The sequence below is a fragment of the Acinetobacter sp. ANC_7553 genome (genome assembly GCF_056779895.1).
The window spans coordinates 57,672-115,342 of record NZ_JBWYIV010000008.1 but is presented as its reverse complement, the minus strand read 5'-3'; the positions used below and the strand labels follow the sequence as shown (position 1 = coordinate 115,342).

The following is a 57,671-nucleotide window of genomic DNA, read 5'->3' as shown; positions in this document are numbered from 1 at the left end:
TTATGACTTGGATTTGATTATACCTAAACCGTAAAGTGGCCATTTATGATTAGGTTTAATATTATTCACAATCATCGCAATCAATACTAAAGCCACAGATCCTAAAAGCACAGGAAATATGAGGAAATTCCATCCATAGCTGATTGAATCTGCTGTTAATAAAATGACCAATGGATTTGCTCCTGCTGGAGGATGCACACATCTAAAAATTTGCATTAAGGCAATCGCACAACCGACTGATAAAGCTACAGTCAAAATCGAATCAGGAAAAAACTTAAGAAAAAATAGACCGATAAAAGCAGAAATAAAATGACCGAAAATCACATTTCTAGGTTGAGCTAATGGCGACTGTGATACTGCATAAAGAATTACACAAGTTGCGCCAAAAGGCGCCATGATATAAATATTTCCCGTTAATTTACTCAACAAAAGTAGCAAAAAAATACTAATTGTTCCTCCAATAAAGCTCCGAATCATTTCGTGCGGTTTAGGAAAAGCAGTAAGTTTTTCTTTTCCTTCAAAAATTGAAATCATACTGATATCGCCTTTTTAATATTGTTTTAAAAGCATAATACAGATAAAATAAAAATAGTACAGATCTGTACTATTTTTATTTTCAGGATTGCAAGGATGTCAAAATCAGCATTAAAAATTCTTGATACAGCAGAAAAACTATTTAACCAAAATAGCTTTGTTGGCGTAGGTGTAGACTTAATTCGAAATCAATCAGGGTGTTCGAAAACCACGATGTACACGTACTACAAAAATAAGATGCAGTTGGTTGAATCCGTTCTCAAAGCTCGTGATGAAAAATTTAAAGAGAGTTTGTTTCAATATATCGGCAAATCAGAAGGTCTTGCGGCAATAAACAAAATTTTTGATTGGCATATGCAGTGGTTTCAACAAGACTCCTTTAAAGGATGCTTATTTGTTAGAGCTGTCGCTGAATCGAACCAAGACGATAAATCTATAATCTCAGTTGCTCAAAATCATAAGCAATGGATAAAAGAATTAATATCAACACATTGCTTGAATATGGGCCGGCAAGACTTATCCGAATTAATTTACACATTAATAGAAGGATTAATTAGCCGATTCTTGGTAGATGGATTTGATCCTCAACTTGGTGCTCTGATTAAGAAAAATATAAATCATCTATTCGAGCAATGACTTTGATTTAAAGCTGCGCATATTTTGCCTAAATCAGTATTGCTTCAGATATCAGAGTAAAAAAATTTGATTAATCACGATTTTTCATAAAGGTGAAAGTCTCACATAGCGCTGAGTTTCTACAGTTTCAATAAAAGCTCCTGATTGGCATAAATGCTCACAATTTATAATTTTCTTTAGAAATCAGATAGAAGAAATATCTTCTAAATTATGATTAAGTTATATACAGTTGTATTTTTTAAACTGACCCAATCAATATTTTTTTATATTAAAAATAAAATACTTAATCAAAACATCATTGCCAATCCGACAAACAGCAAGACCCCAACTTGTTAGTTAAACTAAACAGTGATACAACATCAAAGCCTAATCTGAATTATCTTTTTTGATCAGATTATGAGACATAAAAATAAAATGAATGGAACGATTTGGCTTTATGCATATTTCATTCTTCACTCAAGCACGACTACAAAAATGAAAAACAAAAAGGAATTATGTAATGAAATTGCTAAATTCTTTCTATGCTGCTGTTGGCATCGGCGTCACGATACTTGCGACCACCATTGGCATAGCGAATAAAACAATTAATCCAACTCCAAATGTGACACCAGACTTAAGCTATTTAAGTCCTCAACCCGACCCAGTGACCTCCCCAGATGTCACGCTCCCAGGTACTCCCGTTGCATTAAAAAACACCCGACTCGGAACTAGACAATCTCCGAGTCAAACTCAAGTCCCATTACTTTCCAATGCCAATGCTCAATGGCAATTGTATGATCGACCTGCTGAATATCCTAAGTCGGTGACCTTGCCAGCACAGTGGATTACCATGCGTGATGGAACGCGAATCGCCACTTATGTCACGCTCCCTGCGGATGAGTCAGGTCGTCCTATCAATGCAAAATTCCCTGTGATTGTTATTCAAACGGCCTATAGCGCAGGGGTTGCAGGTAAGGTTTCAGCAATAGCAGGTGGTGCAGACCCTGAAATGGTGAAACGTGGCTATGCAACAGTCGTTGCAGATGTTCGTGGAACAGGTAACTCTACAGGTAAGTGGGAAGCTTTTGGCAAAGTCGAACAACAAGATGCTTATGAAATTATTGACTGGTCAAGTAAACAAAGCTTCTCTGATGGAAATGTCGGCTTATATGGTGTTTCTTATTTAGGTATCACGGCGATGCTGGGTGCAGCGACACAACATCCAGCAATCAAGGCAGCGTTCCCAATCGTACCTATGGGTGATGCGTACCGCGATATTCTTTTCAATGGCGGGCAGCTAAATACTAACTTCATTCCACTTTGGATGAGTTTAATTACACTGTTGGGTACTTTACCAATTGATACCTTGGGGCAAGACCCGATTACTGGAAAACTGACCGCACTCGATAAAATTATTAACAGTACAGAATTCCAAATACCGCTTTTTGCCAATGCTCTAAAAGGCAAAGCTGATGCTTTTGATAATGACTTTTGGCAAGAAAGATCGCTGTTAGAACAAGCCAATAATATTAAAGTTCCGACTTTTATTGTCGGGGGAACACGTGATTTGTTCCAACGCAGTGAACCGCTTTGGCATGAAGCATTAAAAGGTCATACCACAGTAAAAACCTTTATTGGACCTTGGGCACACATTCAAGCCGCACAACTTTTCCCAAGTTTGCCTAAAGGTAATATACCGCGTTTAGACAAAATGCAACTTCAATGGTTTGATCAATATTTAAAAGGCATCAACACTGGCGCTGAAACTCTACCTAACGTCACACAATGGGTACATGGTTATGAAGATTATGTCGTCAGTACGGATTGGCCGCATGTAGCATTAGAACCAGATCGTTTATTCTTAAATACACGTGGAAATCTTGCAAAAGATCGACCAACGTCAAGCTCTGGTGAAAACTACTTATTACAAGCGCCAACTTTCGGTTTATGCTCAAGTACTGTTGAACAAGTTCTCATTGGTGCAACGTCTATCCTACCGTTCCCATGTCTGGAAAATAGCAACTTGGCGAATATTCCTGCATCGGTCTTTAACTCAGTCCCTTTAACTGAAGACTATTATTTAAATGGGCCGATACAAGCTGACTTGTGGATTTCATCCAGCTCAAAAGACAGTGGTTTAGTCGTACGTGTATCCGATGTGGACCCAAGAACGGGCAATGCTAAAACATTAAGCACGGGTATTATCACAGCATCCATGCGTAAAGTTGATGAATCACGTTCTCGTTATATCAAAGGACAAATGATTCAACCTTGGCATACATTTAAAGCATCGGATATTCAACCTTTAGACAAAAACAAGCCAGTCTTGGTCAATGTTGAGATTCCAGCAACTGCTGCGCTTATTCCTAAAGGACATCGTATTCAAATTTCGGTGGTTTCGAGTGATGTATGGAAAGGCGTTGCCCCATTACCAAGTTTAACTTCATCGCTTTTGGGATCGATTTCGATCTATTCGAATTCACAATACCCATCAAGCGTGGTTTTACCAAAAGTCCCGACTCAATATCTGAAGCATTGATTTTTAGATTTCTTATAAACAGCGTCTGAGCATGAATCCATGCTCAGACTTTTTTTATGTTGAATATATTGGTTTGATCAACACCTGTCTTAGAATCGGAGGATAAACTTTACTTTTAATTTTGTTGTCCACGATCCAATTCACACGATGTAGCGTTGTATCCTAAGAGCCTTTAAGCGATACAAGATGAATAAAAATTGTAGCTTTAGTCATTAAAACTGCCGAAGCACAACGTTACGGATACATTTCAACATTGAAACAGCCCCATCGCTCATGTAGTTTGCTTGGAAACTGATAAAAAATTCAAAAGTTTTGTACAGATGAGGCGATTGAGTCACAGCGCCACCCATACAGAACCGAGAAGAGGATCCTTCATGAACATAATGAAAACGATGCTGGTAAGTTGTATTACGCTAAGCTCAGCAACTACATTTGCTCAAGACTCTACTTTAACAGGCAACAATCCTGCTTACGGTGACAATCCAAATTTAGCCAAAGTACTTGCAGTCAAAGCACAAGAGACTTTGCAAAATACAGCCAACACCGTTGATGATGCGACCAAGCGAGGTATTGCTAAAATCAAACCATCCGTCGATTCAGCTTGGCAAAACACCAAAGAATTCACCAATGAAAAAGCGATTGCATTACGTGACGGTGCTCGTCAAGGCGTGGATACAACTGTTAAATCTGTGCAGCATGCTAAACAGAACCTCGTCGGTGCAGGTGGTGTTCCCATCGAAAGAGGCAGTTTGAGTCAACCCAACCCAACGACAGCACCTGCTGTCACAGCCTCCCCTGCTCTAACTACTGCATCGGTCGCTTTACCCGTTCAAGAAAATTCAGTCAACCTTGAAACTGCGCAATCAGCCAACACCACGCTAGCAAGTCAAAATCAAGCACCTGAAGCAGAACCGACCATTCAGCGTCAAAGTGTTGCTTTACCTAATAGTGGAGCTACCACCTCTAGTCCAGCTGTAGATGACAGTGATGCAGGTGTCCCACGTTAAACCAGGTCGTTTTATTCAAACCTAAGTGGAGTTTATTTATTAGGTTGAGTTTATTTATATCTCTTCAAGAAAAAAGGTGCTTCTCACAGCACCTTTTTTATTACTTAACTTCAGTTAACTTGACGGATCGGTTGACCCGCTTTAAATGCAGCTGCGTTTTCCTGTACTTGTTGCACAATGCGTTGACGTGCTTCAACGCTTCCCCATGCGCTGTGTGGTGTAATAATGAGATTAGGGATATCCGAATTCAATAACACATTGCCTTGCTGAGGCGGTTCTATACTCAATACATCAGTCGCTGCCCCTGCGATTCTCCGATTGATTAGTGCTTCCGCCAATGCTTGTTCATTCACAATGCCACCACGGGCACAATTAATTAAATATGCACTTTCTTTCATTAGACTGAATGCTTCTGCATCAATTAAGTCGCGTGTTGTTTCAGTTAATGGACAATGTAAGCTAATAAAGTCTGATTGACGCAGCAAGCTTTCTAAACTGACACGATCATCGGCTGCAGGTCGTCCTGGTAAATGAGCCACAATCACCTTCATACCAAAGGCTTCAGCCAACTTCGCTACGGCTTGACCAAGTTCACCATAGCCCAAAATCCCCAAGGTCTTACCATTCAATTCGGCAATGGGGAAATCTAATAAACAGAATTGTGACGCTTTATTCCATTCACCCGCACGAACTGCACGATCATATTGAATAAAAGACGTTGCCAAGTTCAGCATCAACATCATGGTATGTTGAGCTACAGCGGCAGTACCATATGCCTGACAGTTACATACCACAATGTTTTGAGCTTTTGCTTGGATTAAATCGACATTATTGGTGCCTGTGGCTGAAATTAAAATTAATTTAAGCTGCGGTCGTTGTTGCATCATGTCTGCCGTAATCACCACTTTATTGGTCACCACCACATCTACATCCGCAATGCGTTCAAGCACTTGATCTGGATCAGTGCGCTCAAAGAATGTTACCTCATCAAAGACTTGGTACCACCCCGAAAAATCTAAATCATTCTGATCGAGAGAGAATTGATCCAAAAAAACAGCTTTCACGTTGAACCTCAGCAATATTGATCTGCATTTCGACTGCAAGATTTTCATGATAATTCAACTGATTGTAAGCTTAATTGTAGGTCAACAATAGCTGATTTGACTGTTTTTTTGTCTCAGATTGCGTCGTTGCTGCACGCTGTGCTTTTAGGGAAAATTGATCTTCTTTCAGCGCATTTAAATATGCCGTTGCCAAACGATACGCTTCTTCACAAATACGTTCAGAAATCCGATCTTCTGTGTAATAACCATGTTTCATACAAGTAAAGATCATTTCAATAATGATCAACATACTGTCAGGTTGTTGCGGTAAATAATCATCTACCCGAATTGCTTTAAGTGCATCTCTTAAATCTTGACTGAACTGTTTGAGTTCCATTTGATGACGTAAATATACTTGTCGGTTCAGTGGTCCTGATAAAATCAATAATCGGGCCACAGCAGATTCATTATAAAACTTGGCAGTGGTCTCAATCACAGCTGCAGCCACCATTCGACCATAAGCCGACATACTTTCGTGCGGATGTTCTCGTATGACGTTTAAACCAGCTTCCTTAAGCAAGCTTACCAGTTTCTGCAAATGCAACTGTGCCATATGATGCAACAGATCATATTTTGTCGGAAAGAACTGATAAATACTGGCTCTTGGAATTTTTGAAGCATTGGCAATTTCGGGAATTGAAATTGACTCTAAGCCCATTTTAACTAAAAGTTTTTCAGCAGTTTGAATCACCTGCATAACACGGCGATGTGTACGCGATTGTTTTGGAGGATTCATTCCTGTTTCAGTTTTTACAATTTTCTTTTTATTCATCTGTCCCACCTAAATTCCATTTATATGGGTTTTTGTGCTCAAGTAGACACGTCAAAGATGCATGAATATTCCGATATTCATAAATACATCATCATTTGAATCATTCAAATTGGTTATATATTGCCTGATCTTAACAATGAAACAGAGTCATTCCATCGCTTTCGTTACAAAATAAACACGGGTAAATTTTAAACAATATCGCTTTTTACGACAGATTGAGATCTATCACACACTCTATATTTTTTTACTTAAAGATAAAAAAGCGCCGAAGCGCTTTGATCAATTGCTATGAAAAATTCAGCCTTACTCCACTGAAAATTTTTCTGCCTCACCAACAGTGTCTGATTCAAAAATACAGTTTCCTAACTCATCGCAGTGCATATAGAGATGCTTATAACTGATACTAAAGAAACCTTCGCCCTTTTTCACAATCAAAGGGCTCATATCCGCACTCAGCGCATCATCCATTTTGATCAATTTGGTAACACGGCGATCATTCATACAAATGAGATAGTGCTGTTTTTTAATTTCAATCTGGGCCAATCCAGTACTTTCCACATGTAATGGAATAATGTACTTACCATTAATATCAATCACATGTTGTTCATAGCTTTCTAATTTTTGGGTGATCACGTTAAAGACCAAGACTTTGCCAAAGCTGTCATGAAGTTGTGTTTTATTTTCAAATGGCAAATGAATCGAAATACCAAGCTTTTGTAAATCTTGTTCATCAACTCTTTTATTGGTCAGTAAGATACGTGTAATCGTCTGTTTAAGACTGGCATCAAAAAAGCTACTGTCTAGTTGTAGATCGATGGTTTTTAAAATATTACCTAATGCTTCATTGTGGGTGCCAAGCAGATGTGCGATCACGCTTCGATAGTAAAATTTACTGTTCTTTTTAACTGCTCGAATCTGGCGATAAAAGTAGGTTGCATCAAATTCATGTTCAATAAAATCATGCAATAACGCAGAATTTGCTAATACAGCAACCGCATCATGGCCTGTATAAGGTAAATGTAGTGTATTGAGTTGAGGAATAAGTGGCTTAATCTTTTCATAGTGCTCGCGATCCAGATCAAAGTAAGGATCATAAACCACGATATATTCTGCATCGGACGCAATATCTGTCGCGTCAATTTGCATGTCAGCATTGACGTTAGGATCGTAAAAATCAGTATAACGGCGGTCTTCGATTTCAGCAGGATTAATTGAATATTGTGGCACCATAGAGATCACACGTGCTGCGCCCAATAGCTTACTGTACTTAATCGCTGCGTAGCCGCCCATAGAACCACCATAAGCCACGACACGCTGAAATTGATTCAACAAAGGTGATATTTGCTCGATTAAAGCGTGCATGCTCTGTGATGGGAACCATGACTTTTGTTTTGGCATGATACCTATGACATTGTAGTCATATTTGGCTAAGGATTTTTCAGCATTAATGGCATTGCCTTTGGCACGACTGATCAAGTCACCAAAAGAGAGAACCAATGTTTCTGTTGTTCCTTTTAAATAAATTGCTCTGATGTGTTCGTCTTCAAATACTATTTGCTTATCCATTGCAATTCCAAAAAAGGGTTCTCATCATCTGGTTTGCAAAATGAATCAATCGTTCACTTGCTTACATCACATTGTCGGTGTCATATTTTATAGATACTGTTCAGATTAAAAAGCGCAAAATATGACACATTCACTTCATCCTGCTGCTGAAAATGGGTTTAGTTCTGCGGCTGAACTTTATCAACAAGTCCGACCAAATTATCCACAGGCTATCGTCACGTGGTTGAAAGATGAATTGAATCTTCATCCTGATGCAGTTGCGATTGACTTAGGATCAGGGACAGGAAAATTCCTGCACTATCTAAAACAAGTCACCTCGAACATAATCGCCGTTGAACCGATTCCAGCAATGCTCGAACAATTGAAAATAGTACATCCTGAGGTGAAGACACTACAAGCATCAAGCCATCAAATTGCGCAATCAACGCATAGTGTTGATGCTATTTTATGCGCACAGTCATTTCATTGGTTTGCTGAACGACAAACATTGCAAGAAATGCATCGCCTTCTTAAACCCCAAGGGCATTTAGGTCTAGTCTGGAACCAACGAGATATCTCAGTGGATTGGGTCAAAGCATTGGCAGATTACATCGCACCTTTTGAGTCCGATACGCCACGCTTTCATAGCAACCAATGGCAAAATGTATTTCAGCAGCAAGAATTATTTGAATTCCAAAGTTTAAGCACCTTCACTCAGCATCAAGTCGGCAGTGTTGAACAGGTCATCAGCAAACGACTCTTATCTACCAGTTTTATTGCGGCAATGTCAGCGGCAGACCAAGCAAAAATGAAGACAGCATTTGAATCGATCGTATTTGAACATACGGGACTCATGCTCCATGATGAAGTTTCCTTTCCTTATATCACTTATGCCTATCACTATCGTGCGCGATAAACTAAACTTAATCTCGATCATTCATTAAAAAAACCAACAGAGGATTGACTCTCATGACGGCAAATCTTCACCCTATTCGACTTTCGATATTTGCACTCTGCTTGAGTATGCCTTTCATGCTCATTGGATGCCAAAAAACAGAACAAAACCCTCAGACCGAACAAAAAGAATCCGTTGATCCATCTGTTGAATTGAAAACACAAATTGAAGCACAGCCGATCAAATCGTTTGAATCCACTCCAAATGACGCACATGACGTTGCTTTGCTGAATCAATATGATCAAAGTTTTGAGCAATTAAGTGATGAGCTAGACGCAGAACTTCAGCAATTAAAAGCAGATGGCAATTTAAATGCGGATATGGAGTTTCAGCGTAAACGAGATCTCATTCAGTCCTCCCTCAATATGTTGAAAGAATTAGATCTTAAGACGGAACAAGGTAGATATATTCAAGGCTTATTTTATCAATACTGGGAAAATCAGATTGAGGTCTATCAAGAGCTCGAACAGTCTCCCGAAGATGAGCTTCGAAATCCTAAAGATGCAATTCGAAATATGAGTGATTATTATACTGCGAAAGCCCAACTCCAACATTGGAGTCAAAATACTAGTGTCACGAAAGAACAATAGCGTACATAGTAAAAGTACAGCACAATTTTAGAAACAGTCTTCTGCCTGCTTAAGAAATACGTACTCGACATTGCCACGATGTTGGGGCATCTGTTTGAGTACGGTCTTGAGCAACTTCCCAAGGTCGCACATACGCCAATTCAATGAGTTCCTGACCAGGCTTTAGCGCAGTCAGCTTCACTGTCTTTTCACCTCCAAGGCCTACCATCGCTTTTGATTTTTCAGTCGCCAAATATTGTTCTTCAACTTTAAAGAGATGAAGCGGTTGCATAATTTGCCATTGATAACCCGTACTTGGATTTTCTGCTGCATTAAATTCTAAGGTTTCACCCACTTTCATCACCAATAGTGCAGGACAATTTTGCTGATCAGTATAGTGATGGGACTCCGCTTGCACTTCAGAGACTGGATTTTGACATGCGGCAAGACTACTCCCGAGTACGCCAATACATAAACTTATCCATAAGGATGTCTTGCCAACGCTCATGATCCCACACTCTCATTTATCTAATGATCAAAACTTTGAGCTGAAAATCATTTCAAACTCATCAATCTCAAATCATATTTAAATATTTCGCTTTTCTAACCATTCAATTGATTCGACGCGAATTAATTTGCATGCACCATCGCCGATACCATTCCAATCCAAAGCTGACTTCCACACCAAATCTTTGGCATTGATTTGCACCAATTCCCCTTCTAGGCGCACCAGATCACCACGTTGAACTTTCTTAATTTCTTTCGCAATTTGTGGATTAGCCGGGATAATGTGCATGTTACTCACCAACTGTGTTGCTAAGCGTGGGTGAATCGGTGGTTTTGCCATTTTCCAATTTAAATAGCGGTCATACTGATTAATCGAAATTTGTCGTGCAATTTCAGGTTCTGTGAAAATACCGCGGGTCACTGCATAGTCGATGGGTGAAAATTGGGCTTGCGGATCATCGGTATATTCTTTCGAACCAAGAATACGAAATTCCCCTTCAAAAGGTTCCAATACCGAAATTTTTTGATCTGCCGAAGCTGGGGGTAAACCATTGGCAATATTAAAGTCGCTCGACTTCACACTGGCAGAGCTATAAGCCGAAACACCACCAAGGGCGATACATAATGCGAGAACTAACTTTTTCAACAGACATCCATCCTTCTTTCTAAGTGTCAAAAACAACTCAACAGCAGCACATACATCTACTATGGACAACATCCGACTGAATTGTATTTAACCTAAATCTATATGATCTATCTTAAAACTTCATTCTGAAAAGGAAATTGATGAACAGTAACAATCTATCGTGCTTTAGTCACAATTTTGTCTACTGTTAAAAGTTTATTGAACGTGTAAAATAATCGAATAATGGAAGATGTTAAGAACAAAAATGATTTATAAATTTTATCAGCAACGAGTATTCCCGCATATTCTGAATCAAGTCATGCAGTTACCAAGTATGATGGATAGCAGACGCCGTCTTCTACTTCCGATTCAAGGTGAGGTATTAGAAATCGGTTTTGGTACAGGAATTAACCTGCCATTTTATCAAGCTGTGGGCAGTCTCTATGCGCTTGAACCGAGCCTAGATGTATACAAATTAGCTGAACAACGTATTCAAAATGCACCGTTCCATGTGGAACATGTTCATGCTAAAGCGGAAAATTTACCATTTGAAGATCAATCTATTCAACATGTCGTCAGCACATGGACATTATGTAGTGTGAGTCATGTTCAACAAGTTTTACATGAAATTAAACGTGTATTACGCATCGGTGGCACTTTGCATTTGGTTGAACATGTCGCTTACGATGCACAACAGCAAAAGAGTTTAAAGCGTCTTCAAGATCTTTTAACGCCAGTACAGAAAGTGATTGCTGATGGTTGTCATTTGAACAGAAATATCGAGCAAGCACTGCTTGATGCTGGCTTTGAGATTTCTGAACTCGATTATTTCGAAGCAGAAGAAGTGCCCAAAGTAGGTCGTCGCATGATGCTTGCTCGCGCGACTAAAACCAACTGATCACTTCTAAGTAGTGGATTATTGATCCAAGCTAGTCTTGAAAGTCGATACGGATCGTCTCAAAACGCACACGCCCTTCGGCAATTGCATTCGCAATTGCCATCTGACCTTTGGTGAGCCGTGCTCCACCACTTTTAATATCAATCAGTACAACTTCAATATCTTCTGCTACGCCATCACCATCACGGAAATCTGTATATCCATCAAATACCACATAGTCGACAGGATCACCTAAGAATTTAGCATCACTGGGTAAATATTGAAATTCAGGCATAATCGGTGCTAATTGTTCAGCCATTTTACCTTTCAGCACCGCACGACTGGTATTTACACTGCGTTTTTGAGCAGCAGCTAATGCGTGTTGATGCTCAAGTTCAAGCTCTGCAATATATTGTTCATATTCTGCTTTGATACGGCCATTGCGGGTTGAGCTCAACATCATTGTGGTGATTACCACGCCAATACAGGCGCCTATTAACATTGCCATCCAAATGGACATTGACGTTCTCTATGACTTGTTATGCGGACAATTTAAACAAGAACTAAACTTTTGTCATGTATGCGCGTTTTGGCTGATTTTAATGCTAAGCTAAGATCAGACCTTATTTGAAGCATGTATAATTTTAAACTCATGAAAACGATACTGATTGCCAACCAAAAAGGTGGCTGTGGAAAAACAATTTCTGCGATTACACTGGCGACAGCACTCGCACAGAAAGGTTATAAAGTTGCATTGGCGGATGCGGACAATCAAAAATCTGCATTGCAATGGTTAAAGCAGCGCCCAAAATCAGCAACACACATTCAAAGTTTAGATTGGCGCCATGAAAAATCGATTGGTGATGCACCGAAGAATCTTGATTATCTGATTATTGATGCTCCAGGTGCATTAACAGGCGAACATGCAGAACAATTAATTGCAGAATGTCATGCAGTGGTCACACCTCTGCAACCTTCTTTTTTTGATATCGACAGCACGCGTCGTTTCTTAAAACACATTCATGACATTAAACGTATTCGGAAAGGTAAAGTTCAAGTTCATTTGGTGGCAAATCGTGTCAAACCAAATAGTCAGAGTGCTCAAGAGATCCAACAGTTCTTTGCCAAGATTGAACAACAACCTGTTGCTTGGATTTCTGAACGAACAGCTTATGGTCAATTGGCGATGCAGGGTCTCAATATTTTTGATAAAAATCAAAAAACTTATTTATCAATACAACAACAATGGCAACCCTTGTTAGATGTTTTAATTGATGATCCAAGTGATTGGTTCTAAATAAAGAATACAGATTGTCATCGCACTTTTTTTTCATTTTCATATATGATGTTAAATGCATACTCGAAATGAATCAGATGTGCGGCAGATACGTTTGAAAATCAAGAATATAGATCAGAGACTTTAGTGCAAGATTTTAATCCAACTTTACAGCGTGTACTTTTATTTGGCTTGTTTTTTATTCTGCTTTATTTGGGATATGACATTGTCAAATACTTTATCGTACCTGTGTTATGGGCTTGTATTATCGCCTATATGACTTGGCCTTTATACAAACGTATTCTCGCTTGGTGTGGTAATCGACCTACATTGGGTGCGTCTGTTATGACGTTCTTATTGGCACTCGTTGTCGGTTTACCGTTCACCTTTGCTATCTTCTTACTTCAACATGAAGGCCGAAACTTATTCTTTGATTTACAGCGCCAACTGGCTTCTGGTCATATCACCGTTCCTGACGTGATACGTGAGTTACCCATTGTAGGTAAAGAAGTTTCTCGAATTGTACGTGACATCAATGCCGACCCAAATGCACTTTTTAGTAATATTAGTGTATGGATTCAAGGACATCTAAATTACGGTAAATTCGTGATTAGCGAAATTACCAAAAATTTAGTCAAACTTGGTTTTGCCATGCTCTCTCTCTTTTTCTTTTACCGTGATGGACAAACGATTGTTCAACAGGTCAGTAAAGCGATGGAGAAAGTCATTGGTCCACGTATCCAACATTATATCGACACGATCTCTGAAACAACGCGTGCAGTGGTATATGGTGTTGGTTTGACTGCCGTTGCACAGTCGATATTGGCAGGAATCAGCTATTACGTTGCTGGTGTTCCAAATCCAATGCTTTTAACCATTATGACCTTTATCATGGCGCTAATTCCTTTTGGTCCTCCAGTGGCATATGGTGCTGTTTCACTGTGGTTATTTTCACAAGGTCAGACCGTTGAGGCGATTGGCGTAATGGCTTGGGGCGTTTGTGTGGTGAGTACAGCCGATAATGTCATTCGTCCTTTGGTCATTTCAGGTGCTACTCAAATTCCGTTCTTATTGATCATGTTTGGTGTATTGGGTGGTTTAGCGAGCTTTGGTTTAGTTGGACTCTTTATTGGTCCTGTAATTCTCGCCATTCTTTTAGCCATTTGGCGTGAATGGTTACATGAAACACTGGAACCAGAACCCGTGCCTAAAGCCACGATGGCCTACGATCAAGACAATGAAACACCACTCTCATAAGTGGTGTTTTATTTTTTACTGATAAGAAATCTATACAATCAAATACTTAAATCGTTCTTGTTGCTAAATGCCAAATTTGTTTCAATGCGTTATCACTTACATGGAACAAGGATAGAACAGCATGCAAATGCAATCGAAAGTTTCAGCATTCAAAGTTTCTATGCTCAGTGCATTGCTGAGTTTAGGCTTTGTGGGATGTGCAGCAACGCAAAATACATCTGCATCCAAAGAATCCAACACTAAAATCCAAACCATTCCTGTAAATGCGGTGAGTGCTCAAGGAGTTCATGATCAAATTGGAACGATTAGCTTCCAAGATAGTGACAAAGGTCTTGTGATCACAACGGACTTAACTAAATTATCACCTGGATATCACGGGTTCCATATCCATGAAAAAGGCTCATGTGAGCCTGCTGAAAAAGATGGAAAAATGGGTGCTGCGCTTGCCGCTGGTGGACATTACAATCCAAATCAAGCGCCTGGGCATGGTACGCCAAACGATGGTCATCTAGGTGACTTACCTGTATTGAACGTTGACGCGTCAGGTAATGCAAAAACACAAGTGATTGCACCACGTCTTACACTTGCAGATATTCAAGGTCTATCCATCATGGTACATGCAGGTGGTGACAATTATTCAGACCAACCTAAACCACTAGGTGGTGGGGGTGATCGTGTAGCATGTGGTGTTATACGCTAAACTACACCCAAGACTCATCAAAGGATTAAGCTCTAGCTTAGTCCTTTTTTATTTCGCTGATGATCTATAAAATGTTGTGAGTATCACTTCATATCCATCTTTATAGACATGATTGACATATTAGCTTATTTTTAAATCTACTATCATAAAAAACGATTATTATAAATTATATTTCCCTTAAACAATGCGATCTAGTCCACATAGATTCTAACTTTGCTACAACAACGATTAGGTAAAATAGGATGTCTTCTTTTGTGGGGTTTAGAATGAATATTAAGTCCTTACGTATTATTGGTTTACTTGAAGGGATTTCATTCCTACTACTGCTTTTTTTTGCCATGCCAATGAAATATATGTTAGATCAGCCTATTTATGTGAAATATATTGGCATGGGACATGGCGTTCTATTTGTGTTGTTTTTAGTCGTATTATTTGTGGTATGCGAGAAGCAAAAGTGGTCTATCAATGTATTTATTCTTGGGCTGATAGCTTCCGTTCTACCCTTTGCCCCTTTTATTTTTGATCGTAAACTCAAACATCTCGAACAAATACAATGATTAAAAAATCCTCCACAAGGAGGATTTTTTTATGCTGAAGTGGCTCTTTCTTGCATGATCTGATGAACAATTTTTCTTGGAGCACTAAACCACAGTGCAATAAGGATAAAACAAGCCAATGCATATGCCATCGTGCCGTAAGATTCATACATAATGCGTACAATTTCGATCACAACAAAGAATGCAATCATCATAATCATACCTACTGCGGCAGCAACAGTTCCTTTAGATACCTCAGATGCATCTAAACTGAAACGATAAAGCACAGAAAAACTGCAGCCCTCACCAAAACTGATTAAGGTCATACCGATAATTAAGCACCATAACAAATAATCCTGCCAAATCACACCTGCCAAAACAATAAGCGTTCCAACCAACATCAACGGCAATGCAACTAGCACGGTCTTTCCTACCGCATAGCGATCAATGACGCGAATCAAGACTATATTTCCAATAATTAAACCACCCAATACAGGCACCTGTGCATAGCCATATTGCATATTGGTCAGACCGAGCTGTTCGACCAAAATTACAGGTGACATAGCGATCCACAAAATCAGTGGAATTGAGACCATGGGTACTGACAAAGCCAAGCCCATAAATTTTTTATTTTTAAAAATGGCTTTGAAGTCATCCCATACATAGCTTAATGGTTGCTTAGGAATACTCAAATGCTGCTCAGGCATTTTTGCTTTAAGACCAAACCAACTTAAGGCTGCTAAAAAGGCAATCCCAATGAAACCCCAATGCCAAGACACATGGTCTATCATAAATGCGCCGAGCACAGGACCAAGTAATGGTGCGATCAATGAAATATTCGCCATTAAAGCCATGACTTTAATCGCATCTCTTTCCTCAAAAATTTCTTGGATGGCAGCATAACCCACAGCTGAAATAATGGTCAGCCCAATCCCTTGTAAAAAACGAAATGCAAGAAATTGCTCTATAGACTGGGTGAATAAAATGAGCAAACAACAGACCACAAAAAAGAAAACACCTCCAAGGAGTACTTTTTTACGACCTAAGCGATCTGATAACGGACCTAAAAACCACGCCAAACATGCTCCACCCAATAAAAAGAAAGACATGGATGATGGCGCCCACTCACTGCCTACACCAAACTCACGTGTAATCGTAAGCATCGCAGGTTGTACAAGATCATTACAGATATAGACTGAAAATTCGAAGAGCACCAATGCCAAAGGAAACATAATTGTTGCCCGACTTAAGGTTGCTTTACTCACCTTTTGCATGTTTTTTTTCACATGTTTGAATATTTTTTGGAAGCGTAGTTTACGTGAAATGCATCACAATGCCATGACAAAGTTTTGCGTTTTTGTAACCCTGAATTGAGAAAGAAAGTCTGAAAATTAAACGAAAATTTAGCCTTTATCTTAAATCAATTTCTCACCCAAACATTCACATCATTTGGCATCAATTGCATGACTTTTCAAAAAAGTACCATGCTTCATTTCCTCAATCGCTTCAACAATCTCATCTTGCGTATTCATGACATAAAAACCACGCCCGACTAAAGGTTCATTTAGTGGCTGTCCCATGAGATATAAAATTTTGCTATCAGACAATGTGGTGAATTCAACGTTTTCACCATGACTTGAAAACACCGCCATTCCCTGATCAGTCAGCAATTCATCATCTATGCCAAATTCAACTTTACCACGGCGCATATATATCAGTGTGGTATCCAAATGTCCTGCTGGTAATGTGAGTGTGTGACCTGCTTTTAAATCCAAATCCAAAACCAGCAAAGGACTATGGACTAATGCTGGTCCTTTCACTTGCATAAAGTCTCCAGCAATGACACGCGCAGTACCCGCATCATGAGCTAAATCTACAACCGGGATATTAGATTTGAGTAAGCTTTGATAACGCGGATTCGATTTTTTTGCAGTTGCTGGCAAATTCACCCACAGCTGAATCATTTCAAATCGTCCACCTTCTCGGGAAAATGACTCACTAAATTTTTCTTTATGAATAATGCCTGATGCAGCAGTCATCCACTGTACATCACCTTTCTGAATAACACCTCCACCACCTTGCGAATCCCAATGCTCTAACTCACCTTCATACACGAACGTGACTGTCTCAAATCCACGATGTGGATGTTCTTCAACACCTTTACGCAGTTGAGAGGGTTTCAACGTACCGGGACCAATATGATCGAGAAGCAAAAATGGGGATACTGTATTTCCAAGTTCATAGTGTGAAAAAACAGACACAACCGGATTAAAGTCACCAACTGAAAAATGACTGTCGTTACGATGGATAAAAGAGAGTGTTTTCATTTTTTATCTTATTTATTGAATGACTTTAGTTTAATGTGGTTTTAGATTTCCCTCTACGTTAATTTTATGATGCTTTCAGTTGTGTTTTATCAATTGAAATATTTTTGTCATCAAAATTTGATGCAATTTGAAACATATAAAATGTTAGAAATCATCTAATCTGAACATTCACCAGTGATAAATATGAAACTTTTAATTACTTAATGTTCATGTGGACTAATTCCACAAAGCAAAGGATCTGCAGACTCAATAAAACACTTGTTTTGTCGATGTAATCTCTCAGTACACCTTGAGCTTTTAGAACTATGTCAAAATGCTACATACCAATTAAAAATCGCTGGCGACATCATCATGAAGCTTCGATTCTATCGCTCGTCGGTGGTTGGCTAAATACCGTTGGATTTATTTCATTATTTGGCATTTATACCAATCATGTTACTGGCTATATCGTGACTGCAGGCAAAGAAACGATCCTGGGAGGATTAGGACTGTGGGCTCTTTTTATTGGCATTTTCGTATTTACGATTGGTATTACCGCATGGTGTGAACAACGTTGGAAAGACAAATATCCGAACATCTTACTTGGGTTCTTTATTGCAGAGGCAATACTGTTAACGCTCTTCATGCTGGCGGGACTTAATTTCAGCCCGTTTTATACTTTGGCTGAATTTGGCGCAATACTTACCGCAACATTGGGCATTGCTGCAATGGGAATTCGAAATGCCATTATCCGAACATTACTATCTACAATGGCTACCTCAACCTTAATGACGGGCAATCTTGCTCAACTCACCATTGATTGTACTATTGCTTATGGGGCACCTCATGTATCAGAAGAACGCAAACAAATTGCCAAACAAAATATTCTAAAAATCTTACCGACTATTTTATCCTTCAGCTCAGGTGCAATATTAGGTGCGATTACTTATATGTTGTTTGGCTTCTTATGTATGATTTTTCCCATTTTAGCGATGGGCTATATTTGCTATCGTGAGTGGCGCTTCTCGTCTACTCATCCTTATTCGACTCAATAATGCACGCAATAAAAAAGGCATAACTCACTATGCCTTTTTAAACCGAATTTCTGGTCTGATGTCATGGACAAAGCGCAGTTTGGAAAGATTTTGTATTTTTTCCACGCCCACATTTGTATTCAGTTTTCTTATTAACTTGCTGCCATTTACCATCGTTCAATTTAAAACTATAGATAAAGCGCTCGGCAGCAATTGAGTCATCCATCAAGCCTGTTTGCGTCACTTTGACTTCGGCTACGGTCGGTGCTTCGGCACGATTGAAATACTGACGTAATTCAACAGTCACAAGCTCATTGCGTAATTCAGGATGTAGCTTCAAGACTTGCTCTAAAGGAGTGTCATTCCCATGTACTTTAGAAATAACATTTTTCGTAGTAGCACACCCCGTGAGCATCATACTAACTAGACCAACTGTGGTCATTATTTTCATCATCATTGTTTTACTCAGTTCGCCATTGATCTTTTACATATGATGTTCTGAACTGTTGTGACAAAAAAGCACAGATATGTATGCTATTTTTTTCAGGATCAAATTTATATCATTCGATATCTTTTGGCTGGCATAAAAAAACAGCACCGAAGTGCTGTTTGGGATTTGCTTAATTCAAATCAAATAACTTTCCTGGATTCATAATCCCATTTGGATCAAATACTTGTTTGAGCGCTTTCATATATTCAATTTCTTCAGCTGAACGTGTGTACTCAAGATATGGCTTCTTCGTCATACCCACACCGTGTTCCGCAGAAATTGAACCATCATACTTTTTCACAGTATCAAATACATACTTGTTCACCACCTGACATTTCGCAAAGAATTCATCTTTGGTTAAATTTTCAGGCTTTAAGATATTTAAGTGCAAGTTACCATCGCCAATATGACCAAACCAGCAGATTTCAAAGTCAGGATAATTGTCAGCAACAATTGCATCAATTTCTTTAATGAATGCAGGTACGTGTGTGATGAGCACTGAAATATCATTTTTGTATGGGATAAATGGTGCTATTGACTCAGAAATATCTTCACGCAGACGCCACAAGCTTTCTACTTGGTCTAAGCTTTGACTAAGCACGCCATCAAGTACCCAACCTTGTTCCATACAATGCTCAAAGATTTCCATTGCCTTGTCCATAATTGGCTCAAATGGCGCTTCAAACTCAAGCAATACATAGAATGGGCATTCAGTTTCAAATGGACGTTGCACGTGACCATTTGCCAATACTTTTTGCATCGCAAGTTCACCGAAGAACTCGAACGCAGTTAAATCAATTTTCGCTTGGAACGCGTGAAGAACTGGCATCACTGCATCAAAGTCAGGTACACCGAGCACCATTACTTGCAGATCTTGTGGTTGACGCTCAAGTTTAATTTCCGCTTCAGTCACTAAACCTAAAGTACCTTCACCACCAATAAATAAGTGTTGCAACGCATAACCTGTCGCATTCTTGATCATGCCTTTGTTTAAACGCAGCACATCCCCTTTACCAGTGACTACAGTCAGACCGAGTACCCAGTTACGTGTCATACCGTATTTAATGACTTTAATACCACCAGCATTAGTACCGATGTTACCGCCAATTTGTGATGAACCAGCTGAAGCGAAATCAACTGGATAATACATACCTTGTTCTTCAGCATAGTTCTGAAGTTGCTCAGTCACCACACCTGATTGTACACGCACCATACGGTCTGCTGGGAAGAATTCCAAAATTTGGTTCATCTTGTCCATGCTGACCACGATTTCACCGTTGGCAGCGACAGCCCCTGCAGAAAGACCAGTACGACCACCTGACGGTGTCACAGCAACATTAAATTGGTTTGCTAGTTTCACAATTGCCTGAACTTGTTCAGTCGTCGAAGGAAAAACGATGACTGATGGGTTTGGATCAAAATGTTTAGTGTGATCGCGTCCCCAATTTTGTAGGCTGTCCGTATCAGTTTTGATACGGTTTTCACCAACAATTGACGTTAATTGAGTCAATAACTCTGGGGTTAAAGCAACTGGAGCATTCATCGTTTGCAGACCTAGCAAGAAAGATACAAGTTGTAGATTGCTTAAAAAACAAACCTTTAATCAAGATTTTAAAAGCGTATTTGTTAAGCGAATGTGAAGAAAATATCACCACGACTGGATGAGTCAATTTCACGATTGTGCATTATAAAGCATTTTCCCATGAAACCCCGATAAAATCAGACATTTTGCGAATGTTACTTAGATATGATGCAGTTAATTCAACCGCAGTTTGTCTGATAAGGACTATATCTTGCAAAAATATCCATAGCTCAAGTCATAAAGGAAATGTATATAGCACGCTCACGTATGCTATCATACTGCCACTAAATTTGGCCTTTGTAGCGGAGCCGTAATGAGCCAACATCTCTCTTTGCCTAAAGATAAAATTCGTTTCCTATTGTTAGAAGGCGTTCACCAAAACGCAATCGACACTTTGAATGCTGCTGGATACACCAACATCGACTATCGTAAAACTGCGCTTGAAGGTGAAGCGCTGAAAGAAGCGATTAAAGATGCTCACTTCATCGGTATTCGTTCGCGCACACAATTAACTGAAGAAGTTTTTGAAGCTGCGAATAAATTGATCGCGGTCGGTTGTTTCTGTATTGGTACAAACCAAGTGAACTTGAATGCTGCGATGAGCCGTGGTATTCCAGTGTTTAACGCACCATACTCAAATACTCGTTCTGTTGCTGAACTTGTATTAGCTGAAGCTATTCTTCTCCTTCGTCGTGTACCTGAAAAATCTACAGATACACATGCAGGTGGTTGGAACAAATCTGCAGTAGGTTCATTTGAAACACGTGGTAAAACTTTAGGTATTGTGGGTTACGGTTCAATTGGTTCACAACTTTCTGTCCTTGCTGAAAGCATGGGTATGAAAGTGATTTACTTTGATACAGTAACAAAATTACCTTTAGGTAATGCTCGCCAAGTTGGCTCAATGGGCGAACTTCTTGCAAATGCTGATGTTGTATCACTACACGTGCCAGATGTTCCTTCTACACGTAATTTCATGACCAAAGAGCAATTTGCTCAGATGAAACAAGGTTCAATCTTCATCAATGCTGCACGTGGTACATGTGTAGTAATTGAAGATTTAGCTGATGCTCTGAAATCAGGTCATTTGGCTGGTGCTGCTGTTGACGTATTCCCGAAAGAGCCTAAAGCGAACGGTGAAGAGTTTATTTCTCCACTACGTAATATCCCGAACGTGATTTTAACACCGCACGTGGGTGGTTCTACGATGGAAGCTCAAGCAAACATCGGTCTAGAAGTTGCAGAGAAATTCGTTGCTTACTCTGATAAAGGTATGACATTGTCAGCAGTTAACTTCCCTGAAATTGCGCTTCCGTTGACTGAAGGTAAACACCGTTTACTTCACATTCACAAAAATATTCCAGGCGTGTTGTCTAAAATCAACAACCTGTTTGCTGAACACGGCATTAACATCTCTGGTCAGTCTCTTATGACCAAAGGTGATGTGGGTTATTTAGTCATGGACGTTGATGCTACAGCTTCTGCTGAAGCACTTGATACACTTCATAACGTAGAAGGTACAATCCGCGCTCGCGTATTGTTCTAATCTCTAATACGTTTGGAAAACCACAGCTTTTTCGAGCTGTGGTTTTTTTATGGTGTCTCATCTGAGTTGACGTTGGCTCCGCCAACTTAGATGAAAGATATCCCTTTCTAATCTAACCATCATACATTTAAAACCATGTCTTTGTTAAAAATAAACCCGCAGTTACAAGCACTCGGTTTGTTATTGATCGCCATGATCAGTCTACAAAGTAGTGGTTCATTAGCAAAAGTTTTATTTGAACAATTCCCTATCGTTACGGTGTCAGCCCTACGTCTGACATTTAGTGCTGTGATTTTGGCGATTATTTTTCAAGTTTGGAAAATTCAATTCAAACAAATTAAATGGAAAGCCATTGTCAGTTATGGTGTCGCTTTAGCTGGCATGAACATGTTGTTCTATCTTGCTATTGATCGTCTTCCGCTCGGTTTAGCAGTTTCATTTGAATTTATTGGTCCACTCAGTGTGGCTTTATATTATGCGCGTCAAAAGTTTGATTTTATTTGGGTTGGTTTGGCCATAATTGGACTGATCCTTTTATTTCCCTTTGACCAAGCCAAACAACCTTTGGATTTACTTGGTGTATTTTTTGCGTTGGCAGCTGGCGCATGTTGGGCACTTTATATTATTGCTGGTCAGCGGCCTTCGGGAGTTTCAGGTAATCACACCGTATGTTTAGGCATGTTTGTTGGAAGTATCATTCTTATGCCGATTGCCCTCAGTATCGGTTTGCCAGCAAGCGTATTTGAAATTAATCATCTAATGTTATTCATCACTTTAGCAATACTCGCCAGTGCCTTACCCTTTACTTTAGAAATGATTGCACTACGAAATCTAACAGCATTAAGTTTCGGTACCTTGATGAGTATTGAACCAGCTGTTGCCGCATTATCTGGGTTTGTATTTTTGGGTGAGCAATTGTTATGGAATCAATGGCTAGCATTGTTTACCATCATTTGTGCCTCAGTTGGCTGCACCTATACCACTCAACACGCCAAACAAAAATTATCTCATACTTAATTTAAACTACATTTTCCATGATGGATTGAAGCACTGTGGTCATCATAATAATGTTAAAATTTGAGCAGTCTCACTCTTTTTAATTCGGCTTCGTTTTCCCAATGCCAAATGCTCAACTCACTGCCGTGCTGTTCATGGTCTTATCCATGATCGCCTATCAAATTAGTGCATCCTTCGCAAAGCAGCTTTTTGAAGTTTTAGATCCATTTACTGTGGTCACTTTACGTCTATGCTTTGCATCAATTATGGTTGTATTGATGTTCCGTTCATGGAAAATTCTTCGTCGCCTTCCTTACTTAAAATGGAAAGATCTTCTCTTTTATAGTGGTTCAGTCGCTTTGATGAATGTCTTGTTTTATGCATCATTAGGAAAACTACCACAAGGGATTGCAGTAGGACTTGAGTTCTTAGGACCACTCACCTTGGCTTTACTGTCAATTCAACAACGAAGTGATTACATTTGGGTCATCATGGCAATTTTCGGTGTAGTGCTGATGGTGCCTTGGCAAGATGCCAATGCGACTAACTTTTCATATCTTGGTGCTGCTATGGCCATTGGTGCAGGCATTTGTTGGGCATTCTATATTTATTTTGGACAGAAAGTCGTTCGGCAGAATATCGGCATGCATGCTCTCAGCATTGCGATCGTCCTCTCAGCATTGACATTATTACCGATCAGTATGGTTCATAATCCATCCGCATTAGTTCAATTTGGATATTGGCCACAAGCCATCGTCATTGCGCTTTTGGCTACAGCCATTCCCTATGCATTGGATTTATTGGCATTAAAGAATTTAAGTAAAATGTCTTATGGAACGCTATCAAGTTTGTCACCAGCATTAGGTGCATTGACAGGTTGGTTACTGTTGAATGAACACATTACCTTATTACAAGCCGTTGCTTTGGGTTGTATTATGATTGCATCAATTGGTGTTACTTATCGCGCTGCTAGAATGAAATCACATGGCATAGAAACATAAAAAAAGATGGCACATGCCATCTTTTTTATCATGGGATTAAACCAAGCTGTCTTTATCTAATTTCTTATATTTCTTATATTCAGTTTGATATTTTTTAGCCAAACTCTCTTTTTGTTTATCCTCTAGAATTTTTCCTGCTTGCTGAAAAAAGCCATGCTCTTCTTCTTCAAGATGATGATGCACTGTTTCTGACAATTTTTTTGCGATGGCTAACCATCCTGGATTACTGAATTCAGTTTCGGTGAGTTGCTCAAGTAATTCGTCCATTTCATGATGTTCAGCCAATGCATGACGCGTAATATTCAAACCTGAATCGGTCATCATCAGTGGAATATAGAAGTATCGGTCTTCTGCCACTGCATGAGCAAACAATTCATTTTTTAGCTGCTCAAATAATGTTCGGCGTTCTGGCGTGTCCCCTGAAGTTTGAACCAGCTTCTCAGCAAGTTCACGTTGAACATCATGACTTTCACGTAAAGCTTCAAAAATATTCATCTTGTTATCCTGTCTTATAAATATGATTTGAAAAAAGAAAAACTTGAATGATCTTCAAAACACTCAACTTACTATAAGAGCTTAGTCGATAACTTCGAGATAGGTTTAAGAAGCGATTTGTATAAAAAAGTTTAATGTTGAGAATGGTTTACATTAAGAACATCTGATAACTTAATCGAACAATTAAAATAGATACCAGAATTAAAAACAGAATACGAATAAAACCACTACCGTATTTAAGCGCCAATTTCACCCCCACAATCGAACCAATCATATTAGCAACAGCCATCATGGCACCCACTGCAAATAAAATGTGGCCTGCAGGAATAAAGAATGTAAGAGCGGCTAAATTGGTCATCACATTACCAATCTTGGCCAAAGCTGCTGCATGCAAAAAATCGACTTGTAAATATCGAATAAAATAAAAAATAAAAAAACTTCCTGTTCCCGGACCGAATAATCCGTCATAAAACCCAATCGCCAAACTTCCTATTCCAGCCAGGATCAGAATTTTAGTGTTTACCGTTTGTGCAATATGAACCTGTCCAAACTCCTTCTTTGACAATGTGTAAATTGCCATCACAATCAGCATCACCAAGACAAAGGGCTGCAAGATTGATTTCGGAATCATGGAAACACTGGCAGCTCCCGCAAAAGAACTGATGGCAGCACATATCGCCACCACCAGTAATAACTTCCATTCAAACTTAACTTTTTTAGCGAAAGTCCACGCGGATGTTGCTGTTCCAACAACCGCAGCTAGCTTATTGGTGCCAAATAATGTTGCTGGCGCCATATGAGGAAAAGCACTCATCAATGCTGGAATCTGAATGAGACCACCACCACCGACTGCTGCATCAATCGCGCCTGCGCAAAATGCAAAAAAAATCAGGCTGAGGATGATGTCTAATTCCATAATTGAGTTCGCTTATAAATTTAATACACGTTTAGGAACTAGACGTTTTTTATCAGTAATTTCAGCTAAACCTAAACACTTTTTTTCATCAAATACGAGGACTTGAGATTCGGCAGGATGATCAATATTACTTTCCATCCCACGACAGAAATATTCTGCACGACCTTCTGGTACTTGAACCTTTGGAAAATGATCCACAGGCGCATAAGCAGGCAACAATAATGCTTCACGTTGTTGTTCAGTTAGACTTTCTAAATATTCAATAGTGTACTCTGGCACAATACCAAAATGCCCAGTTTGAATACGATGTAAATATGTTAAGTGCCCATAACTTCCTAAAGCTTTAGCAATATCCTCACCCAATACTCGGATATACGTTCCTTTTGAGCATGTCACATCCAAAGTAATTGAATCTTGAGTGAAAGACATCAGTTCAATCGCGAAAATATGAATTGGACGAGCCTCACGTTCGATTTCAATTCCTTTACGTGCCAGCTCGTACAAAGGACGACCTTCTTTCTTTAAAGCAGAATACATTGGAGGAACTTGTTGAATGTCTCCAACGAATTGCTGAATCACACTTTGAATTTTATCTTCGTTAAGTTCAATCGGTTGTGCCTCGAGCAAAACTTCACCCTCGACATCACCTGTAGTTGTACTATTTCCCAATTGAATCGTCGTTTGATAACGTTTAGTAGATTCCAGTAAAAAGTGTGAAAACTTGGTCGCTTCACCTAAGCAAATCGGGAGTAAGCCTGATGCTAATGGATCTAAAGCGCCAGTATGACCACCTTTTTCAGCACGATAGAGCCAGCGCACTTTTTGCAATGCTGCATTTGAGCTAATCCCCAAAGGTTTGTTGAGTAGAAATACACCACTTATATGACGTCGAGTAATTTTTGGAGATTTAGCAGACATTAGATAATATTCAGATCAGTAAAATACTGCTATTTTATCAAATCCATTTATCGAATATTGATTAAATTTTTATGCATAAAATGTGACATTTGTGGCAAATTATTCTACACCATTAATAATAACTAAATGATTTCATAGGATGTGAAATGAATTCAAAAGCTAAATTGAAAATTACGCTGCTGATTGTGGCGTGTCTGGTCGTTTTATTTCTTCTCTTTCAATGGTTGAAACCTGACTCAGCTGAATCTGTTGAAAACTCACAACGAGCAGCACAAGATGCCGAAATTCAATCAGAAAATATGGCGCTACAACAAAGTACAACCGTAAATGGTTCTAGCTTTGCAAGTAAAAGTCAGCAAGATATTCAAATCAATTGTCAAATCCAAACCGATAATGCCAACCGTTTGATTGTGAATGAAAATACTAAGAACTGTTTTGAGTTTTTTATTACCCAATACGGCGAAAAAGAGATTCCGCAAATTAAGGCTGATTTTATTAAATTTGCTCAAAGCACCTATCAAGAACCATTACTAGGTCAACTGACAGATTTATGGTCACGTTATGTTCAATATCGTGAAAAAATGGGTGACCTAACACCACCAAGCCATGACAAAGAAAGTGCGCAGTATTACAAAGCTATTTTTAATCAGATGAAATCATTGCGTAAACAATTTTTTTCAGACTATGAAATTGAAGGTTTATTTGGTATCGAAGATGAATATCATGATTATACCTTGGCTCGAATGAGTGTTATGGAAGATAAAAATTTATCTGAAAAACAAAAAGCCGATAAATTAAAAGAACTATTCAATGATCTACCTGAAGATTGGAAAGAAAATTTAAAACAACTTTCTCAACTTGAAGATCTGCGTCAATTAACTGCAGAAATTAAAGCTCGTGGTGGTAGCGCAGAAGAAATTCGTCAAATGCGTCTCAGCTTAGTGGGTCCTGAAGCAACACAACGTCTAGAAAATCTTGATGGACAGCGCTCAAATTGGAAAAGCAAGGTCAATCAATATTTATCTGAACGTGACAGCATTGTAAAAAGTAATATGAGCCCTAGTGCAAAGCAGGAAGCTGTACAACGCCTCCGTTCTCAACATTTTAATAATTCACAAGAGCAACTTCGGGTAGAAACATTCGAGCAAGTTCATGATCAAGGCGGTCAACTTCCTTTTGCCGATTAATCTTTTCAAGGAACACATTCATTCACAGGGAAGAACGATGAAAAACTTAAAACTTAAATTGATACCTACGACGTTAGCATTCGTCACAACGCTATGCTTATCAAGCTCATTCACTGCCCACGCAGGTCCGGGATTACTCGAAGTAAATGAGACAAAGATCGGTAGTTATGCAAAAACCAAATATCCTATTGTGATGACACACGGTTGGTTAGGCTGGTCTCGCATAGGCAATGAAACATTCAATATTGACTATTGGTATCAAATCTTACCTGATCTATCGCGCAATGGTGCACGCGTTTTTGCAGCACAACTCTCACCTGCTCATACGACTGAATTTCGAGGAGAACAATTAATTTCTCAGGTTGAAGAAGTAATTGCGATCACTGGGCAGAAAAAGGTCAACCTGATTGGTCATTCGCACGGCGGACCGACTGCGCGTTATGTTGCAGCAGTAAAACCCGACTATGTTGCTTCTGTTACTGGTGTAGGAGGGACTTTCAGAGGTTCTATGGTCGCAGATAAAATTCAAAATAATGAAGCAACTCGAACAATATTTAATATTTTAGGGGATTACATCATTCCCCCATTAATTGCTTATGCACAAGGTCGTCCTGATATGCCGATCAGCTTTGATGCTTCGATGAAATCATTAACTGAAACAGGCTCTGCTGCATTTAATGAACGTTTTCCAACAAAAGCTCTCGCGTCAAGTTGTACTCGTTTAGGCAACCCAATAGACAACGGAATCTTTTATTATTCTTGGACTGGTGTTGCACAAACCACCAACCTCTTAGATATCGATACCATTTTAATGCAGCTAGGGCCTTTAGCGTATGGCAATAAAGATAATGATGGCATGGTTGGGCGCTGTAGCACGCATATTGGACGTGTAATTCGTGATGATTACAAACTAAATCATACCGATTTAGCTAATATGATGTTCGGTCTCAAAGGTTTATTTGCCCCAGATCCTATTTCACTTTATCGCCAGCATGCCAATCGTTTGAAACTGACAGGACTCTAGACGCACAAAATAGCGCAGTTAAATGGAAAGCTATTCATCAGAATAGCTTTTCCGACCATCAGCGACTCTCGACAAAATTTAAATAATGCTTTTTGAACACATTTGCTAATGATTAAATCCTTTAATTATTTAAACTTTTGATTCTTTTTTGCTTTTTATATGTTAATTCGGCAAGCTAAATTGGCATTTTTTGTATCTTGTTGCATTCAATAACATCTTTTAAGGTCTTCTGTATGTTCATCTGGAAGAACATCATAGATTCACTAAAAAACTAGGAATAATAATGAAAATAAAACACATTCTAGGCTCGCTGGTGACAGCGCTATGTCTAACATCTACGACAACTTATGCTACTCAAGCTCAACAGATCAAAGTCTCAAGTGTCAAATCTGATTATGCCAAAACGAAATATCCTATTGTATTCGCTCATGGAATGGTTGGATTTATACGTTTGGGCACTGAAAGTCTAGGCATGGATTACTGGTATCAAATTTTACCTGATCTAGCAAGAAACGGTGCAAACACATGGGCGGCTAGAATGTCTCCTTTCAATTCTTCTGAAGTCCGAGGTGAACAATATGTTCAACAACTTGAAGAAGTCATGGCGATTACTGGTGCTGACAAACTCAATCTGATTGGTCATAGTCATGGTGCAAACTCTGTTCGTTATGCCGCAGGTGTAATGCCTGAACATGTTGCATCGGTGATGACTGTAGCCGGTGCCAACAAAGGCACAATCATCGCGTCAGATGTATTAAAAATCGCAGATAAAACAGGAACATCAGAGCTACTGAATGTTCTCATCAGCACTTTTGGTAAAGTCATTATGTGGGCGCAAGGTCTTCCTGCTGATACGTTCCCACATGATGCGATGGCCGCTGGTGTGAGTACATCTGTTGAAGGAACTGCCTTGTTTAATCAAAAATTCCCTCTCGGTTTACCATTAACCCACTGTGGCGAAGGTGCTTATCAAGAAAAAGGAATTCATTTATATTCAATGACAGGAAACAAGCCTTTTACGAATGCCTTGGATCTAGGTGACCCTGTCATGGTTCTACTTGACCGTTTGTCGGTTCATAAAGCAGGAAAAAATGATGGCATCGTTCCAGTTTGTAGTGCCCATTTTGGTAAAACTATTCGTGATGACTTTCCGTGGAATCATTTAGATGAGGTGAACTTGCTGTTCGGAATTAAAGGACTTTTTGCTCCTGACCCAGTTGCAGTTTATAGACAGCACGCCAACCGCCTTAAATTACAAGGACTTTAAATCTCTAGCTCTTTAATTGAGCAATTGCTTTCAAATTCATTAAGCTGGATTTGAAAGCAGATTCAAATCTTCATCAAGATAGTTCATTGATCAAATCTACCTCTCTTTTTTAACCTTAAAAATTTACCATTCATCTATTCGATATTTAAAATGTGATTTACATCACTATAATCAATTTAACTCTAGGATTAGGGTTTGATAATAAAAAGTTGAGGATGATGATGAAATACAACAAAATTATGGCGTGCCTACTTACGTCTGCAGCTTGCTTAACGACTCAATTATCTAATGCTTCTGCATTAGAAGTGAAACCTGTGACCTCGACACTTGGCAAATACAATACCTACGCAAAAACTAAATACCCAATCGTATTTGCACACGGACTAACAGGATTTGTCCGTCTTGGTACAGAGAGCTTTGGTTTAGATTATTGGCACCAAATCCTGCCAGATCTAGCGCGTAATGGTGCCAATGTCTGGCCTACACGAGTATCTCCATTCAACTCCAACGAAATTCGTGGAGAGCAATTGCTTCAACAAGTTGAAGATATTTTAGCCATTACTGGTGCACAAAAAGTGAACTTAATTGGGCATAGTCAAGGTGGACCATCAATACGTTATATTGGTGGAACAATTCCTGAACATGTGGCATCCATGACCACTGTCGCTGGTGTGAATAAAGGATCACCTATGGCAGACTTTATCTTGCGTTCAGAAGGAACAGGACTTGATACTGTGCTTGCGACAGCGATGAATTTTGTCTCGGGAGCAATTGTTTGGGCACAAGGATTAAATGCGAAAAGCCTGCCACATGATTCGCTTGCCTCGGCTAAAAGTTTATCTACAGCAGGCTCATTAGCATTTACAGAACGTTTCCCTGCGGGTGTACCAACCACAAAATGTGGTGAGGGTGCATATCAAGTCAATGGCATGCGTATGTATTCATTTACTGGTAATACACCGTTTACCAATGCCCTTGATCCATCGGATTATGCAATGCAAGCGGCATCTTTCATTGTATCTAAGGAAGGTGCAAATGATGGTTTAGTCCCAGTTTGCAGTGCTCGCTTCGGACAAACGATTCGGGATGATTACCGTTGGAATCATTTAGATGAGGTCAATCAAATGATGGGGATGACTAGCATTTTTGCAGCAGATCCAGTATCGGTTTATCGACAACACGCAAATCGTTTGAAACTTCAAGGACTATAATCTTCTCAAGCCTCCATACGCTCATCACGAAATTATGGAGGCTTATCTTAAAAATTGTTCCCTAAAGTTTAAATCCACTTTTCTTTTCTTTCCTTTTGCTTCGCTATACTCTTATTGTGACAACGGAAATTGTCGAGTATTTCAATCCATCTAAGGAATAGAGATGAGAAAATTTATTTTGGGGACATGCCTCTCTTTCGCCTGTTTAATTGGCACGAGTTACGCTGCTACAACACCTGAACAAGTGACTTCAAAATTTTAAACTATCTATGCAAAAACCCAGTATCCAATCGTATTTAGTCACGGAATGTCTGGTTTTATCCGTATTGGCACTGATCCACTCGGTGTAGATTATTGGTATCAAATTTTACCTGATCTCGCCCGTAACGGTGCAAATGTATGGGCTTCCCGTGTATCGCCATTTAACTCATCAGAAATTCGGGGTGAGCAACTTTTACATCAAGTTGAAGAAGTCATTGCACTCACTGGGTCGCCTAAGGTCAATCTAATCGGTCACTCTCACGGAGGGCCCACAATTCGATATGTCGCAGGTGTAAGACCTGAATTAGTCGCATCAATGACAACGATTGGGGCGCCACATCAAGGCTCACCAGTGTCTGATTTTATATTAAAAATTCGTGATACAGCACCAATCCTTGAAACACCTATTGTGGCTGTAGTCAATCTACTGTCTAAAGCTATTATTTGGGCACAGGGACTTAATCCAGCATCCTTCCCTCATGACTCACTTGCGGGAGCCAATAGTTTGAGCTTAGCAGGATCAGCAATATTTAATCAAAAATATCCTATAGGCGTTCCTCAAAACTCATGCTCTGAAGGTTTATATCGTGAACAAGGAATATATAACTATTCCTTTACGGGTATCGGAACGGTCACAAACCCACTTGATCTAGACTCAGCTTTAAAAATTACCAGTCTATTAATTGATGGTGGTCAAGATAATGATGGCCTCGTTTCACGTTGTAGTGCGAAATTCGGTAAAACCATCCGTGATGATCTCAATTGGAATCATCTAGATGAAGTCAATCAAGTGCTTGGTTTAAAAAGTGTCTTTGCGCCAGATCCAGTCTCGATGTATCGTCAACATGCAAATCGGCTTAAACAACAAGGTCTCTAATATATTTTTTGTCTGCACTCATCTCTAGATGGGTCCAGACTGTTTAAATAGCCCTCATTAGCATGACATATCTATCCTATAAATGGGTCACCCATCCAATTTATATCAATAAATTTGCAATTTATCTATTTTTTATAGACTTAAGTCACAATTTTAGTATCTTAAATTATGGCGATGGATATCGCCTGAATCATAAAAATAAACGAATCACTGAATGAGTATCGAAAATGAAACTAAAAAAAATAGTCATGAGCCTATGCATAGGTTCATGTTTTCTTCCTGTTGCACAAGCCTCAACGCATATTAAAGATTTAGCCGTTAACCATACCGTCAAAACACCTAAATCAAATTATGCACAAACCCAATACCCTATTGTGCTTGCCCATGGCTTATTTGGCTTTGGTAGTATGGTCGGTGTTGACTACTTTTATCAGATCACTCCTGATCTTGCTCGAAATGGTGCAAACATCTGGCAAACACGTGTTTCAACGATGAACTCAAGTGAAGTGCGAGGCGAACAAGCACTGAGTCAAGTTGAAGAGATACTTGCCATTACCGGCAAGCAAAAAGTGAATTTAATCGGACATAGTCATGGTGGTCAGACTGTTCGATATATTGCAGGTGTTATACCTGATCATGTCGCATCTGTTACGACAATTGCTTCTGGAAATCAGGGAGCAAGAATGGCTGATATACTAGAAGGTATTAGTAGGTAATATTTTAGAAGCACCTGCTCGCGTGATTTTTGACAATCTGGTATCGCCAGTGATTACATTCGCATCTGGTCTTGATCCAAAAGTCTTTCCTTATGATGCTAAAGCAGCCCTACAAAGTTTAGGAACGAAAGAATCACTCAAATTTAGTCAGAATTTCCCAAATGGCGTACCTATAACCCAATGTGGCGAAGGGGCTTATCGTGTCAACAATACTCATTATTATTCATTTATGGGTAACTCTCCATTTAATACCGCTTTAGATCCATCTGATTATGGCATGTTAGCTTCTTCTCTTTTGGCTGAAAAAGATGGAGATGGAATTGTAGGGCGTTGCTCCGCTCGATTTGGCAAGGTCATTCGTGATAATTATAAATGGAATCATTTAGATGAAATTAACCATCTACTCGGTTTAAAAAGCATTTTTGCACCAAGTGCTGTAGATGTTTATCGTCAGCATGCAAATCGACTTAAACTCCAAAGGCTATAAAACCTAAACACAAAGGGTGAATTTTTCACCCTTTCTTTTCAGTTTAATAATGATCAACATTTAGTCGGATTTATCTTATTTTTGTTTAGTTTTTCTTTACAATATTTTTTGACAATAAATATTGTCTTTTTAAGGAAGAAAAAATGAAAACAAAAAAAAATGATCCCAGCACTTCTGCTAAGTCTCGTAGGTTTATCTCAACTTACATATGCTTCCGGCCTGATCGATGTCGAAGCTAAATACGTAAATACCAATTATGCGCAAACTAAGTACCCTATTGTAATGGCCCATGGCTTTGCATTAGGTTTTAGCCGCATTGGTACAGAACATTTCGGTTTAGATCAGTTCTATCAAATTACCCCTGACCTCGCACGAAATGGTGCACGTGTTTTTGTCGCTCAAATGTCTCCTGTCGAATCAACTGTGGTTCGTGGTGAGCAACTGTTACAACAAGTGGAAACAGCTTTAGCTATTACGGGTAAAGACAAGGTCAATTTGATCGGCCATAGTCATGGTGGACCTACTGTACGTTACGTTGAAGCCATTGCTCCTGAGAAAGTTGCTTCACTGACTGCTGTTGCAGGCAGCATTAAGGGCTCTCCCCTAGGAGATACTTTCGTAAATAGTAAAGTGCTTAATAGTGTAGCAAAATTAGTTATTGGTGATATTTTGGCACCTGCAATTTCAATTATGGAAGGTAATCCAAGTCTTAGCGTTAATTACGAACAATCCATGTATGATCTTTCTGTAAAAGGTTCTTTAGAATTTAATCAAAAGTTCCCTTCTGCTGCGATCCCAAAAGACTGTAATTCTAACGGTTCATCACAAACGGCTAACGGCGTATATCATTATTCTTGGATTGGTTCTTCAAAGGTGACCAATGTTCTCGATATTTTAGATACCGCAATGTTGTCTTAGGGACAGCGATTATGCCTAATGAACGCAATCACGATGGTCTCGTGCCTATTTGTAGTGCTAAATACGGCAAAGTAATTCGTGATAATTACAACTTAAATCATTTTGATGAAGTCAATCAAATACTTGGGCTTAAAGGCTTCTTTGCTCCCGATCCAGTATCAATCTTTAGACAACATGCCAATCGTTTGAAGATTCAAGGTTTGTAAGTTTTGATCATAAAAAATGCGCCAAAAGGCGCATTTTTTTGCTTCGAAGCAAGGCTAAAATTAACCTTGTTTACGAGCTGGTAACTTTTCACGAATACGTGCAGCTTTACCAGAAAGTTCACGTAGGTAATAAAGTTTAGCACGACGAACGTCACCACGACGTTTAACTTCGATTTTAGCTACAATTGGTGAATGAGTTTGGAAAACACGCTCAACACCAACACCGCTAGAAATTTTACGTACTGTGAACGCAGAGTTCAAACCACGGTTTTTCTTAGCGATTACAACGCCTTCGAACGCTTGTAGACGTTCACGGTCGCCTTCTTTTACTTTTACTTGGACAACTACTGTGTCACCTGGTGCAAAAGCTGGGATGTCTTGTTTAAGCTGAGCATTTTCTACAGCTTGTACTAAAGGATGCTTACCGCTCATGGGGTATCTCCAATATGTGTGGGTCAGAAGAGGTCTGATATCCACTGGGGCTAGAGGCTAAGGCGCATAGACCCGATTGACTTTCCCTTCATGCTTGACCGCTTCAATGCATAAAGAGCCTATTTAATACTTCAAGCAATATACTTGAGGTCATATTTGCTTAAATAAATCTAAAAGATTTATTTTTGCGAATCTTTGAGCCATTTCTTTTGCTGCTTAGTCAACTCAACTTTTTCAACCAATTCAGGTCGACGTTCAAGCGTTCGTTGATAGCGCTGCAAAAAACGCCATTTTTCAATATTTGCATGATGACCTGATTTTAGTACCTCAGGCACATCCAAACCTTCAAAATGATCAGGCTTTGTATATTGCGGACAGTCGAGTAAACCATCCACAAATGAGTCTTGAACGTGTGATTGTTCATCAGACATTGCACCCGGAAGTCTCCGAATAATACTGTCCAATAAAACCATCGCAGGCAGTTCTCCCCCAGATAAAACGTAATCCCCTATGGACCATTCCTGATCAACATATTTTTGGATCAAACGCTCATCAACACCTTCATAACGACCACACAATACAATTAATCCGTCATATTGCACGAAATCTTGTACTGAAGGTTCATTTAAGGTTTTACCTTGTGGCGACATATACACCACAGGTACATGAACAGCACCTGCTTGCGTTGCAAGCTCTTTGGCACGATGAATTGCTTTTGCCAATGGCTCAGCCATCATCACCATACCAGGACCACCACCAAATGGACGCTCATCCACTCGTTTGTAGTTCCCTGTTGCAAAATCACGAGGATTAATACAATGAATTTGCATTAAATCGCGTTTCGCTGCGCGACCGCTAATACCAAAACTTGTAATCGCTTCAAACATTTCAGGAAAAAGCGTAATGACTGCAAAAAACATCGCAGACTCCCGTATTTCCGAAAATATTAGTAATCTACGCCCCAATTGACATAGATACGACCAGTTTCGAGATCAACGCGTTGCACCACATCTTTATGCCATGGAATCATTCGCTCTTCGCCATCGACACTGTCAGCAGTTGCGCGAACTACCATCACATCGTTAGCACCTGTTTCAAACAATTCGTGGATTTGACCAAGATTGACTTCTTGCTCTTCATCATCCAGACCTAACACTGTTAGACCCTTTAGATCAGACCAATAATACTCGTCCACGCCTGGTTGAGGCAGTTGCGATTTAGAAATCCAGATATTTGCGCCAACTAAATTGTCTGCTGCAGTACGATCACTCACACCTTTCAGCGAAACAACTAAGCCTTTGCCATGTGGCTTCCAACGTTTCACATCTACAATTTGCCAACCTGCTTTGGTCTCGATGTACCAAGGCAGATAGTCAAAGATGTTGCTCATAGGTTCTGTATTGGAATAGACCCAGAGCCACCCATTTAATCCATAAGCTGAACGTAGCTGTCCAATCTGAATACGATCTTCGGGAACATTCTGTGTTGGTGTCATGGGCTAGCTTCTACCGTATTAAACAGCAGCTGCAGCTTTTTTAGCTTGAGCAGCTAATGAAGCAACACGTTCAGAAGGTTGAGCACCTTGAGCAACCCAGTGAGCGAAACGATCAGCATCTAAACGAAGTTTTTCTGCTTTACCTTGAGCTGTAGGGTTGAAGAAACCGATACGTTCGATGAAACGACCGTCACGTGCATTACGGCTATCAGTCACGATGATTTGATAGAACGGACGTTTTTTAGCACCACCGCGTGCAAGACGAATAACAACCATGATAGAACCTTATAGTTTTTACGGATTATCCCTGCACCGACCATCGATACATTTCAAACCCCTTTCATAGAGGGCAGTATTTTACGTGAACTTTGATCCGATTGAAAGCTCAAAAATTATTTATCCACATTTTTGAATTTAAATTTATTTTCCATCCCAGTTTGTACTTGAAGAAGGTGTACAAGAAGCTGCTTTCACCCAACATTTTTCATTGGCTTCATTTATGACAAAGTGACCATCTGTTTGCATCAATTTTCCACTGACAGGCACTGCACTCAACACCCAACTGTTGTTGGTTACATCTGATATACCAACCGTATAGACAGGATCATAATGCGGAACTTCAACTCGATTTTGCGCATTGGTCTGAAATCCCAATTCAGCCAACGTGACTGCTTTGCCATCCGGTTTAATATAACTGTAATTCGCAACCTGATAGTGCTGAAGTCGAGCTACAATATCTGCCAATGTGGTTTTTACTTCGACACGTTTAGTTTTACGAACATATTCTTGGTAGGACGGATAGGCAATCATGGCTAAAATTCCAATGATGACCACTGCAATCATAATCTCTACTAAAGTAAATCCTGAATTACCATTGTTTTGCATTTGCACCACATCCTGTATATGCATTGACTTCTTTTAAGTCATTTTCCACCAAATATTCTGTTTTACAACGAATACCCTGACTCGTCGCCAAAAACGCATCATAGCCTGTCTGCGTTGGTACAGCTCGAATCCCCCATGCCCGTCCCAAGCCCTGATCTGAACTTAATAAGGTTTTAGGTGTTTTTTCACTGATATCGGCAATACTAATCACATATTTTGGTTTCTTCGCATCAGGCAGGGAAATACTCGTCATTGAAGTATCTTGATCGTAGATATACTTCGCATCAAAACCTCGATAGGAAAAACTGCGACTTTTATAGCGTTCAAGTTGTTCAATAATTTTGGATACTTCTTGCTGAGCATGTGCAGCAGCATTACGTTTTAAATAACTTTGGTAAGATGGCACTGCGATTGTCATCAATATGGCAATCATCACCACAACAACCATCAACTCAATCAGCGTAAAACCTTTTTGATTCATGGTAACCACCTACTGACGCTCAAACCAGTTATAAGCTTTCAGCACTTTGGTTGTGATGTAGTTGGTATAACCACCGCCCAGCAAAGTCGTTTTCTTTTTACCATTTTGGACAATAGGTACGCTGTTTAGCTTACTAATCCCATCAGACTTAGTCTCTGAGATTTCTGCCACAATTTTATTTTGAAGATTAGACGTTGATCCAGCATCTCCACAAACACCATACGGCAAGCAAAGCTTTAAGGTACGACTTGCTCCTTTAATGCCCCCAGTACATTGGTTCGGTTGTTGTGACGACGCATCATTTGGATTGTATAAAGAAACATATAAATCTGAATGACTTGGACTATTTGCGATCGCAATATAACCATTTAATGCTTTAACTGTACCAGTATTCGCTGTTTCGTTTTTAGACGTTGTTCGTTGCAGCACATAGAACCAACCACGCTTATTACGGTTCATCAGATGTGGCACTGTTGTACCTGATAAATTAGACCATGCAGTTAAATGAGCTTCGGTAAGGTTTTGTGTTTTAGCAAAATTCGCTTGAAATAAATTCGGTTGTGCCAAGTCATAATCATGTAACACATAGACTCGATTGTCATAAATATTGCTGGTATTTAATGGAAAGCTGCGATTTCCTGACGCAATACTCACCGCACCAAATCGCTCACCATTCAGATCATGGATGGTCAAAGCAGGCATTTCATAAAAACGTTGGTGATACGCACTAAAATCAGCAAGACGTGTCACTCGTCCAAACGCGGTTGTATTCGTTCCAAGACGATTATTGAGATCGACGCGCCACACTTGCCCACCTAAATCACCAAAATATAGGTGATCGATTAAACCATCCGTATTGCGGTCAAATGCTTTAATTTGACTGACCACACTATATTTCATCTCAGCATGCTTAACATCAACACTGGTTTGATTCGATTGGTTGCCATAGCGTGCATTCCACAATAATTCGCCCGTTTCAGCATCAAAAATATAGACGCCCGCCCCTTGATTAGCTCGTTGACCAGTTAATGCAGATTGAGGCTGATAACCATCCGTTTCATAGGCCATATCATAGCCACCACCCACAATCATGACCGTTTTAACTTTGCCGTCAAAACGAATTTTAGCAATGGTAGGTTTAGACCAACTATATCCCATAGCTTTTAAGGCATCTGATTGATTTGTGCCGCTCACTGATGTTGATTTACTCTTTATCGTTCCAGAACTTGGATCAACATGGAAAAGTAATTCAGGTTGGTTCGGATTTTTCATATCCAAGGCATAATAACTACGCCCACCCATGCGCATACCACCATAAATGTTGGCTTTCGCAGCAATAAACTTATTGTTGTTCTGATCAATCTTATATTGAACATCTGAAGTCCATGATCCATCCATGCCATAAATAGGATGCGCAGATGACAATAGTGTATTGGACTGTTCAAGTAACGCGTCTCGTCGACTTGGATCTTGAACCATTTCATGAGCTAAGAAACTAAATGCCTCTTCACCAGTTTCTTGATCCACAACATGCAATAATCCTTGCATCGTCCCAAATACCACGTAATCTTTTCGATGTGTCGCATTACGGGTATTCGCTAATATAGTACCAGACCCCGCGTTATATTTTGCTTCGAGCGTCACCAACAATGGTTCCGAGTGAACAACGCCTCCCATTTGCTGCATCACCTTAAGATCTTTAACCTTATTTAGATCATTCCAAATGTATCCAGCAGGTAAGCTACTTAAGTAGTTTTTATCAAGTCGATAACCCAAAGCCGACAGTAAATAGGGTTGATATACATTTTGTCGCCACCCCGACTTGGTTGAATCAATATAGGTCGCGGCCAGCACATTCTGTGTCGTTAATTTCGTCAGTTGTCCATTCTCAGAACCTACCAATCGTTTTGCTTGATCACCCGTTGTGGCAATCGTTGCATTGGTGAATAACGGGCGCGTTTTTATTTTGTCTGTAGCAGTAAAACCTGCTAGTGGTGAAGGTGTGGCAATCCGAGAGAACACGCCCCCTTGAATTGCACTCAAACCATCATCTATTCCAGTATTGTTCCAAAAATCCTGCGTATTTGTTCGTATTGCACCTGATCGATCAAGTACCTCTTTCCCCGCACGATCAATCATCACAGCTTGAGCGTTAATACTGTATTTCTTTAAGTTCCCTAACCATAATTGATGTGTGGAAGCCAATACCGAATTTGCTGTGCTCACCTGTGGTTGAAACTGCGGTGCGAACACATAAGGATATGCTGAACTTGTTGATAAACGGTCAAATGGCACCACATAAGTACCGAAACTAGCAGCCTCAAAGTTACCGTGAGAGACGGCAACCAAGAAGGTATTCAATGCATTCTGAATATCTTCACCAGAAGTCGCTTGGGTATACCCCCCAATTTCTTGGCGAGTCCCGTAGGTATCCCCTTTACCAATCACATTCCCCAACTGTTTTAATGCTTGAGCATTCATACTATTGGAAATGTCATTTCCAGAACCTGTATAGCTACTATCAAAAGTACAATGATCGTATAGACCGTCATTGTCATAATCACGACAGGTTTCTCGTGGATGCTTTTGGAATAAGGGACCAAAACCTACAGTAGATGTATAAACACGCTTCTGATTCGCATCGCTGGTCATCTGTGTTTGATTTGCCAAACGCTGAACCATCTTACCCACACAAGCCCATGAACTACGGTTTTGCCAGGTGGTTTGATTGGCTGACACAGCATTACCAATATCATCTTCATAAAAACGATATGGCTGCGTCGCCATTTCCTTAAACTCGCCATTGAAGGTCGCGGCACCACTGGCACCTTTGGCATTACCGTAATTGTAATAGACATCTTTTAAGGGCGAGCCTTCACAAGTAAAGCTGTCATCTGCCAACGCATTTTGCATGACAGGGAGTACCGTCTTTGGTCTCAAACCAACTGGCGCCCCATCTGTTAAGAAAAAAACACCTTGCGTACTACATTGGGCATCACTGTTATTCAACTTGTTGAGTGGCGCTCTATAACTACCATCCGCTTTGCGAATGTCCGCTGGCGCAAATGATGCTCCAGATAAACCACGGCTATAATTAGAATATTTAGATGAAGGAAGTAAATCGATGCCTTTTAGGTTAGCCCCAAAGGTACGATTTCCAAGTAAATACGCATAAGTTTCTGAGAGTAATAGTGGTGTGGGCGTACTACCTACGGCTCCAATACTATTAATTTTATTGATTAAATCCGTACGGTGAGCAGGTGTAAGTTGTTTTGCTTCTAGTAAGATTTTAGATGAACGAGCATTTTCACCATAGCTTAACCAATCTTCTGTTGTCCCTATTTCACCCGTTGACGTAAACACCGATACCCCAATATAAACATTATCTGGAATACGATAATTTCCTGATAAGTCCTTTGCATTTAAGGCATCTACCAATGAGTTTTTTAATGCATTCAAACGGCTAACACTTTGACCTTTATAAGTTGCATCTACTGCACTCATACTCATCGAGTTATCAATCGCCAACATGATAATCGGATTATTTTTTGCTACAGGATTTTGATAAATTTGTAGATCACTGGCACTCAATTGCATTGGGATCGCACCCAATGCCATCACGACTGCAATACTTTGCGCAATCATCTTTTTTGTAAAATGATTCTTTATATTTTTATTCACAATACATCCCCATTAAGATTCAGCGCGCTGATAAGCATCAAAAATGTAACTTTGAATTTGGGTGTTATACGGCACACCAATATCCTTTAAACAGGACGAAATGGTTTGTGCATTACCCACCAATGGTGCTGTATGTGGTCGGCGCAAACAAAGATGGATTTCATCCGTTAAATCTGTCGAAGACAATGCGGGTAAGAGCGATGTTGAATAGACTGTTATTTTTTTAGTATCAGAAGGTTGTCCTATACTTTCAGTGTCAGTTCCAACGTTTGCGTTTGAAAGTGGGATATCATGATCACTGTCTGATGGAGGGCTTACGATTACAGACACCTGAGTTAATTGCGCCTTACGAGCACTGGCATAATCCCCATCGTTTGATAAGGAACAAAACCCAGAAACACCATCGACTGAGACATCACTCATTGCTTCATTCCAACGCAATACACTACTGTTGGAAACATTAAACATCGCACTATTGGATTGGTTTCTAAAACAGAATACGACTTCGTCACCTTCATTCTGAATCGAGTAACCAATTAAGCTCAGAGGGTTACCACTGGAGGCAGCATAGCCGCCATGCCCCAATCGATAAAAAACAGTATCGGAAGATTGCATTAACAATTGTTGCGCTTGGCTGTTGGTGGTGATATTCAAACTCACCATACTTTGTCGAATCGCCCAAGTACCAATAATGGTGAGTAGAACTAACATAATCAGTACCACAATCAGCGTTGCACCACGTTGATGTTGAATCATAAGCCCTCCGCTGAATCCATCACACTCATACCATTTCGAATCGCGATCGTTTGTGTAATGACTTGTCGAATAAATTTAGTCGCGACGGTTTTTTGTGCTTTTTTTAATTTTACTTTTTGATCAAGAACTTCAAATTCTTGATGAGGAGAAATTGCTTGATTTTGACCTACATTTTCAGATGACCTTACTAATAAACCCACCTGTATTGAATTAATGCGTGGACGTGGATAAACATTGAGCTTTTTATAATCTTCAATACTTATATATCTTTGCTGTGCCGTATTATCGTCATTAGAAATCCCCAACAAATAGTGAAAGTGATCAACACGATGCATCAAAATTTCACCATTCGTTGTTCCAAAGACAGTCTGTTTATTATTAAAATTTTTTAAAATTTGAGTGCTGTTACGCGTGTACCACCCTGCTTCACAGGCCAAGACCAATGCATCGTGTGGTTCTTTTTGAATATTTGCATTTGCATCTTTACGTAGAAAAAAACGTTGAACAATATATCGTCCAGCATCGTAATTATTACCTTCACAATCCACACCTTGTGTATCAGCATAAAACTGCATGACCAATTGGTCGCTCATTCCCGCTTGAGCAGGTTGTGAAGATTCAGCTGAAACCAACTCTATATTACTCGGCATACCAGATTGCGATACAGGCACAACCTCCGTATTTGGAATATTTCGTGAAATATTGACGGGAATATTGGTCGCATTAAATGCCAAATCACCAGATGTAGGCACCACTGGAGACTGAGCTGAAGTGATAACAATGCCACCATGCGTCAAACGATCATTAATGATATTTACTTGACCATAATTTGCTTTACGAATTTCATAAGTGAGAAAACGCAGACCAAAGTTGCCGTTATCTTGAACCTCCGACATTCCTTTCTGCATCGTGAATCCCATCTGCCCTGTAAAAAACAGATGTACCGCAGCAGCGGTAATCAACAATCCAAGCACTAAAGCGATCATAAGCTCGACTAGCGTCAAACCTTTTTGCGTATACCTACGATGCTGCATCAATAAAGCTCCATAACGATGCATTGCGCTTTTGGTAAATAACTTCCACCATGGGTACATGCATCTTTTGCAGAAGCATCATCGATAGGTTTTGTTTTTCCCCATGCTACATAAATGCATCGGCGAGATTGCAAATTATTACTGACTTGGCAATTCGGCATTTTGATACTCATACCAAGACCATTGGCATTTTTTATTATCTGGGCAGCATCATAATGGGCAAAATCGGCTGCTTGGACACATGGATTCGTCGTTCCTTTTTGCACACATGATTTGGCTGTAGTTGTTTGTTTTTCTGCATTTATTCTAGCTTGATACTGAGTATAAGCATTTGAGTTCGCACGTATCTTCTCAGATAAGTCACGCGCTAAATTCATGGCTTGTAATTTAGACATTGCTTCATGTGAAGCATCAATTGCGCGCATTTGTAAAAATGAAAACCCCAATACCCCAATGGCCAAAACCAATAAGGCAACTAGAATTTCAATCATTCCTACCCCCTGTTGCGCAGCACGCATCAGCATGTCCCCTCTGCTTTTAAATATTGTGTTCCCATTCTTGTAATTGCTATCGTTTTAGAAACACCTAACACCTTATTACAAATAGAAAAATTTATGTCAGATGTAAAGTCAGAAATTCCCCCATCCATCCAGAATGTGACTTTTTCTTGTGATGAAGTCAATTTATTTTGCGCTTTGGGTGTCCAATGAAAGATTGTACTGCTATCTGCTTGATTCGACTGAAGATCTACAGTCACATCTTTTCTTAACAATGTTGCTTGATTACGCGCCATCATCAGCACGCTTGATAATTCACGCACATCTGAATTTAGGCGATATTGCGCAACAATATTTTTAAAAGATGGAATAGCCATGGTTGCTGTGATTGATAACACAATTGTGGTAATCAACAGCTCAATAATGGTAAAGCCCCGTTGTAAGTCTTTCATATTCAAACTTTTGTATTTATTTATTAATGTTACAAAAGTAATATTTTATAATTATAAAGCCAACACAGTCATGACAAATGGTATTAAAATGAGGATAAGATCACACTTTTGAAATCTGTTCACTTATCCTGCTATGTCATTGATAATTCATTATTAAGCTTGAGTAACTTGAATTCTCAATTCTTTAGGCAAGCTAAAGGTTATATTCTCCTCTCGCCCATTTAATTCCTGTGGTGACGTAGCGCCCCAATCTTGTAGACGCTGAATCACTTGTTTAATCAAAATTTCAGGTGCTGAAGCACCTGCGGTAACACCAATTTTAGTGGTTTCAGCAAACCATTCTTTTTTCAGCTCATCCGCATTATCCACGAGATAAGCATGCTTACCCATTCGCTCTGCCAATTCGCGAAGACGATTAGAGTTCGAAGAGTTTGGAGAACCAACCACTAAAACGACATCACATTGAGTCGCTAAATCACGGACCGCATCTTGACGGTTTTGAGTTGCATAACAGATATCATCTTTACGTGGCCCTTGGATGGCTGGGAATTTAGCACGTAAAGCATCAATGACTTTTGCAGTATCATCAATTGAAAGTGTCGTTTGAGTGACAAATGCTAACTTATTAGGATTATTCACCTGTAAAGCAGCAACATCATCCTCATCTTCAACCAGATAAATTGCACCACCATTTTTCAGATCATATTGACCCATGGTGCCTTCAACTTCAGGATGCCCTTCATGACCAATCAGAATGGCTTCAATCCCTTCACGCGCATATTTTGTGACTTCGATATGCACTTTTGTCACGAGAGGACACGTGGCATCAAATACTTTTAGTCCACGGCGCTCAGCTTCTTGCTGCACAGCTTTTGATACACCATGTGCACTAAAAATCACGATATTGTCATCAGGAACTTCATCTAATTCATCTACAAAAATTGCACCACGTTGGCGTAAATCGTCCACAACAAATTTGTTATGTACCACTTCATGACGAACGTAAATGGGAGGATTAAAGCTTTCAAGTGCACGATTAACGATCGCAATAGCGCGGTCTACACCAGCACAGAAACCACGTGGATTAGCTAAAACAATTTCCATAAGACCCTCAAACGATCGCTAAAATTTGGTCAATGAATCAGAATATTTTTTAAAACAAATGCGAATTGCTATTTAGTTTAAAAGCACTCTGCTCTAAAATAGAGAAGATATTTTATCATATCAGGAAAAATATCATGTCGGGTCTCTTGTTTGTCGTTTCAGCTGCTTCTGGAACTGGCAAAACATCATTAGTTAAAGCCCTACTTGAGCGCGTAAGCAATTTACACGTTTCTGTTTCACACACTACTCGAGGTCAACGTCCTGGTGAATTAGATGGTGTGCATTATCACTTTACCAGCAAAGAATCTTTCATTGAGCAAGTGAATCAAGGTGGTTTCATCGAATACGCGGAAGTTTTCGGTAACTACTACGGCACTTCACAAGCGACTGTAAAAGAACAACTTGCAAAAGGTCATGATGTTTTACTTGAAATTGATTGGCAAGGTGCAGAACAGGTTCGCAAACTTTTTCCTGAATCAAAACAAATTTTCATTCTTCCACCTACTCAATTTGATCTTCGCCAACGCCTATCAAACCGCGGTACAGATTCTGTTGAAGTGATTGAACATCGCTTAAGTTGTGCGGTAGAAGATATGCAACAGTACGTAAACTTCGATTACATCATCTTGAATGATGATTTTAATAAAGCTTTACATGATCTTGAGTCTGTCATTAATGCGAACCGTCTTTCATTATCACAACAGGCTCACCGACATAAAGATTTAATTCAAAAATTAATCACACCGAATTCGTGATTAAACTTGAGTCTATAGACAAAGCATTTTATACTGCGCAGTCTGTTAAAAAATTTCATACATACGAGAACTCTTATGGCACGCGTAACCGTTGAAGATTGTTTAGACCATGTAGACAACCGCTTTGAGCTTGTACTAGTGGCAAGCAAACGCGCGCGTCAACTTGCTCGTCAAGGTATCGAACCAACTGTAGAATGGGACAATGACAAACCAACAGTGGTTGCTTTACGTGAAATCGCTGAAGGTCATGTCACTAAAGATATCTTGAAACAGCGTGAGCAAGATTATCAAACGTCTAGCTTAGATTTAGCACTTTCTGCAAATAACTTAAACTTAGATGGTTTTTCTTTCCAATAAGCTTAAGCCCTGCATTTAAAAGAGCCTAGTCCAATGACTAGGCTTTTTTATTGAATTTTTTTAGAGAATGATTCGACAAAATTGAAAAAATTTGTTAAAAAAATTAGAGCTATTCTCTATTTAAAAATAGAGCATTGTAGCAATATGAATTTTTAGTAAAGTCTTTTACTTTTTACTCTCTTCCACGGATTCAAAGGTGTAGTATGCCAGGCCCATTGGTCAGCCAAGCTAAGCAACAGCTAAAAGTCATCATCGACGCGTATTTATCTGAAAAGGACGTCGACAGAGTACTTGTGGCCTGCGATTATGCTGACATGGCGCATGATGGTATTACACGCAAAAGCGGTGAACCCTATATTCTGCATCCGATAGCCGTAAGTTGTATTCTGGCGCATATGCGCCTAGACCCAGAAACGTTAATGGCAGCACTACTGCACGATGTTATTGAAGATACCGACTTTAGCAAAGAAGACATTACTGAAAAATTTGGCAAAACAGTGGCTGAGCTGGTCGATGGTGTTACGAAATTAAGCCACTCTAGTGACAAAGAATATAATAAAGCAGCCTCATTCCGAAAAATCCTACAAGCCACGTTACAAGATCCTCGTGTGATCATCATTAAACTTTCAGACCGTTACCACAATATGACGACTTTGGAAGCTTTAAGACCGGATAAACGTGCCCGTATTGCGCAAGAAACTTTTGATATATTCGTGCCAATGGCGCGTTTGGTCGGCATGAATGAAATGGCTGACAACCTTGAACACCTCTGCTATCAAAATCTTGATTTAGATATGTTCAATGATGTTCAAGATGCTTTGGCGCAAACCAAACCGCAGCGCTGTAAGTACCAAGCCATTTGGGAAAAGCATTTGAGTGACCTCTTGGAAAACTCCAATATTCCTGGGCGGATTAAAAAGAAAAACAATAACATTGAATTGCTACGCCATTTTGTTAAAAACGAAATTAACCTTCAAGAACTCACACATAGTCATGCGTTTGAAATCGTACTCCAGACCATTGCCGATTGCGATCGTTTAGTTGAGTTACTAAAAGATAACTTCCAAGTTTTAAATTACCAAGATCATATCCGCCGCCCTCTCCCTGGTGGCAATCAATCCTTGATGCTGCGTTTGAAAGGCGAGAAAACAACGCTTTCGCTCACCATACAAACTGAACTTATGCGTAAGGCTGCGCGATTTGGGGTAGTATTAGGTGAAAATGCTCCTCAAACATGCCGATCTGCCATTCAGGCATCTATGCAGAATTTGCATACCTTAGTCGGTGGCGACTGTGCAAAGACCACGTTTAATGATCTATTGGATTATCTACATCAAGAAAAAATATGGGTCTATACTCCTCAAGGTCACTTACATGAGTTACCACAAGGAGCGACAGCAGTAGATTTCGCTTACTCTGCAAGCTTGTTCTTAGGTAACCATGCAGTAGGCTGTAAAATTGATGGTGAAATCAAACCGCTTTCTACACCACTCTCCAGTGGTCAAGTCATTGAGGTGATTACAGATGTTCTCGCTTCACCCAACCCTGATTGGCTGAGCTTTATCAACACTCAAAAAGCGAGACGCTCTATTCAAAATATTTTGCGAGACCAAGATATTGATGAACAGCGCCTCGTCGGTCAACAAGCCTTAAATCGTGCATTAAAGTTATTTAATACCTCTATTCATGATTTAACCGATCAAAATTGGACTGAACTATTACAATGGCGCCATATTCCAAGCAAGAATCAACTTTTTGAACAAATTGCTGTAGGTGATTTGCTCCCACAACTTGTGGCGAACCATCTCTTTGCTCAAGATCATCATCAAGATCAAGCATCAAGTCGCCTGATCTTAGGTACTGATGGTGTAGATGTAAAATATGCCCATTGTTGTAATGCAGTGCTAGGCGATCCTATTCAGGGACATTTATCTCGCCGCGGTCTTATTGTTCACCGTGCTCGCTGTAAGAACCTTCTACACGAACAACAGTTACACCCTGAAAATATTATGCCGTTGCACTGGAAAGATGAAGGTGAATCAGAAATCAACTTCAATGCTTACTTGTGTATCGATCTATTATTAAGTGATGAGCAAATTTCACAACTGATTTATATCTGTCGTAAATCAAAAATCGGAATCGAGTCCGTTCGACAATACGAATCAAAAACCTATCTGAGTATTGTTGTTCATAGTCGTCAGCAAATTGCGCAAATCATTCGTGAACTCCGCATGCAATTTGGTTTTCCGCGTATTTCACGCATGTCAGCCCCTCTTGCCGTTGAAGAAGTCTCACAAGCCTGCTAAACAAATACAGATTAGAGCTTTCACCTATAGTGTTCATCCTTTATGATGAAGCTAGATTTGAATAATGGAGAAATAGATGTCCCGCCAAGTCATTCATACTGAAAATGCACCTGCTGCAATTGGTACTTACTCTCAAGCCATTCTTGTCGGCGATACACTTTATCTTTCAGGACAAATTGGATTAGATCCATATAGCATGGAATTGGTTGAGGGCATTGAAGCTCAAATTCGTCGTGTTTTTGATAATCTAAAAGCAGTTTGTGAAGCTGCTGGTGGTTCTTTAGCTGATATTGCCAAACTGAATATTTTCCTCACTGATTTATCTCACTTTCAATTGGTAAACCAAATTATGGGTGAATATTTCGCTCAGCCGTATCCAGCGCGTGCAGCATTAGGCGTTGCAAGTTTACCTAAAGGCGCACTGGTTGAAATGGATGGTGTTGTGATTATTTCTAAATAATTTCAATATCTTAAAAAATACCACCTATGAGGTGGTATTTTTTTATCTAGAAAATCGATGAATTAAACAGCATTTTTAAATGAATTTCATTGACAAACGATAATAATTATCAATAATATCAACTATCGCATTTATCCTTGTGGTTGAGCAGAAATGTACGTTTGTTTATGTCGTGGAATTACAGATCAAGATATTAAAGATGCTATGGCAAATGGCGCTGAATCTTATCGTGAAATTCGTGACTTGCTTGATCTAGGCACTTGTTGCGGACGCTGTGTTCCTGAAGCACGCAGTATTATTAATGAAGAACTTGCTGAAATAGCTGCCAGAATTTCAATCGCCGCTTAATTCAGAATGTGCTAAAAATAATAAGAACTCATTCTATAACTATAATTCAGATTTCCAATTTCTCCCCCCGCTTTGACTCAGCGGGGTTATTTTTTGAAAAAGTGTATTTGATTGCGATTTTCATTTGCTGTTCAATAAATTACTCGTCAGACTTTAGCAAGTTGGGTTAAGATAATCTCTATCGATAGCCTTCTATGATAGGCTGAATTTTGAGTTTGGAGCTAAGATCATGAAAGGCAACCGTGACGTTATTCATCAGTTAAATCAGGTGCTTTACCACCATCTTACAGCCATCAACCAATATTTCTTACATTCACGTATGTTTAATGATTGGGGCATCGAACAACTCGGTTCAGCGGAATATAAAGAATCTATCCGTCAAATGAAGCATGCAGATAAAATCATTGAGCGCATTTTATTTTTAGAAGGTCTTCCAAATCTACAACATCTGGGTAAGCTCTATATTGGTCAACACACCATTGAAGTGCTGCAATGCGATGTTCGGAAAGTCAAAGAAAATATTGAAACGATTCAAACTGCTGTGAAATTAGCAGAAGAACAACTCGATTATGTTACACGTGATTTAGTACAAGAGATTCTAGAAAAAGAAGAAGAGTATTTAGATTGGGCGACCACTCAACTCGATCTTGTCGATCAAGTTGGTGTAGAGAATTATATTCAAAGCCAAATTTAATGATTGAAATAAAAAAAATCCCCTTTCGGGGATTTTTTTATTTCAATAAATCATCATACTCAATATGCTGCTTATGCAAGGTTTCTAAAATCCATAATTGATGCTTCGCTTCTTGCTCCTTACCATTAAAAGCCAACACTTGTGCATACTTATGTAAATCATATTTTGATGCCAAGTTTGCAACCATTCGCTCTAGATCAGCAAGTTGTTGTTCTGTCATTTCAGTTTTAGGATCTAGTCCAATCCACCACACACGCTCTTTAAATTGAGTAATCAACCAAATTTGCTTTTGCATGGTGTGTTGCTGATCTACTGTTAAAGCTTCAGTCTTTGATGCGAGTACACTTTGCTCTTTATATAAAAAATAATCTCGTGTCGTAACTAAAGCCCCAACAATCGTGATAAGACCAATCACTGCGAACACTCGACCATTCACTTTTAATGAAGGCAAATTTGTATATTGCGCCTGAATGATGCCCAGTAAAAAACCTGCTGGAAGTAGAAAATAAGCATAATGCAAAGGAAACTCTAACATGCCATGAATGAGGATTGCACATACCATCAATGTTGCAATGATCGAGATATTATCCTTCACCCCTTTATTGAGCCAAAGTAGCCAAGCTGTAAAGTACAGAAGAATAACCCCCCCTAGAATCAAGCCATTCCATACCAATAAGTCTAGAATCATGTTGTGTGCACTTTTATACCAAAGTGAAACTTGGAAGGTATCGGTAATATAGTATTGTGCTAAGCCTGTTTGATTCCACCCATACCCCCACCATGGTTGATGCAGAATCGCTGCTATCATTTGTTGCCACATATCAAGACGAATATCGCCCATACCTTGGACAGCACGGTTTGCTGCGGAACTTTGCACAACTGAAGCTGAATCACCAATAGAAAAAATCAACTGGTTGATCGTCGTTAAATTTAGTGTTAAGAGTATAAAAACACTTAACCAAAAAGCTAAATGGGTCAATGAAAATCGATTCTGTTTTTTGAATTGTTTGATTAACCAATGGATCACGATAAAAGCACAAACGATAATGCTTGTTCGGGATTGTGCTAAAACAATTCCCAATAAAATAACAAATGCTATTGGTATAAGATAAAGATTGGAAAGTAATCGTTTTTCAAATAGATAGAGCGAACTCAGTAGACCTAAAAAAAGTAAAGTCCCTAAGTTATTGGGTTGAGCTAAATTGGCGTAAGGTCTATTTCCCTTTAGCGGGTAAATAAGATCACCAAAAAACCAATTTAACTGGAGCCATTGAAGCACCGCAAATACAGCTGAGATAACCCCAACTGAAACAAATGTTAAACAGGTAATTTTAAATACTTGTTCTCTATTTCTCTGCTCAAGGCAAAGTTGATATCCAGCAATGACCATCAATACAAAGAACAGAATATACGCAAAACTAAATAAAGCATTGCTGAAATAGATGTTCTGTCCAAAAATAAATTGAATGAGTGGAATACTTAAAAATGGCAATAAATAAAGCTGTGGTTTTGCGATTTTTACTTTAGATTTTGCTAAATATAGCAATAAAAAAGAGACTGCGATAAACGTCAATACTTCTGAACCGAAGGTTGGCCAAGGAGAACGATGGTATGGTAGCAGCCAAGCTAACGCTAAAAATAGCAAACATGCAAATAAGTTCAGCATACAAATATGTAATTAAGAAATTGTAATTGTACTTTTCGAATCTAAATTCGCCAACAGTGCGCCATAAAAGAAACAAAAAATATGTAAAGTCACGATGTAATAGAATCCCCCATTAAACATAGCTGCGACGCATATATTGATAACAAAACTCGTCAAAATTATAAATTCATAGTTCTTTTCAAATTTAGCAATACGAATTAATGGTTTCACAAAAATAATTGAAATAAGAATAAAACCGATGAGCCCAAACTCAAGCAATATTTGTAAAATCAGATTATGTGCTTGGGCAAACACATCTCCTGCATGCGGAATCGCAATATTTCGTATCGCTTCAGGACCCAAGCCCCATAACGGACTTTCAGAAAACTTGCTTAATATTGTTTGATATAACTCTACCCGGCCTGAGGTATAGCTATTAACCGACTTACCAACCACATCAAATGATCGCCCCATACCCAAACCAGGTAAATTTGTTTTAAAAAACAGTGGCAAGATGACTGATGGAACTAAAACCATAATTAATTTTTTTATAGTCTTAATATCATTTAAAACTAAAAATATAAGGGCTAAAGCGACACTTAAATAAGCTGCCCGAGCTCCAGTCCAAATAATCACAGAAAGTAAAACAACTGAAAAAATATAATATATAAAACCAAGCTTAAGTTTTTTATTCAACAGCAAAATAAATGAAGCCAAAAAACAAATGGACAGATAATCCGCGATATGTCTGATGTTTGAAAAAAATGGCATATCCCATATCCAATCGTAATCAGCTGGACTCGGAACAGTAAACCAATAAAATATTAAAACTGTACAATGAAGGAAACCGATTAGACTCAAAATTTGGCTGATAAAAATCAGATCAAAGCCTTTATTCTTGTAGTTAAAGTATCCAAATATTCCAAAAATAATACTTAAGACCACTCCAAAATAACGATACAACATGTGCTCATTTTGATAAGGTGATAGATAGAGAGAAACTCCAAAAACTAGAAACAATAAAAAAAAATAAAACAGTGATCTTTTCTTTTCGAAGCTAAAATATTCAAGTTTAAATTTCAATAAAACAAATAATAATGCCACACCCAAAATAAAAGTAATCACTAAATTATTGATAAGGCTATAAGAAACACTACTAAACCCTATAATAAAAAATAAAAAAAACAAAAAGACATTATGATGTGTTTTTAAATTCGTCACTCTATATACCCCACGATCATTGGAACTTTAGCATCTTTAAATTTGATTTCATTATTTTCGAGCAACGGTGGCACATGATCACCAACAATTACAACTATTGTTCCTTCAAGCTCTTCAACAACAAAATTATCATTAAAATCCGAAAAAAACTGCTTCTGTAATTTTAAATTTCGGCATAAAGAGGATTTTCCATCGATTAAAAATCGCTCGCAATCAAATTGATCATTTTTAAGATCTCTCAAGTCATATGAAAGATGTGTATTCAACGTAAGCCAATAAACAAAAATTTGATCGTGATTCATGAGTTTATTTCTAATAACTTGCATCAAATCTCGATCGCACAATCCTGGAAATGAATAGCAACGCGAATTTAAGTTTAAAAAATTTTCATAAAATAGAGATTCCTTGAAACCTAATTTTGGATACCAGTCTTTCCTCTCATACATGGTGCTCGCAGCACCATGAACACCCAGTGTATGAAATCCCCTTTTACTCAAAATATGAGGTAGACACTGTTCAAATCCATTTTTTTGTTTTTTGAGATTAAAATTATTCAGATATAAACCGCATAACTCTCTAATTTCAGCATTGACGGTAAACCCATCTGTACTAACTTCAAACCGTTTAAGTAATTTAAACCGTTTATTGTTTAAAATTTCATGCAATAAATCTTCTTGAATTTCATCTGAAGCGATTCCCCATGACTCATTTACAATAAATACAATTTTCTTAGGATTTTCTATTTTTAAGATTTCATCATAACCAGTTGCATAAGAATATCTTTCTCCTAAAGCATTTTCCGAAGTTTGAAATTTTTTTATAAAATCTACATTTCTAAATTTAATGAAATTATAAATTTGTGAATCAAAATATTTAGATTGCCCAACACGCCATGCTCGCTCACCATGGGTAATATAAAAACTCTGCAATATAGAAAGTAAGATTACAATAATGACTGCATAGGAAAAGTATTTTTTGGAAATCGAAAAGTTCCCTAGCACTTCCCACAAGAAAAACAGATATATAAATAGGGATAATAATCCAAACGAAATGAATAATTTTTTACTATGATCTATTTCTGGTATAAATTTAAGTAGGTAGATAATATCGGATAGATGAATAATAGGAAATATTTGAAAGAATATGTTCAACCCATCTATAAAAATACAAAGTGCAAATAGTATTACAGCTAGAAATCTATTCCTAAAAAATAGAAAAATAATCGCTACTAATAAGTAGTCGTAATTGATCAATGGTCGCTCTACACCCATGTAACTTGCAAGAGTAACAAAGGCAAAGTTTGCGAGAAGAATATAAATAATTTTCATAAAAAAAGAGGATTTAAAAAATCCTCTTATCTTTATAATTTATGAAGCCTTACTTGGAGCTGTCAAACTTTGTGGTAAAAATTCATCGCTGATAGTATTACCTGCAGCAGCTTTTGAAATTACACCATTATCATTAACATCTAATGCTATAACTTTCTTAGCTACCTTATTAGATACACCTGTATCATTAAAAGTATACTTAATTCCGCAAGTTAGGTTTGCATCAGCTCCAGTTCCAGCTGTAATTTCAGCTGTTCCATATTTACCTTTAATAGTATCGGTACCACCTTCGGCATCTTTACCATTTGAAAAACATGAATTATTCTGCAAATTAGTTTGAATTGTTGTTTTTAAACCACTTGCCAAACTTAAAGCTTCACTCACTTGAGATTTAGCGATATAGTTCTGGTAAGCAGGAATCGCAATCGCAGCAAGAATACCGATAATGGCAACAACAATCATTAACTCGATTAAAGTAAAACCTTTTTGAGCGTTCATAACATCTCTCCTAATTTTTAAGTTCAAAGTTAACAACCTATCCCCAAAATAGATTTTGTTGTTGCTAACTAACTGATGCTATTTTCGGATAACGATTCAAGGTTGCCAATAAATATTTTTCAAATTTATTTTTAATGTTAATTTATGTAAAAAAGTGACATTTTTTGTCACTTTTCTTAAATCAATTTAAAATAATTGGCTGATTACTGAGCTCATTTTCCAAATTTTGCACTTTATCATCGTAAAAACGATTCAAAATTCCCCCAACTTCCATTACGCCAACAATAACACCCTGTTTATAATTTTTATTTTTTAGCTCATTAATCATGTGATCACAGATTGCTTGCCAATCTTGTTGCGTTGTTGCCTTTTGAATTCCACGATCAATCACAATTTCAACTTTCTGCTCACATAGATTTAAATATATCAGTACACCACTATTAAATTCTGTATCCCATACACCTAATTCAGCAAAAAGTTGTTCGGCGCGCTGACGAGTATTCATTGAATAAGCCAAGGCACATGGAATATATCCCTCTATGACCACTTGGATCTCTCCAACATGACCTTGCTCCGCTTGTTTCACTGCCTCTGCAATCGCATTTTGATCCATTTTGGAAAAATAACGTTTAGACGCAGGCAAATAACAAAAGTGCCTAATCCAGCGCTTGAAGCTCGGTTGAGATGCTTGTTGCAACTTAGGTTCAGTGATAATTTCTGTCGTTTCAGTTTTTGTTACCATGAGCCTGACGCACCTCCCCCACCAAAGCCACCACCACCACCACTAAATCCACCACCGCCAAATCCGCCTCGACCGCCACCGCCGCCGCGTCCTCCGCCAGATAAAAATGCTTGGAAAATCAACTGTGCGATTGATGTAAATAATAAAAAGAAAATTCCAATACCCACAATTAAGCTGATTAAAATCCCTGAACCATAAATCATACTCGCAGCAAAAGCAGTAACACCCGCGACCGAAGCACTTAAACGATTACCAATAATAAAAGAACCAATCACACCAGCGATTAAAATAAATAATACCGTGTTAAATGTCTTTTCCTTTGCATATTGCACTTTTAAGGCTTGTTCTTGTCTAAGTTTCAGTTCTTCAGCAGCTTGCTGGGCAATTTCCGGATCAAGGTTAACGATTCGTTCAATTTCTCTGACCCCTGCAATTAAACCCTGTCCAAATTGATTGACTTTAAAATAAGGGGTGATTTGTTCGCGAATGATTCGACTCGCAACGATATCTGGAATCACACCTTCCAATCCATAACCTGTTGCGATATGTAATCTTCGATCATTAATCGCCACTGCGATTAATAAACCATTATCTTGTTGAGCAGAACCTAACCCCCAAGTCTGTGCAGTCCGCATTGCAAAATCAAAGATACCTTCCTGACCAGTTGTCGGAACAATGACGATCCCAATTTGAGCCTTACCCTCATTATATAGACCGCGAATTATTGTATCGAGTTCTGACTTTTCTTGAGGAGAAAGTATATTCGCCTGATCTATCACAGGTTCATTTAATGTAGGGAGTTGACGTTGTGTGTCTCCTTCCTGCATATCATTTGAAACAGTAACAGGAGGTACTGGAGTTGGTTTATTTTGCTGAGCACTTGATGATGGATTTGTTGAATTGGGTTGAATCACTTTTCCCAGCACAATCGCGTCAGACTCATGATCTACTGCTGTTGCAGTTTCTGCATGAACCATTTGCAATGTACAGGTCATCGCAAAGAAAAATAGCCATGAAATCAATTTCATACTATTTTGTCTAAGATGCTGAGTTCTCATGCTCATATTCATCAACTTCTAATCATTGATTTAATCAAAAGAAACATTAGGTGCCTTTTGTGCACTCGCTTCAGCACTAAAGTTTTCTTTTGCATCCATGCCAATGACTTTCGCAGTTACAACTTGTGGGAATTGACGAACATAGGTGTTGTAATCTTGGACGGTAGAAATATAGCGATTACGCGCAACTGCTATACGGTTTTCTGTACCCTCTAATTGTACCTGCAAATCACGGAATTGCTCATTCGCTTTAAGATCTGGATAGTTTTCAGTCACTGCCAGCAAACGTGATAATGCACTTGTCATTTGCGATTGCGCTTCTTGGTATCGTTTAAACAAGTCTGGATTTTCAAGGACTTCTTTATCAACTTTGAGCCCTGCAACATTTGCACGTGCCTCTGTGACTTCAGTTAAAACTTGTTCTTCATGTTTTGCATATCCTTTAACTACATTCACCAAATTCGGAACAAGGTCTGCTCGACGCTGGTATTGGTTTTGTACCTCAGACCATGATGCAGTCACCGCTTCATCTTTCGCTTGAAGTGTATTGTACCCACAACCTGTAAAAAGCAAGGTACTTGATAATG

At 39.0% G+C, this 57,671-nt stretch carries 57 protein-coding genes and 3 pseudogenes (1 of these 60 only partly in view); 27 read left to right on the top strand and 33 right to left on the bottom strand.

The window, feature by feature from the left end:
- Positions 1-534, bottom strand: coding sequence for an HPP family protein (locus AC1M9I_RS08105; protein ID WP_481597538.1), 534 nt, complete (start codon positions 532-534; stop codon positions 1-3).
- Between the two features lie 96 nt (positions 535-630).
- On the opposite strand from AC1M9I_RS08105, the gene AC1M9I_RS08100 reads away from it, so the two are divergent.
- The 3 genes from AC1M9I_RS08100 to AC1M9I_RS08090 all read left to right on the top strand — a co-directional run bounded on the left by AC1M9I_RS08100 (position 631) and on the right by AC1M9I_RS08090 (position 4,695).
- Complete coding sequence (locus tag AC1M9I_RS08100; protein ID WP_481597537.1) at positions 631-1,170, top strand: TetR/AcrR family transcriptional regulator; 540 nt, start codon at positions 631-633, stop codon at positions 1,168-1,170.
- A gap of 499 nt (positions 1,171-1,669) precedes the next feature.
- Positions 1,670-3,688 (top strand): CocE/NonD family hydrolase, encoded by a 2,019-nt coding sequence (locus AC1M9I_RS08095; RefSeq protein WP_481610897.1) that lies wholly within the window; start codon positions 1,670-1,672, stop codon positions 3,686-3,688.
- A 374-nt stretch (positions 3,689-4,062) separates the two neighbouring features.
- Complete coding sequence (locus AC1M9I_RS08090; RefSeq protein WP_481610896.1) at positions 4,063-4,695, top strand: hypothetical protein; 633 nt, start codon at positions 4,063-4,065, stop codon at positions 4,693-4,695.
- 110 nt (positions 4,696-4,805) lie between these two features.
- Here the strand turns inward: AC1M9I_RS08090 and AC1M9I_RS08085 are convergent, their stop codons facing one another.
- From AC1M9I_RS08085 to AC1M9I_RS08075, 3 genes are all read right to left on the bottom strand, one after another.
- Positions 4,806-5,759: a 2-hydroxyacid dehydrogenase gene (locus AC1M9I_RS08085; RefSeq protein WP_481610895.1), complete on the bottom strand. Its 954-nt coding sequence runs from the start codon at positions 5,757-5,759 to the stop codon at positions 4,806-4,808.
- A gap of 70 nt (positions 5,760-5,829) precedes the next feature.
- A complete protein-coding gene (locus tag AC1M9I_RS08080; protein ID WP_481596187.1) occupies positions 5,830-6,570 on the bottom strand; it encodes a TetR/AcrR family transcriptional regulator in 741 nt (246 codons plus the stop codon).
- 303 nt (positions 6,571-6,873) lie between these two features.
- Positions 6,874-8,136, bottom strand: a complete 1,263-nt coding sequence (locus tag AC1M9I_RS08075; RefSeq protein WP_481610061.1) for a hypothetical protein — start codon at positions 8,134-8,136, stop codon at positions 6,874-6,876.
- 121 nt (positions 8,137-8,257) lie between these two features.
- On the opposite strand from AC1M9I_RS08075, the gene AC1M9I_RS08070 reads away from it, so the two are divergent.
- Both AC1M9I_RS08070 and AC1M9I_RS08065 read left to right on the top strand, forming a co-directional pair.
- Positions 8,258-9,031, top strand: coding sequence for a class I SAM-dependent methyltransferase (locus AC1M9I_RS08070; protein WP_481610060.1), 774 nt, complete (start codon positions 8,258-8,260; stop codon positions 9,029-9,031).
- 53 nt (positions 9,032-9,084) lie between these two features.
- Positions 9,085-9,660 carry a hypothetical protein gene (locus AC1M9I_RS08065; RefSeq protein ID WP_481592251.1) on the top strand — a complete coding sequence of 192 codons (576 nt, stop codon included), beginning with the start codon at positions 9,085-9,087 and terminating at the stop codon, positions 9,658-9,660.
- A 49-nt stretch (positions 9,661-9,709) separates the two neighbouring features.
- Here the strand turns inward: AC1M9I_RS08065 and AC1M9I_RS08060 are convergent, their stop codons facing one another.
- Positions 9,710-10,147, bottom strand: a complete 438-nt coding sequence (locus AC1M9I_RS08060; RefSeq protein ID WP_481610894.1) for a protease inhibitor I42 family protein — start codon at positions 10,145-10,147, stop codon at positions 9,710-9,712.
- A 78-nt stretch (positions 10,148-10,225) separates the two neighbouring features.
- Positions 10,226-10,795 (bottom strand): hypothetical protein, encoded by a 570-nt coding sequence (locus AC1M9I_RS08055; RefSeq protein WP_481610083.1) that lies wholly within the window; start codon positions 10,793-10,795, stop codon positions 10,226-10,228.
- A 241-nt stretch (positions 10,796-11,036) separates the two neighbouring features.
- On the opposite strand from AC1M9I_RS08055, the gene AC1M9I_RS08050 reads away from it, so the two are divergent.
- A complete protein-coding gene (locus AC1M9I_RS08050) occupies positions 11,037-11,669 on the top strand; it encodes a class I SAM-dependent methyltransferase (RefSeq protein WP_481610893.1) in 633 nt (210 codons plus the stop codon).
- Between the two features lie 31 nt (positions 11,670-11,700).
- Here AC1M9I_RS08050 and AC1M9I_RS08045 read toward each other — a convergent pair whose 3' ends face one another.
- On the bottom strand, positions 11,701-12,168 hold the full coding sequence (locus tag AC1M9I_RS08045; RefSeq protein ID WP_481610892.1) for a Holliday junction resolvase-like protein: 468 nt from the start codon (positions 12,166-12,168) through the stop codon (positions 11,701-11,703).
- Positions 12,169-12,300: 132 nt separating this feature from the next.
- Between AC1M9I_RS08045 and AC1M9I_RS08040 the strand changes: the two genes are divergently transcribed.
- The 4 genes from AC1M9I_RS08040 to AC1M9I_RS08025 all read left to right on the top strand — a co-directional run bounded on the left by AC1M9I_RS08040 (position 12,301) and on the right by AC1M9I_RS08025 (position 15,438).
- The gene (locus AC1M9I_RS08040; RefSeq protein ID WP_481592254.1) at positions 12,301-12,945 is read left to right on the top strand and encodes a ParA family protein; all 645 of its coding nucleotides are present in this window, start codon (positions 12,301-12,303) and stop codon (positions 12,943-12,945) included.
- Between the two features lie 126 nt (positions 12,946-13,071).
- On the top strand, positions 13,072-14,181 hold the full coding sequence (locus tag AC1M9I_RS08035) for an AI-2E family transporter (RefSeq protein ID WP_035264258.1): 1,110 nt from the start codon (positions 13,072-13,074) through the stop codon (positions 14,179-14,181).
- A gap of 121 nt (positions 14,182-14,302) precedes the next feature.
- Positions 14,303-14,881: a superoxide dismutase family protein gene (gene sodC / locus AC1M9I_RS08030; RefSeq protein ID WP_035264260.1), complete on the top strand. Its 579-nt coding sequence runs from the start codon at positions 14,303-14,305 to the stop codon at positions 14,879-14,881.
- Positions 14,882-15,147: 266 nt separating this feature from the next.
- Positions 15,148-15,438: a DUF3817 domain-containing protein gene (locus AC1M9I_RS08025; protein ID WP_179998758.1), complete on the top strand. Its 291-nt coding sequence runs from the start codon at positions 15,148-15,150 to the stop codon at positions 15,436-15,438.
- A gap of 29 nt (positions 15,439-15,467) precedes the next feature.
- Here the strand turns inward: AC1M9I_RS08025 and craA are convergent, their stop codons facing one another.
- Positions 15,468-16,691 (bottom strand): chloramphenicol efflux MFS transporter CraA, encoded by a 1,224-nt coding sequence (gene craA / locus AC1M9I_RS08020; protein WP_481607283.1) that lies wholly within the window; start codon positions 16,689-16,691, stop codon positions 15,468-15,470.
- 171 nt (positions 16,692-16,862) lie between these two features.
- Positions 16,863-17,744, bottom strand: coding sequence for a pirin family protein (locus AC1M9I_RS08015; protein WP_481610891.1), 882 nt, complete (start codon positions 17,742-17,744; stop codon positions 16,863-16,865).
- A 305-nt stretch (positions 17,745-18,049) separates the two neighbouring features.
- Between AC1M9I_RS08015 and AC1M9I_RS08010 the strand changes: the two genes are divergently transcribed.
- Positions 18,050-18,778 carry a YoaK family protein gene (locus AC1M9I_RS08010; RefSeq protein WP_481610890.1) on the top strand — a complete coding sequence of 243 codons (729 nt, stop codon included), beginning with the start codon at positions 18,050-18,052 and terminating at the stop codon, positions 18,776-18,778.
- A gap of 61 nt (positions 18,779-18,839) precedes the next feature.
- On the opposite strand, the gene AC1M9I_RS08005 is transcribed toward AC1M9I_RS08010, so the two are convergent.
- Positions 18,840-19,211 carry a hypothetical protein gene (locus tag AC1M9I_RS08005; RefSeq protein ID WP_481610912.1) on the bottom strand — a complete coding sequence of 124 codons (372 nt, stop codon included), beginning with the start codon at positions 19,209-19,211 and terminating at the stop codon, positions 18,840-18,842.
- Positions 19,212-19,377: 166 nt separating this feature from the next.
- Positions 19,378-20,790 carry an FAD-binding oxidoreductase gene (locus AC1M9I_RS08000; protein ID WP_481610889.1) on the bottom strand — a complete coding sequence of 471 codons (1,413 nt, stop codon included), beginning with the start codon at positions 20,788-20,790 and terminating at the stop codon, positions 19,378-19,380.
- 352 nt (positions 20,791-21,142) lie between these two features.
- On the opposite strand from AC1M9I_RS08000, the gene serA reads away from it, so the two are divergent.
- The 3 genes from serA (at position 21,143) to AC1M9I_RS07985 (ending at position 24,372) form a co-directional block, all read left to right on the top strand.
- Positions 21,143-22,375, top strand: a complete 1,233-nt coding sequence (gene serA, locus AC1M9I_RS07995) for a phosphoglycerate dehydrogenase (RefSeq protein ID WP_035264273.1) — start codon at positions 21,143-21,145, stop codon at positions 22,373-22,375.
- Between the two features lie 135 nt (positions 22,376-22,510).
- Positions 22,511-23,392, top strand: coding sequence for an EamA family transporter (locus AC1M9I_RS07990; protein WP_481590084.1), 882 nt, complete (start codon positions 22,511-22,513; stop codon positions 23,390-23,392).
- A gap of 101 nt (positions 23,393-23,493) precedes the next feature.
- Positions 23,494-24,372, top strand: a complete 879-nt coding sequence (locus AC1M9I_RS07985; protein WP_481590085.1) for an EamA family transporter — start codon at positions 23,494-23,496, stop codon at positions 24,370-24,372.
- 36 nt (positions 24,373-24,408) lie between these two features.
- Here AC1M9I_RS07985 and AC1M9I_RS07980 read toward each other — a convergent pair whose 3' ends face one another.
- From AC1M9I_RS07980 to truB, 3 genes are all read right to left on the bottom strand, one after another.
- A complete protein-coding gene (locus AC1M9I_RS07980) occupies positions 24,409-24,867 on the bottom strand; it encodes a hemerythrin domain-containing protein (RefSeq protein ID WP_035264279.1) in 459 nt (152 codons plus the stop codon).
- 148 nt (positions 24,868-25,015) lie between these two features.
- Positions 25,016-25,783, bottom strand: coding sequence for a sulfite exporter TauE/SafE family protein (locus tag AC1M9I_RS07975; RefSeq protein ID WP_092766679.1), 768 nt, complete (start codon positions 25,781-25,783; stop codon positions 25,016-25,018).
- Between the two features lie 12 nt (positions 25,784-25,795).
- On the bottom strand, positions 25,796-26,701 hold the full coding sequence (gene truB / locus AC1M9I_RS07970; RefSeq protein ID WP_481593377.1) for a tRNA pseudouridine(55) synthase TruB: 906 nt from the start codon (positions 26,699-26,701) through the stop codon (positions 25,796-25,798).
- A gap of 146 nt (positions 26,702-26,847) precedes the next feature.
- On the opposite strand from truB, the gene AC1M9I_RS07965 reads away from it, so the two are divergent.
- The 7 genes and pseudogenes from AC1M9I_RS07965 to AC1M9I_RS07935 all read left to right on the top strand — a co-directional run bounded on the left by AC1M9I_RS07965 (position 26,848) and on the right by AC1M9I_RS07935 (position 34,855).
- A complete protein-coding gene (locus AC1M9I_RS07965; protein ID WP_481610888.1) occupies positions 26,848-27,888 on the top strand; it encodes a lipase secretion chaperone in 1,041 nt (346 codons plus the stop codon).
- 37 nt (positions 27,889-27,925) lie between these two features.
- Complete coding sequence (locus tag AC1M9I_RS07960; protein ID WP_481597524.1) at positions 27,926-28,912, top strand: esterase/lipase family protein; 987 nt, start codon at positions 27,926-27,928, stop codon at positions 28,910-28,912.
- Between the two features lie 283 nt (positions 28,913-29,195).
- Positions 29,196-30,179, top strand: a complete 984-nt coding sequence (locus AC1M9I_RS07955; protein ID WP_180028914.1) for an esterase/lipase family protein — start codon at positions 29,196-29,198, stop codon at positions 30,177-30,179.
- Positions 30,180-30,400: 221 nt separating this feature from the next.
- Positions 30,401-31,390: a lipase family alpha/beta hydrolase gene (locus tag AC1M9I_RS07950; protein WP_081403225.1), complete on the top strand. Its 990-nt coding sequence runs from the start codon at positions 30,401-30,403 to the stop codon at positions 31,388-31,390.
- A 163-nt stretch (positions 31,391-31,553) separates the two neighbouring features.
- Positions 31,554-32,528: pseudogene (locus AC1M9I_RS07945) on the top strand (lipase family alpha/beta hydrolase).
- 227 nt (positions 32,529-32,755) lie between these two features.
- Positions 32,756-33,731: pseudogene (locus AC1M9I_RS07940) on the top strand (lipase family alpha/beta hydrolase).
- A 159-nt stretch (positions 33,732-33,890) separates the two neighbouring features.
- A pseudogene (locus tag AC1M9I_RS07935) lies at positions 33,891-34,855 on the top strand (esterase/lipase family protein).
- A gap of 60 nt (positions 34,856-34,915) precedes the next feature.
- Here AC1M9I_RS07935 and rplS read toward each other — a convergent pair.
- The 12 genes from rplS to ispH form a co-directional block, all read right to left on the bottom strand.
- Positions 34,916-35,287 carry a 50S ribosomal protein L19 gene (gene rplS, locus AC1M9I_RS07930; RefSeq protein ID WP_004787066.1) on the bottom strand — a complete coding sequence of 124 codons (372 nt, stop codon included), beginning with the start codon at positions 35,285-35,287 and terminating at the stop codon, positions 34,916-34,918.
- 179 nt (positions 35,288-35,466) lie between these two features.
- Positions 35,467-36,207 (bottom strand): tRNA (guanosine(37)-N1)-methyltransferase TrmD, encoded by a 741-nt coding sequence (gene trmD / locus AC1M9I_RS07925; RefSeq protein ID WP_092766672.1) that lies wholly within the window; start codon positions 36,205-36,207, stop codon positions 35,467-35,469.
- Positions 36,208-36,233: 26 nt separating this feature from the next.
- Entirely contained in the window at positions 36,234-36,782 is a 549-nt protein-coding gene (rimM, locus tag AC1M9I_RS07920; protein WP_035264305.1) for a ribosome maturation factor RimM, read from the bottom strand.
- Between the two features lie 18 nt (positions 36,783-36,800).
- Complete coding sequence (rpsP, locus tag AC1M9I_RS07915) at positions 36,801-37,058, bottom strand: 30S ribosomal protein S16 (RefSeq protein WP_035264308.1); 258 nt, start codon at positions 37,056-37,058, stop codon at positions 36,801-36,803.
- Positions 37,059-37,202: 144 nt separating this feature from the next.
- On the bottom strand, positions 37,203-37,667 hold the full coding sequence (locus AC1M9I_RS07910; protein WP_481610887.1) for a type IV pilin protein: 465 nt from the start codon (positions 37,665-37,667) through the stop codon (positions 37,203-37,205).
- The gene (locus AC1M9I_RS07905; protein WP_481594822.1) at positions 37,651-38,148 is read right to left on the bottom strand and encodes a type IV pilin protein; all 498 of its coding nucleotides are present in this window, start codon (positions 38,146-38,148) and stop codon (positions 37,651-37,653) included. The genes AC1M9I_RS07910 and AC1M9I_RS07905 overlap by 17 nt, the downstream gene beginning before the upstream one ends.
- 9 nt (positions 38,149-38,157) lie before the next feature.
- On the bottom strand, positions 38,158-41,829 hold the full coding sequence (locus AC1M9I_RS07900; RefSeq protein WP_481594821.1) for a PilC/PilY family type IV pilus protein: 3,672 nt from the start codon (positions 41,827-41,829) through the stop codon (positions 38,158-38,160).
- Positions 41,830-41,841: 12 nt separating this feature from the next.
- Positions 41,842-42,585: a pilus assembly PilX family protein gene (locus AC1M9I_RS07895; protein WP_081403224.1), complete on the bottom strand. Its 744-nt coding sequence runs from the start codon at positions 42,583-42,585 to the stop codon at positions 41,842-41,844.
- A complete protein-coding gene (locus AC1M9I_RS07890) occupies positions 42,582-43,619 on the bottom strand; it encodes a PilW family protein (protein WP_035264319.1) in 1,038 nt (345 codons plus the stop codon). Before AC1M9I_RS07890 ends, AC1M9I_RS07895 begins: the two co-directional genes overlap by 4 nt.
- Positions 43,619-44,143 carry a type IV pilus modification protein PilV gene (gene pilV, locus AC1M9I_RS07885; RefSeq protein WP_481594820.1) on the bottom strand — a complete coding sequence of 175 codons (525 nt, stop codon included), beginning with the start codon at positions 44,141-44,143 and terminating at the stop codon, positions 43,619-43,621. The genes AC1M9I_RS07890 and pilV overlap by 1 nt, the downstream gene beginning before the upstream one ends.
- On the bottom strand, positions 44,137-44,568 hold the full coding sequence (locus tag AC1M9I_RS07880) for a pilus assembly FimT family protein (protein ID WP_481594819.1): 432 nt from the start codon (positions 44,566-44,568) through the stop codon (positions 44,137-44,139). The genes pilV and AC1M9I_RS07880 overlap by 7 nt, the downstream gene beginning before the upstream one ends.
- Positions 44,569-44,721: 153 nt before the next feature.
- Positions 44,722-45,672: a 4-hydroxy-3-methylbut-2-enyl diphosphate reductase gene (ispH, locus tag AC1M9I_RS07875; RefSeq protein WP_092766665.1), complete on the bottom strand. Its 951-nt coding sequence runs from the start codon at positions 45,670-45,672 to the stop codon at positions 44,722-44,724.
- A gap of 134 nt (positions 45,673-45,806) precedes the next feature.
- Between ispH and gmk the strand changes: the two genes are divergently transcribed.
- The 6 genes from gmk (at position 45,807) to bfr (ending at position 50,592) form a co-directional block, all read left to right on the top strand.
- On the top strand, positions 45,807-46,427 hold the full coding sequence (gene gmk, locus AC1M9I_RS07870) for a guanylate kinase (protein WP_035264330.1): 621 nt from the start codon (positions 45,807-45,809) through the stop codon (positions 46,425-46,427).
- Between the two features lie 75 nt (positions 46,428-46,502).
- Positions 46,503-46,784, top strand: coding sequence for a DNA-directed RNA polymerase subunit omega (gene rpoZ / locus AC1M9I_RS07865; RefSeq protein ID WP_035264331.1), 282 nt, complete (start codon positions 46,503-46,505; stop codon positions 46,782-46,784).
- A gap of 203 nt (positions 46,785-46,987) precedes the next feature.
- On the top strand, positions 46,988-49,090 hold the full coding sequence (locus AC1M9I_RS07860; RefSeq protein ID WP_481593371.1) for a RelA/SpoT family protein: 2,103 nt from the start codon (positions 46,988-46,990) through the stop codon (positions 49,088-49,090).
- A gap of 76 nt (positions 49,091-49,166) precedes the next feature.
- Entirely contained in the window at positions 49,167-49,550 is a 384-nt protein-coding gene (locus tag AC1M9I_RS07855) for a RidA family protein (protein ID WP_035264336.1), read from the top strand.
- Positions 49,551-49,703: 153 nt separating this feature from the next.
- The gene (locus AC1M9I_RS07850) at positions 49,704-49,898 is read left to right on the top strand and encodes a bacterioferritin-associated ferredoxin (protein ID WP_035264349.1); all 195 of its coding nucleotides are present in this window, start codon (positions 49,704-49,706) and stop codon (positions 49,896-49,898) included.
- Between the two features lie 229 nt (positions 49,899-50,127).
- Positions 50,128-50,592: a heteropolymeric bacterioferritin subunit Bfr gene (gene bfr, locus AC1M9I_RS07845; RefSeq protein ID WP_035264352.1), complete on the top strand. Its 465-nt coding sequence runs from the start codon at positions 50,128-50,130 to the stop codon at positions 50,590-50,592.
- 37 nt (positions 50,593-50,629) lie between these two features.
- Here the strand turns inward: bfr and AC1M9I_RS07840 are convergent, their stop codons facing one another.
- From AC1M9I_RS07840 to AC1M9I_RS07810, 7 genes are all read right to left on the bottom strand, one after another.
- Complete coding sequence (locus tag AC1M9I_RS07840) at positions 50,630-52,258, bottom strand: PglL family O-oligosaccharyltransferase (RefSeq protein ID WP_481610886.1); 1,629 nt, start codon at positions 52,256-52,258, stop codon at positions 50,630-50,632.
- Between the two features lie 12 nt (positions 52,259-52,270).
- Positions 52,271-53,458 carry an O-antigen ligase family protein gene (locus tag AC1M9I_RS07835; protein WP_481610885.1) on the bottom strand — a complete coding sequence of 396 codons (1,188 nt, stop codon included), beginning with the start codon at positions 53,456-53,458 and terminating at the stop codon, positions 52,271-52,273.
- Positions 53,455-54,729 carry a sulfatase-like hydrolase/transferase gene (locus AC1M9I_RS07830; RefSeq protein ID WP_481610884.1) on the bottom strand — a complete coding sequence of 425 codons (1,275 nt, stop codon included), beginning with the start codon at positions 54,727-54,729 and terminating at the stop codon, positions 53,455-53,457. Before AC1M9I_RS07830 ends, AC1M9I_RS07835 begins: the two co-directional genes overlap by 4 nt.
- Positions 54,730-54,825: 96 nt before the next feature.
- Complete coding sequence (locus AC1M9I_RS07825; protein ID WP_481610883.1) at positions 54,826-55,284, bottom strand: pilin; 459 nt, start codon at positions 55,282-55,284, stop codon at positions 54,826-54,828.
- A gap of 181 nt (positions 55,285-55,465) precedes the next feature.
- A complete protein-coding gene (locus AC1M9I_RS07820; protein ID WP_481593369.1) occupies positions 55,466-56,026 on the bottom strand; it encodes a TPM domain-containing protein in 561 nt (186 codons plus the stop codon).
- Positions 56,020-57,084, bottom strand: coding sequence for a TPM domain-containing protein (locus tag AC1M9I_RS07815; RefSeq protein ID WP_481610882.1), 1,065 nt, complete (start codon positions 57,082-57,084; stop codon positions 56,020-56,022). Before AC1M9I_RS07815 ends, AC1M9I_RS07820 begins: the two co-directional genes overlap by 7 nt.
- A 30-nt stretch (positions 57,085-57,114) precedes the next feature.
- Positions 57,115-57,671 carry the 3' portion of a LemA family protein gene (locus AC1M9I_RS07810; protein ID WP_481610881.1) on the bottom strand. 34 nt of this gene lie beyond the right edge of the window, so the window shows 557 of its 591 coding nt (coding positions 35-591); its start codon lies off the right edge, out of view; it ends in the stop codon at positions 57,115-57,117.

What these genes read in the sequence shown, in the direction of transcription:
- AC1M9I_RS08105 (WP_481597538.1), bottom strand. Translation starts at nt 534, where the DNA reads ATGATTTCAATTTTTGAAGGAAAAGAAAAACTTACTGCTTTTCCTAAA.
- AC1M9I_RS08100 (WP_481597537.1), top strand. Translation starts at nt 631, where the DNA reads ATGTCAAAATCAGCATTAAAAATTCTTGATACAGCAGAAAAACTATTT.
- AC1M9I_RS08095 (WP_481610897.1), top strand. Translation starts at nt 1,670, where the DNA reads ATGAAATTGCTAAATTCTTTCTATGCTGCTGTTGGCATCGGCGTCACG.
- AC1M9I_RS08090 (WP_481610896.1), top strand. Translation starts at nt 4,063, where the DNA reads ATGAACATAATGAAAACGATGCTGGTAAGTTGTATTACGCTAAGCTCA.
- AC1M9I_RS08080 (WP_481596187.1), bottom strand. Translation starts at nt 6,570, where the DNA reads ATGAATAAAAAGAAAATTGTAAAAACTGAAACAGGAATGAATCCTCCA.
- AC1M9I_RS08075 (WP_481610061.1), bottom strand. Translation starts at nt 8,136, where the DNA reads ATGGATAAGCAAATAGTATTTGAAGACGAACACATCAGAGCAATTTAT.
- AC1M9I_RS08070 (WP_481610060.1), top strand. Translation starts at nt 8,258, where the DNA reads ATGACACATTCACTTCATCCTGCTGCTGAAAATGGGTTTAGTTCTGCG.
- AC1M9I_RS08065 (WP_481592251.1), top strand. Translation starts at nt 9,085, where the DNA reads ATGACGGCAAATCTTCACCCTATTCGACTTTCGATATTTGCACTCTGC.
- AC1M9I_RS08060 (WP_481610894.1), bottom strand. Translation starts at nt 10,147, where the DNA reads ATGAGCGTTGGCAAGACATCCTTATGGATAAGTTTATGTATTGGCGTA.
- AC1M9I_RS08050 (WP_481610893.1), top strand. Translation starts at nt 11,037, where the DNA reads ATGATTTATAAATTTTATCAGCAACGAGTATTCCCGCATATTCTGAAT.
- AC1M9I_RS08045 (WP_481610892.1), bottom strand. Translation starts at nt 12,168, where the DNA reads ATGTCCATTTGGATGGCAATGTTAATAGGCGCCTGTATTGGCGTGGTA.
- AC1M9I_RS08040 (WP_481592254.1), top strand. Translation starts at nt 12,301, where the DNA reads ATGAAAACGATACTGATTGCCAACCAAAAAGGTGGCTGTGGAAAAACA.
- sodC (WP_035264260.1), top strand. Translation starts at nt 14,303, where the DNA reads ATGCAAATGCAATCGAAAGTTTCAGCATTCAAAGTTTCTATGCTCAGT.
- AC1M9I_RS08025 (WP_179998758.1), top strand. Translation starts at nt 15,148, where the DNA reads ATGAATATTAAGTCCTTACGTATTATTGGTTTACTTGAAGGGATTTCA.
- craA (WP_481607283.1), bottom strand. Translation starts at nt 16,691, where the DNA reads ATGCAAAAGGTGAGTAAAGCAACCTTAAGTCGGGCAACAATTATGTTT.
- AC1M9I_RS08015 (WP_481610891.1), bottom strand. Translation starts at nt 17,744, where the DNA reads ATGAAAACACTCTCTTTTATCCATCGTAACGACAGTCATTTTTCAGTT.
- AC1M9I_RS08010 (WP_481610890.1), top strand. Translation starts at nt 18,050, where the DNA reads ATGTCAAAATGCTACATACCAATTAAAAATCGCTGGCGACATCATCAT.
- AC1M9I_RS08005 (WP_481610912.1), bottom strand. Translation starts at nt 19,211, where the DNA reads ATGATGAAAATAATGACCACAGTTGGTCTAGTTAGTATGATGCTCACG.
- AC1M9I_RS08000 (WP_481610889.1), bottom strand. Translation starts at nt 20,790, where the DNA reads ATGAATGCTCCAGTTGCTTTAACCCCAGAGTTATTGACTCAATTAACG.
- serA (WP_035264273.1), top strand. Translation starts at nt 21,143, where the DNA reads ATGAGCCAACATCTCTCTTTGCCTAAAGATAAAATTCGTTTCCTATTG.
- AC1M9I_RS07990 (WP_481590084.1), top strand. Translation starts at nt 22,511, where the DNA reads ATGTCTTTGTTAAAAATAAACCCGCAGTTACAAGCACTCGGTTTGTTA.
- AC1M9I_RS07985 (WP_481590085.1), top strand. Translation starts at nt 23,494, where the DNA reads ATGCCAAATGCTCAACTCACTGCCGTGCTGTTCATGGTCTTATCCATG.
- AC1M9I_RS07980 (WP_035264279.1), bottom strand. Translation starts at nt 24,867, where the DNA reads ATGAATATTTTTGAAGCTTTACGTGAAAGTCATGATGTTCAACGTGAA.
- AC1M9I_RS07975 (WP_092766679.1), bottom strand. Translation starts at nt 25,783, where the DNA reads ATGGAATTAGACATCATCCTCAGCCTGATTTTTTTTGCATTTTGCGCA.
- truB (WP_481593377.1), bottom strand. Translation starts at nt 26,701, where the DNA reads ATGTCTGCTAAATCTCCAAAAATTACTCGACGTCATATAAGTGGTGTA.
- AC1M9I_RS07965 (WP_481610888.1), top strand. Translation starts at nt 26,848, where the DNA reads ATGAATTCAAAAGCTAAATTGAAAATTACGCTGCTGATTGTGGCGTGT.
- AC1M9I_RS07960 (WP_481597524.1), top strand. Translation starts at nt 27,926, where the DNA reads ATGAAAAACTTAAAACTTAAATTGATACCTACGACGTTAGCATTCGTC.
- AC1M9I_RS07955 (WP_180028914.1), top strand. Translation starts at nt 29,196, where the DNA reads ATGAAAATAAAACACATTCTAGGCTCGCTGGTGACAGCGCTATGTCTA.
- AC1M9I_RS07950 (WP_081403225.1), top strand. Translation starts at nt 30,401, where the DNA reads ATGAAATACAACAAAATTATGGCGTGCCTACTTACGTCTGCAGCTTGC.
- rplS (WP_004787066.1), bottom strand. Translation starts at nt 35,287, where the DNA reads ATGAGCGGTAAGCATCCTTTAGTACAAGCTGTAGAAAATGCTCAGCTT.
- trmD (WP_092766672.1), bottom strand. Translation starts at nt 36,207, where the DNA reads ATGTTTTTTGCAGTCATTACGCTTTTTCCTGAAATGTTTGAAGCGATT.
- rimM (WP_035264305.1), bottom strand. Translation starts at nt 36,782, where the DNA reads ATGACACCAACACAGAATGTTCCCGAAGATCGTATTCAGATTGGACAG.
- rpsP (WP_035264308.1), bottom strand. Translation starts at nt 37,058, where the DNA reads ATGGTTGTTATTCGTCTTGCACGCGGTGGTGCTAAAAAACGTCCGTTC.
- AC1M9I_RS07910 (WP_481610887.1), bottom strand. Translation starts at nt 37,667, where the DNA reads ATGCAAAACAATGGTAATTCAGGATTTACTTTAGTAGAGATTATGATT.
- AC1M9I_RS07905 (WP_481594822.1), bottom strand. Translation starts at nt 38,148, where the DNA reads ATGAATCAAAAAGGTTTTACGCTGATTGAGTTGATGGTTGTTGTGGTG.
- AC1M9I_RS07895 (WP_081403224.1), bottom strand. Translation starts at nt 42,585, where the DNA reads ATGATTCAACATCAACGTGGTGCAACGCTGATTGTGGTACTGATTATG.
- AC1M9I_RS07890 (WP_035264319.1), bottom strand. Translation starts at nt 43,619, where the DNA reads ATGCAGCATCGTAGGTATACGCAAAAAGGTTTGACGCTAGTCGAGCTT.
- pilV (WP_481594820.1), bottom strand. Translation starts at nt 44,143, where the DNA reads ATGCTGATGCGTGCTGCGCAACAGGGGGTAGGAATGATTGAAATTCTA.
- AC1M9I_RS07880 (WP_481594819.1), bottom strand. Translation starts at nt 44,568, where the DNA reads ATGAAAGACTTACAACGGGGCTTTACCATTATTGAGCTGTTGATTACC.
- ispH (WP_092766665.1), bottom strand. Translation starts at nt 45,672, where the DNA reads ATGGAAATTGTTTTAGCTAATCCACGTGGTTTCTGTGCTGGTGTAGAC.
- gmk (WP_035264330.1), top strand. Translation starts at nt 45,807, where the DNA reads ATGTCGGGTCTCTTGTTTGTCGTTTCAGCTGCTTCTGGAACTGGCAAA.
- rpoZ (WP_035264331.1), top strand. Translation starts at nt 46,503, where the DNA reads ATGGCACGCGTAACCGTTGAAGATTGTTTAGACCATGTAGACAACCGC.
- AC1M9I_RS07860 (WP_481593371.1), top strand. Translation starts at nt 46,988, where the DNA reads ATGCCAGGCCCATTGGTCAGCCAAGCTAAGCAACAGCTAAAAGTCATC.
- AC1M9I_RS07855 (WP_035264336.1), top strand. Translation starts at nt 49,167, where the DNA reads ATGTCCCGCCAAGTCATTCATACTGAAAATGCACCTGCTGCAATTGGT.
- AC1M9I_RS07850 (WP_035264349.1), top strand. Translation starts at nt 49,704, where the DNA reads ATGTACGTTTGTTTATGTCGTGGAATTACAGATCAAGATATTAAAGAT.
- bfr (WP_035264352.1), top strand. Translation starts at nt 50,128, where the DNA reads ATGAAAGGCAACCGTGACGTTATTCATCAGTTAAATCAGGTGCTTTAC.
- AC1M9I_RS07840 (WP_481610886.1), bottom strand. Translation starts at nt 52,258, where the DNA reads ATGCTGAACTTATTTGCATGTTTGCTATTTTTAGCGTTAGCTTGGCTG.
- AC1M9I_RS07830 (WP_481610884.1), bottom strand. Translation starts at nt 54,729, where the DNA reads ATGGGTGTAGAGCGACCATTGATCAATTACGACTACTTATTAGTAGCG.
- AC1M9I_RS07825 (WP_481610883.1), bottom strand. Translation starts at nt 55,284, where the DNA reads ATGAACGCTCAAAAAGGTTTTACTTTAATCGAGTTAATGATTGTTGTT.
- AC1M9I_RS07820 (WP_481593369.1), bottom strand. Translation starts at nt 56,026, where the DNA reads ATGGTAACAAAAACTGAAACGACAGAAATTATCACTGAACCTAAGTTG.
- AC1M9I_RS07815 (WP_481610882.1), bottom strand. Translation starts at nt 57,084, where the DNA reads ATGAGAACTCAGCATCTTAGACAAAATAGTATGAAATTGATTTCATGG.